Annotated in this window: 43 protein-coding genes, 1 tRNA gene and 4 pseudogenes (1 of these 48 running past the window's edge); 27 read left to right on the forward strand and 21 right to left on the reverse strand. The window is 60.3% G+C overall.

From position 1 onward, the window contains the following. From IVA95_RS13210 to IVA95_RS13240, 7 genes are all read left to right on the forward strand, one after another. Positions 1–120: the 3' end of an NUDIX hydrolase gene (locus tag IVA95_RS13210; RefSeq protein ID WP_247510874.1), read on the forward strand. The gene continues 597 nt to the left of window position 1, outside the view; the window shows 120 of its 717 coding nt (coding positions 598–717); the start codon falls outside the window, past its left edge; it ends in the stop codon at positions 118–120. 102 nt (positions 121–222) lie between these two features. Continuing rightward, the gene (locus IVA95_RS13215; RefSeq protein ID WP_247510875.1) at positions 223–1,533 is read left to right on the forward strand and encodes an ABC transporter substrate-binding protein; all 1,311 of its coding nucleotides are present in this window, start codon (positions 223–225) and stop codon (positions 1,531–1,533) included. 34 nt (positions 1,534–1,567) lie between these two features. Then, positions 1,568–2,335 (forward strand): ABC transporter ATP-binding protein, encoded by a 768-nt coding sequence (locus IVA95_RS13220; protein ID WP_247510876.1) that lies wholly within the window; start codon positions 1,568–1,570, stop codon positions 2,333–2,335. Positions 2,336–2,337: 2 nt separating this feature from the next. After that, positions 2,338–3,042 carry an ABC transporter ATP-binding protein gene (locus IVA95_RS13225; protein WP_247510877.1) on the forward strand — a complete coding sequence of 235 codons (705 nt, stop codon included), beginning with the start codon at positions 2,338–2,340 and terminating at the stop codon, positions 3,040–3,042. A 265-nt stretch (positions 3,043–3,307) separates the two neighbouring features. Beyond that, positions 3,308–4,189: a branched-chain amino acid ABC transporter permease gene (locus IVA95_RS13230; protein WP_247510878.1), complete on the forward strand. Its 882-nt coding sequence runs from the start codon at positions 3,308–3,310 to the stop codon at positions 4,187–4,189. Then, positions 4,186–5,166: a branched-chain amino acid ABC transporter permease gene (locus IVA95_RS13235; RefSeq protein WP_247510879.1), complete on the forward strand. Its 981-nt coding sequence runs from the start codon at positions 4,186–4,188 to the stop codon at positions 5,164–5,166. The genes IVA95_RS13230 and IVA95_RS13235 overlap by 4 nt, the downstream gene beginning before the upstream one ends. Then, positions 5,163–6,083, forward strand: coding sequence for a polyphosphate kinase 2 family protein (locus IVA95_RS13240; RefSeq protein WP_247510880.1), 921 nt, complete (start codon positions 5,163–5,165; stop codon positions 6,081–6,083). The genes IVA95_RS13235 and IVA95_RS13240 overlap by 4 nt, the downstream gene beginning before the upstream one ends. 456 nt (positions 6,084–6,539) lie before the next feature. On the opposite strand, the gene IVA95_RS13245 is transcribed toward IVA95_RS13240, so the two are convergent. Further along, entirely contained in the window at positions 6,540–6,965 is a 426-nt protein-coding gene (locus IVA95_RS13245; RefSeq protein WP_247510881.1) for a nuclear transport factor 2 family protein, read from the reverse strand. A gap of 134 nt (positions 6,966–7,099) precedes the next feature. Here IVA95_RS13245 and IVA95_RS13250 point away from each other — a divergent pair, with 134 nt between their 5' ends. From IVA95_RS13250 to IVA95_RS13305, 12 genes are all read left to right on the forward strand, one after another. Continuing rightward, the gene (locus IVA95_RS13250) at positions 7,100–7,672 is read left to right on the forward strand and encodes an Ada metal-binding domain-containing protein (RefSeq protein ID WP_247510882.1); all 573 of its coding nucleotides are present in this window, start codon (positions 7,100–7,102) and stop codon (positions 7,670–7,672) included. 749 nt (positions 7,673–8,421) lie between these two features. Then, entirely contained in the window at positions 8,422–9,981 is a 1,560-nt protein-coding gene (locus tag IVA95_RS13255) for a 2-isopropylmalate synthase (protein ID WP_247510883.1), read from the forward strand. A 159-nt stretch (positions 9,982–10,140) separates the two neighbouring features. Further along, entirely contained in the window at positions 10,141–13,485 is a 3,345-nt protein-coding gene (locus IVA95_RS13260; RefSeq protein ID WP_247510884.1) for an adenylate/guanylate cyclase domain-containing protein, read from the forward strand. Between the two features lie 395 nt (positions 13,486–13,880). Beyond that, a complete protein-coding gene (locus IVA95_RS13265) occupies positions 13,881–14,273 on the forward strand; it encodes a thioredoxin family protein (protein WP_247510885.1) in 393 nt (130 codons plus the stop codon). Between the two features lie 83 nt (positions 14,274–14,356). Continuing rightward, a complete protein-coding gene (locus tag IVA95_RS13270; RefSeq protein WP_247510886.1) occupies positions 14,357–15,079 on the forward strand; it encodes a cytochrome c biogenesis CcdA family protein in 723 nt (240 codons plus the stop codon). Positions 15,080–15,158: 79 nt separating this feature from the next. Continuing rightward, the gene (locus IVA95_RS13275; protein WP_247510887.1) at positions 15,159–15,305 is read left to right on the forward strand and encodes a hypothetical protein; all 147 of its coding nucleotides are present in this window, start codon (positions 15,159–15,161) and stop codon (positions 15,303–15,305) included. Between the two features lie 6 nt (positions 15,306–15,311). Then, positions 15,312–15,620: a DUF302 domain-containing protein gene (locus IVA95_RS13280; RefSeq protein WP_247510888.1), complete on the forward strand. Its 309-nt coding sequence runs from the start codon at positions 15,312–15,314 to the stop codon at positions 15,618–15,620. A gap of 1,068 nt (positions 15,621–16,688) precedes the next feature. After that, a complete protein-coding gene (locus IVA95_RS13285) occupies positions 16,689–17,690 on the forward strand; it encodes a TRAP transporter substrate-binding protein (protein WP_247510889.1) in 1,002 nt (333 codons plus the stop codon). A gap of 127 nt (positions 17,691–17,817) precedes the next feature. Continuing rightward, positions 17,818–18,393 (forward strand): TRAP transporter small permease, encoded by a 576-nt coding sequence (locus tag IVA95_RS13290; protein ID WP_247510890.1) that lies wholly within the window; start codon positions 17,818–17,820, stop codon positions 18,391–18,393. Next, a complete protein-coding gene (locus IVA95_RS13295; protein ID WP_247510891.1) occupies positions 18,390–19,715 on the forward strand; it encodes a TRAP transporter large permease subunit in 1,326 nt (441 codons plus the stop codon). Before IVA95_RS13290 ends, IVA95_RS13295 begins: the two co-directional genes overlap by 4 nt. A 130-nt stretch (positions 19,716–19,845) precedes the next feature. Further along, positions 19,846–20,418 (forward strand): Spy/CpxP family protein refolding chaperone, encoded by a 573-nt coding sequence (locus tag IVA95_RS13300; protein WP_247510892.1) that lies wholly within the window; start codon positions 19,846–19,848, stop codon positions 20,416–20,418. A 178-nt stretch (positions 20,419–20,596) separates the two neighbouring features. Then, positions 20,597–20,672, forward strand: a tRNA-Lys gene (locus IVA95_RS13305). Positions 20,673–20,922: 250 nt separating this feature from the next. On the opposite strand, the gene IVA95_RS13310 is transcribed toward IVA95_RS13305, so the two are convergent. Further along, positions 20,923–21,966 carry a tyrosine-type recombinase/integrase gene (locus tag IVA95_RS13310; protein ID WP_247510893.1) on the reverse strand — a complete coding sequence of 348 codons (1,044 nt, stop codon included), beginning with the start codon at positions 21,964–21,966 and terminating at the stop codon, positions 20,923–20,925. A gap of 536 nt (positions 21,967–22,502) precedes the next feature. Then, positions 22,503–22,964: pseudogene (locus IVA95_RS13315) on the reverse strand (transposase); the annotation flags it as partial. A 509-nt stretch (positions 22,965–23,473) separates the two neighbouring features. Here IVA95_RS13315 and IVA95_RS13320 point away from each other — a divergent pair. Both IVA95_RS13320 and IVA95_RS13325 read left to right on the forward strand, forming a co-directional pair. Further along, positions 23,474–23,695, forward strand: a complete 222-nt coding sequence (locus IVA95_RS13320; RefSeq protein WP_247510894.1) for a hypothetical protein — start codon at positions 23,474–23,476, stop codon at positions 23,693–23,695. 199 nt (positions 23,696–23,894) lie between these two features. Further along, positions 23,895–24,140 (forward strand): hypothetical protein, encoded by a 246-nt coding sequence (locus IVA95_RS13325; RefSeq protein WP_247510895.1) that lies wholly within the window; start codon positions 23,895–23,897, stop codon positions 24,138–24,140. Between the two features lie 618 nt (positions 24,141–24,758). Here the strand turns inward: IVA95_RS13325 and IVA95_RS13330 are convergent. The 5 genes and pseudogenes from IVA95_RS13330 to IVA95_RS13350 all read right to left on the reverse strand — a co-directional run. Then, on the reverse strand, positions 24,759–24,944 hold the full coding sequence (locus IVA95_RS13330) for a hypothetical protein (protein ID WP_247510896.1): 186 nt from the start codon (positions 24,942–24,944) through the stop codon (positions 24,759–24,761). Positions 24,945–25,433: 489 nt separating this feature from the next. Then, a complete protein-coding gene (locus tag IVA95_RS13335; protein ID WP_247510897.1) occupies positions 25,434–25,694 on the reverse strand; it encodes a hypothetical protein in 261 nt (86 codons plus the stop codon). A 1,300-nt stretch (positions 25,695–26,994) separates the two neighbouring features. Further along, positions 26,995–27,633 carry a phasin family protein gene (locus IVA95_RS13340; protein ID WP_247510898.1) on the reverse strand — a complete coding sequence of 213 codons (639 nt, stop codon included), beginning with the start codon at positions 27,631–27,633 and terminating at the stop codon, positions 26,995–26,997. Positions 27,634–28,713: 1,080 nt separating this feature from the next. Further along, positions 28,714–28,842, reverse strand: coding sequence for a hypothetical protein (locus IVA95_RS13345; protein ID WP_247510899.1), 129 nt, complete (start codon positions 28,840–28,842; stop codon positions 28,714–28,716). Positions 28,843–29,276: 434 nt separating this feature from the next. Next, positions 29,277–29,558 (reverse strand): annotated as a pseudogene (locus IVA95_RS13350) (TCP-1/cpn60 chaperonin family protein); the annotation flags it as partial. A gap of 234 nt (positions 29,559–29,792) precedes the next feature. On the opposite strand from IVA95_RS13350, the gene IVA95_RS13355 reads away from it, so the two are divergent. After that, positions 29,793–30,044 (forward strand): hypothetical protein, encoded by a 252-nt coding sequence (locus IVA95_RS13355; RefSeq protein ID WP_247510900.1) that lies wholly within the window; start codon positions 29,793–29,795, stop codon positions 30,042–30,044. Between the two features lie 396 nt (positions 30,045–30,440). Here the strand turns inward: IVA95_RS13355 and IVA95_RS13360 are convergent, their stop codons facing one another. The 5 genes from IVA95_RS13360 to IVA95_RS39010 all read right to left on the reverse strand — a co-directional run bounded on the left by IVA95_RS13360 (position 30,441) and on the right by IVA95_RS39010 (position 34,698). Then, positions 30,441–30,752, reverse strand: a complete 312-nt coding sequence (locus tag IVA95_RS13360; RefSeq protein ID WP_247510901.1) for a phasin family protein — start codon at positions 30,750–30,752, stop codon at positions 30,441–30,443. Positions 30,753–31,086: 334 nt separating this feature from the next. Then, positions 31,087–31,425, reverse strand: a complete 339-nt coding sequence (locus IVA95_RS13365; protein WP_346658000.1) for a hypothetical protein — start codon at positions 31,423–31,425, stop codon at positions 31,087–31,089. A gap of 1,902 nt (positions 31,426–33,327) precedes the next feature. Continuing rightward, positions 33,328–33,648, reverse strand: a complete 321-nt coding sequence (locus IVA95_RS39000) for a DUF2934 domain-containing protein (RefSeq protein WP_346658001.1) — start codon at positions 33,646–33,648, stop codon at positions 33,328–33,330. 178 nt (positions 33,649–33,826) lie between these two features. Beyond that, entirely contained in the window at positions 33,827–34,087 is a 261-nt protein-coding gene (locus IVA95_RS39005; RefSeq protein ID WP_346658002.1) for a hypothetical protein, read from the reverse strand. Between the two features lie 92 nt (positions 34,088–34,179). Further along, positions 34,180–34,698 (reverse strand): hypothetical protein, encoded by a 519-nt coding sequence (locus IVA95_RS39010; protein WP_346658003.1) that lies wholly within the window; start codon positions 34,696–34,698, stop codon positions 34,180–34,182. Positions 34,699–34,811: 113 nt separating this feature from the next. Between IVA95_RS39010 and IVA95_RS13385 the strand changes: the two are divergent. Further along, positions 34,812–34,975 (forward strand): annotated as a pseudogene (locus IVA95_RS13385) (DUF3606 domain-containing protein); the annotation flags it as partial. Between the two features lie 35 nt (positions 34,976–35,010). On the opposite strand, the gene IVA95_RS13390 reads toward IVA95_RS13385, so the two are convergent. Both IVA95_RS13390 and IVA95_RS13395 read right to left on the reverse strand, forming a co-directional pair. Continuing rightward, complete coding sequence (locus IVA95_RS13390; protein WP_247510903.1) at positions 35,011–35,268, reverse strand: hypothetical protein; 258 nt, start codon at positions 35,266–35,268, stop codon at positions 35,011–35,013. Between the two features lie 782 nt (positions 35,269–36,050). Next, positions 36,051–36,248, reverse strand: coding sequence for a hypothetical protein (locus IVA95_RS13395; RefSeq protein ID WP_247510904.1), 198 nt, complete (start codon positions 36,246–36,248; stop codon positions 36,051–36,053). Between the two features lie 330 nt (positions 36,249–36,578). Between IVA95_RS13395 and IVA95_RS13400 the strand changes: the two genes are divergently transcribed. Further along, positions 36,579–36,794: a hypothetical protein gene (locus IVA95_RS13400; protein ID WP_213257181.1), complete on the forward strand. Its 216-nt coding sequence runs from the start codon at positions 36,579–36,581 to the stop codon at positions 36,792–36,794. On the opposite strand, the gene IVA95_RS13405 is transcribed toward IVA95_RS13400, so the two are convergent. The 4 genes from IVA95_RS13405 to IVA95_RS13420 all read right to left on the reverse strand — a co-directional run bounded on the left by IVA95_RS13405 (position 36,771) and on the right by IVA95_RS13420 (position 38,573). Further along, positions 36,771–37,115: a response regulator gene (locus IVA95_RS13405; protein ID WP_213257188.1), complete on the reverse strand. Its 345-nt coding sequence runs from the start codon at positions 37,113–37,115 to the stop codon at positions 36,771–36,773. The genes IVA95_RS13400 and IVA95_RS13405 overlap by 24 nt on opposite strands. Before the next feature lie 103 nt (positions 37,116–37,218). After that, positions 37,219–37,479: a hypothetical protein gene (locus tag IVA95_RS13410; protein ID WP_247510905.1), complete on the reverse strand. Its 261-nt coding sequence runs from the start codon at positions 37,477–37,479 to the stop codon at positions 37,219–37,221. Then, complete coding sequence (locus IVA95_RS13415) at positions 37,476–38,138, reverse strand: SOS response-associated peptidase family protein (protein ID WP_247510906.1); 663 nt, start codon at positions 38,136–38,138, stop codon at positions 37,476–37,478. The genes IVA95_RS13410 and IVA95_RS13415 overlap by 4 nt, the downstream gene beginning before the upstream one ends. A 204-nt stretch (positions 38,139–38,342) precedes the next feature. Beyond that, the gene (locus IVA95_RS13420; protein ID WP_247510907.1) at positions 38,343–38,573 is read right to left on the reverse strand and encodes a hypothetical protein; all 231 of its coding nucleotides are present in this window, start codon (positions 38,571–38,573) and stop codon (positions 38,343–38,345) included. A 173-nt stretch (positions 38,574–38,746) separates the two neighbouring features. On the opposite strand from IVA95_RS13420, the gene IVA95_RS13425 reads away from it, so the two are divergent. Next, positions 38,747–38,959, forward strand: a complete 213-nt coding sequence (locus IVA95_RS13425; protein ID WP_247510908.1) for a hypothetical protein — start codon at positions 38,747–38,749, stop codon at positions 38,957–38,959. 609 nt (positions 38,960–39,568) lie between these two features. Here IVA95_RS13425 and IVA95_RS13430 read toward each other — a convergent pair. Then, on the reverse strand, positions 39,569–39,847 hold the full coding sequence (locus tag IVA95_RS13430) for a hypothetical protein (RefSeq protein ID WP_247510909.1): 279 nt from the start codon (positions 39,845–39,847) through the stop codon (positions 39,569–39,571). Further along, positions 39,844–40,085 (reverse strand): annotated as a pseudogene (locus IVA95_RS13435) (hypothetical protein). The gene IVA95_RS13430 and the pseudogene IVA95_RS13435 overlap by 4 nt, the downstream one beginning before the upstream one ends. 378 nt (positions 40,086–40,463) lie before the next feature. Between IVA95_RS13435 and IVA95_RS13440 the strand changes: the two are divergent. Both IVA95_RS13440 and IVA95_RS13445 read left to right on the forward strand, forming a co-directional pair. Then, the gene (locus IVA95_RS13440; RefSeq protein ID WP_247510910.1) at positions 40,464–40,889 is read left to right on the forward strand and encodes a tripartite tricarboxylate transporter substrate-binding protein; all 426 of its coding nucleotides are present in this window, start codon (positions 40,464–40,466) and stop codon (positions 40,887–40,889) included. Between the two features lie 131 nt (positions 40,890–41,020). Continuing rightward, positions 41,021–41,482 (forward strand): IS110 family transposase (locus IVA95_RS13445; protein WP_247510911.1); only part of this gene is annotated, 462 nt, incomplete at its 3' end.

Raw genomic sequence — 41,482 nt, forward strand, 5'->3', positions numbered from 1 at the left:
TCGCAAGATCAGCCGGAATTGTCGGCCATTCACCTCGTGCGCGGCACGCGCGATCTCAGTTCGGCAATGCCGCGTTTTGTCACGGCATTCATCGAGGCGCAGTTCGCTTCCCGGCCCTGACCAAGTAATGCGCTTGACATCTGGTCGCGCTACCAATGTGATAGGTGCCAACCAGAGCAAGAAAAAGACGCAGTGCACAAAAAATAATCCAGGGAGGATTCCATGCCGGGGCGCAAAGCTGCACGCCTTCTCGTCGGGCTGTCTGCCGCAATCGCGGTGCTGGGGATGGCGGTCGCCGCCGAGGCTCAGGAAAAGAAAATCAAGATCGGCGTGATCTACGATCTTACTGGTCCGCTCGCGGGCGGCGGCTCGGAGCTGCAATATATCGGCGCCAAGATCATGCTCGACCAGTACGCCAAGACCGGCGTCGAGGGTTACAAGGTCGAAGCCGTCTACGCCGACGCCCAGAGCAAGCCTGACGTGGCGATCAACGAGGCCGTCCGGCTGATCGAACAGGAAAAGGTCAACATGCTGCTCGGCTTCTTCTCGTCTGCGCAATGCGTGCCGGTGGCCGCGCGCGTCGAGCAGCTGAAGAATTTCATGTGGATCACGACCTGCATTTCCTCGGCTGTGCTGGCCGACAAGAACTTCAAATACGTATTCCGTCCGCAGGCCTCGGGCGACCAGTTCGGCATGATGACGATGGATTTCATCGCCCAGAACTCGAAAGCGAAGCTCGGTAAGGAGCCGAAGGATTTGCGGGTCGCCATCATCCACGAGGACGGCGCCTATGGCGTCGACGTGGCGAAGGGCAATGAGGCCGGTGCCAAGAAGGCCGGCTTTAACATCGTGCTGAAGGAAGGCTATGCCGCCACCGCGCCCGACCTTTCTTCTCTCGTCACCAAGCTGAAGCGCGCGCGGCCGGATGTCATCTTCCACACCGGCTATAATCCCGACATCACTTTGTTCGGGCGTCAGGCGCGCGAGCAGGGCCTGAAATTCCAGGCTCTGGTCGGTCACGGCGCGGGCTACGGCGTCTACGAAAAGCTGAAGGAAGGCTTGGGCGGCGACGTCAACTACGTCTTCAACACCGATCCGATCTCGATCTGGCTCGCCAACCAGAAATCGATGGATCCGAAACTGCCGCCGGTCATCAAGATGGTCGGCGAGGAGTTCGACAAGGCGAAACCCGGCGTTGCGATTCGCTCGGCCCATGCCGGCATGGCCGCGTCGAACACCTACGTGTTCCTGACCGAAGTGCTGCCGCGCGCCATCAAGAAATATGGCGGCGTCGATCCCGAGGCGCTGCGCAAGGCAGCTCTCGAAGTCGACATTCCCGAAGGCGGCACCATGCTCGGCTTCGGCGTCAAGTTCCACGGCGAGGGCTCTCAGATGGCCGGCCAGAACGAACGCTCGTTCCCCGTTGTCATCCAGTATGTTGACGATAAGTCGTATGTGGTGTGGCCAAAGAGCCAGGCGCAGCGCGAGGCCGTGCTGCCGCTGCCGAAGGGAACCACGTTCAGCAACCAGTAAGAGCCGGGCAAACGGCTAAGCGGAGGTTTCCGGCGTGCTGACGGTAGACGGATTGGTGAAACGCTTCGGCGGCTTCACCGCTGTTAACAACGTGTCGTTCCGGGTCGAGCAGGGCGAGATTCTCGGCCTGATCGGTCCGAACGGCTCCGGCAAGAGCACGATCTTCAATATGCTGTCGGGCACGCTGATCCCGACGGCAGGATCGATTGTGTTCAACGGAACGGAGATCGCCGGCAAGGCACCGCACCGCATCATCAACAGCGGCATCGGCCGCACCTTCCAGATCCCGCGGCCGTTTCACCGCCTCACGATATTCGAGAATGTGGCGCTCGCAGGCTATTACGGCCAGGGCAGCCACAGCCGCGCCCGCGCGGACGAGGCGGCTGAACGCGCGCTCGCCATGGTCGGCCTGCCGACGAACCGCCACGCCGGCGTCGATGGCTTAGGCGCCGCCGGCCTGAAAAAACTCGAACTCGCAAAAGCGCTCGCCACCGGGCCGAAGCTCCTGCTCGCCGACGAAAGCCTTGGCGGGCTCGACGAGCACGAGATGGACCAGGCCGCCGACATGCTGCGCAAGATCCGCGACGAGCTCGGCATCACCATCATCTGGGTCGAGCACATCATGGGCGTGTTGATGCGCGTGGTCGACCGCGTGATGGTGCTCGATCACGGCGAGAAGATTTCGGAAGGCCTGCCGAGCGCGGTGGCGAGCGATCCACGGGTGATCGAGGTCTATCTCGGCACGGACGCGGATTCGAGCCAGGCCGCGGCGGCGGAAGCGCGCCGGCGGGCAGGGGTGTAAGTATGCTCGAACTCAGATCGCTCGACGCGGGTTACGGCAGCTTCCAGGCATTATTCGGCACCAACCTCAACGTCAGAGCGGGCGAGGCCGTCGGCGTGATCGGCCCGAACGGCGCCGGCAAGACCACGCTGATGCGCGTGATCTCCGGCCTGATACGGCCCACCAAAGGTTCGATCACGATGGAAGGCCGCGACGTGCTGGCGACGCCGGCGCACCGCATCGTCGATCTCGGCATTGCGCATGTGCCGGAGAACCGCCGGCTGTTTCCGCGGCTCACCGTCGACGACAATCTGAAGATGGGCGCCTACATGCCGGGCGCGCGCGCCAAGTATGCCGAGCGGCTCGAATTCGTGTTCGACCTGTTCCCGCGGATGAAGGAACGGCGCAGCCAGATGGCCGGCACGCTGTCGGGCGGCGAGCAGCAGATGTGCGCGATCGGGCGCGCGCTGATGTCGGATCCGAAATTGCTCCTGCTCGACGAGCCCTCGGCGGGCCTTGCGCCGGTCGTGGTGCAGCAGGTGTTCGAGCTGGTGAAGCGAATTCGCTCTGGCGGGCTGACGGTTTTGATCGTCGAGCAGAACGTGCAGCAGGTGCTGAAGGTGGTCGACCGCGCGTATTTGCTGGAAGCCGGCACCATCCGCGCATCGGGTACGTCGGAGGAGATGATGAAGACCGACACCATCAAGCAGGCATATCTGGGAGTTTAGGGCAGGGCATGACGAGATTGAGCCGAGTGGCGACCGCGAAGGAACTGCGCTCCCTCTCCCGGTTGCGGGGGAGGCGTAGGCGGCCTCCGGCCGCCGTCCTTAACAAACACGCCGATGCGGAGCATCGGCTATGGGTGGGGGTGTTTCCGCGAGTCGCACCGCTCGTGTGGAGAGAGTTTCCCCCACCCGGATCGCATCTTCGATGCGATCCGACCTCCCCCGCAAGCGGGAGAGGTGAGGCGAAGCCGGGATAGGGCGACAAACAATGCAGGCATTCCTCGACACCTTCGATATCTTTCTGCTGGAAGCCATTGTCAACGGCATCCTGCTCGGCGGCGTGCTCGCGCTGCTCGCGCTCGGGCTCAACCTGATCTTCGGCGTCATCGACGTCACCTGGATCTGCTACGCCGAACTGGTCATGATCGGCATGTACGGCATGTACTACATGGTCCAGGTGTTCGGATTGCCGTACTGGGTTGCAGCGCCGATCGCGATTCTGCTGGTCGCAGCGCTCGGCGCGCTCCTGCACTATCTCGTCATCGCGCCGCTACTCACCGCGCCGCCGATCAACCAGTTGCTCGCCACCGGCGGCGTGCTGTTCATCCTGCAGAGCTTTGCCACCGTCGCCTTCGGCATCGACTTCCGCAACCTCGGCATCCGCCTGCCGGTGCTGGCGATCGGCGACATGCATTTCAGCTATTCGCGGCTGCTCGCCTTTGTCGCCGCCTTGGCCGGCATGCTGGCGATCTACTTCTTCATGAAACGAACTTATACGGGGACCGCGATCCGCGCCGTCGCGCAGGACCGACAGATCATGTCGCTGATGGGGGTCGACACCAAGCGCATCTATCTCATCACCTCGGCGCTGGGTGGCGCGCTCGCAGGCCTCGCCGCCTGTCTTCTGGTCCTGCAGTACGACGTGCACCCCTTCGTTGGCCTCTCGTTCGGGCCGATCACCTTCCTGATCTGCGTGCTCGGCGGGCTCGGCAACTTCGTCGGCGGCTTCATCGCGGCTTTCGTATTCGCTCAGATCATTTCGCTGGGCGGCCTGTACTCCGATCTCGAATGGGGCTACGTGCTGGCGTTCGCCTTCTTCATCGTCATGATGTTCATCCGGCCCGCGGGCCTTCTTGCGAGGCGCGCGTGAATTCCCGCTACATCGCCTGGGCCGTTGGATTGGCCGCGCTGATCGCGCTGCCCTTCGTCTATCGTGAGCCCTATCACCTGCACATCCTGGTGCTGATCCTGATCTGGTCGTTCGCCTATACCGCGTGGTCGATCATGGGCCGCTTCGGACTGGTGTCGCTCGGCCACGGCGGCTTCATGGGCGTGGGCGCTTACATCACTGCGCTGCTGTGGAACCATCTCGGCGTCTCGCCATGGATCGGCATCCCCATCAGCATGGTGGCGGCGGGCGTGCTGGCGCTGATCGTCGCCTATCCCTGTTTCCGCTTCCGCATCACCGGGCACTATTTTGTGCTGGTGACGCTGGCTTTATCAGGCATCGTGCTGCAGGTCATTACCGCGACCCGCGACTACACCGGCGGCTCGCTCGGCTACACGCCCGACCGCGCCCGCAGCGGCCAGGGGCTGCTGGCGTTGCAGTTCGACGAAAAAACGACGTGGTATCTGATCGCGCTGTTCGTGTGGGTGGTCGGATTGCTGATCTGGCGCTGGGTCGACCGCAGCATGAGCCGCTACGCCATGGAGGCGATCTCGGAAGACGAGGATGCCGCCGCCGCGGCCGGCGTCAACGTGACAGCCGAAAAGCTCAAGATCACGCTGATCTCGGCGCTGATGACGGCGCTCGCCGGTGCGCTCTACTGCCAGTACCAGATGTTCATCTCGCCCGATACCGTCAGCGGCATTGCGGTGTCGCTGCAGATGGTGTTTGCCGTTATCGTCGGCGGGCTCTATGTCTCGCTCGGGCCAACCATCGGCGCCATCATCACCATCATGCTTGCGGAAATCCTGCGCATCGGGTTCGGCACCAAGGCGGTGGGCTGGGACAATCTGGTCTATGGCCTCCTGCTCGTCATCTTCATCATATTCCTTCCCAAGGGCATTCTTGGTAGCGTCCTCGACCGACTGAAGACGCAACCCAAGCCCTCCGGGACGAAATGAACAAGAAATCCTCGCAGCCGTTTGCCGACGAACTGAAGCCCTATGTCGACCCGTTCCGTTTTGACGGAGCGGGCGAGTTTCACCTGAAGTCGCACAAGACGAACGAGAAGGGCGGCCTTGATAAGGACAAGGCGACCAAGATCATCGAGGCCAATCGCAAGCGGCTCAACGATTTCCAGGAAAAGCTCTACGCCCAGGACCGCTGGTCGATGCTGCTGATCTTTCAGGGCATGGACGCCGCCGGCAAGGATTCGGCCATCAAGAGCGTGTTCGAGGGCGTCAACCCGCAGGGCTGCGAGGTCACCTCGTTCAAGCAGCCTTCCTCAAAAGAACTCGACCACGATTTCCTGTGGCGCAGCATGATCGCGCTGCCGGAGCGCGGCCGGATCGGCATCTTCAACCGTTCCTACTACGAGGAATGCCTGGTGGTGCGGGTCCACCCCGAAATTCTCGCCAGGCAGAAGATACCGCCGCAACTCGTCACCAAGGACATCTGGCGCGACCGGTTCGAGGACATCTCGGCGATGGAGCGCTACCTCGCGCGCAACGGCACCGTGATCCTGAAATTCTTCCTCAACGTCTCCAAGGAGGAGCAGCGCCAGCGCTTTCTGGCGCGGCTGGAAGAGCCCGCCAAGAACTGGAAGTTCTCGCTTGCCGATATTGATGAACGCAAGCTGTGGGCGAAATACCAGGCCGCCTACCAGGACGTGATCCGCCACACCGCGACGGAGGCGGCACCATGGATCGTAGTCCCCGCCGACCACAAATGGTTTACCCGCGTCGTGATCGGCTCGACCATCGTCGCAGCTCTCGAGAAGCTCGATCTACATTTTCCAAAGGTCGATCAGGCCGACCGCAGCGAATTCGCCAAGGTGCGCGAAGCGCTGCTGGCGGAGGAGGAGGCGGACAAGAAGTAGGGTGGGCAGAGCGAAACAAAACCCATCGCTCTCCGCCACCGGGTGATGGATTTACTCCATCCCATTCCACGTGAGGTAAGCACACTGGTCAGGCTCCCTCCCCCTTGCGGGGGAGGGTTGGGGAGAGGGGTACGCCCCGGGCGAGGTGATCGATGTGCGCACCGGCTTCTCAATCTCGGATCGTTGAACTCACACTGAGAGAGCACGTGGTGTGGCACCCCTCTCCCTAACCCTCCCCCGCAAGTGGGAGGGAACCCTGCCTTCGGTGCGTCCCTCACAGCAGTCGATGCGACGGCTTCGCTGCGTTCCACCGGATTGTCATTCCCAGAAGTAGCGGCAAAGGCGCACTTGCCCACCATTGGTGTCGAGTGTCGGGACTGAACGGTGAGCACGCGGGGGCCTGTCATCGGGTGCGCATTCGCGTGACCCGGTGGCTTTACCGATTCCCGTTACGCGTCACTCCGCCGTTTCTCCGAAAATCATCTGCCAGCCCTTTCGCGTGTCCATATACTCGCGAACCTCTTTGATGCGGCCGCCTGCGACGACAAAGACGAAGCAGTAGTCGTTGTCATACGGCCGTCCTTCCGGAAGGGTCGCCCGCATCCGCTCCTCAATGATCACGGTATCGCCATCGGCATGGACGGCGCGGAACGAGATCTCGATTGCGGAGAACAGGCGGTGCATCTCGGAGGCGATGAACCGCGCGATCTGGTCGGGGCCGATCATGTGATCGGTATGCGCGAGCGCCACCGCCGTCGCGTTGCGGCGAGGGGCGATCCATTCGGCGTCCGGTGTGAACAGGGATGCGATCAGGCCCGCGTCTCGCGTTGCGAATGTTTTCCACGCGTTGAGGACGATGTCCTTGGCTGTCGGGTTATTCATTTTTTGTTTTGCCTTCCGGGAGAGTGAATCCGTTGCCGCCGATCTAAGACACACCGGCCCTGACCGCTGGCCGGAATCGGACCTCATCATCCGCGCCCACTTTCATCGGCCGCGCGGTGAGCTAGAATTCGAGAATGTTGAGTTTCGATATCTGCAATGCTGCGCGGCTGAGGCGCGACGCGCGCTATGATGGCCGTTTTTTCACGGCGGTTCGGACCACGCGGATCTATTGCCGCCCGGTCTGCCCGGTCAAGCACCCGTTGACGCGCAACGTCACCTATTACCCGACGGCAGCAGCGGCCGAAGCGGCGGGATACCGGCCGTGCCTGCGCTGCCGCCCGGAGACCGCGCCGTTCTGCCCGGCCTGGAACGGCACCCGCTCGACCGTTGCGCGGGCACTGAAGCTGATCGATGGCGGCGCGTTGGAGCACGGATCGGTCGCCGGACTAGCGGAGAAGCTTGGGATCACCTCGCGCCATCTCGCCCGCCTGTTCGAACGCCATGTCGGGGCAAGCCCGCAGCAGGTCGCGAACACCCGCCGCATCCAGCGCGCCAAACGGTTGCTCGACACCACCGACGACGCGATGACGGAAATCGCCTTCCGCGCCGGCTTCGGCAGCTTGCGCCGCTTCAACGCCGCGTTCTCCGAACTCTATGGCCGCTCACCATCGAGCTTGCGCGCGACGTCGCGTGGACAGAGGAGGTGAGGGAGCATTTCGCGCAAGCCATCCACACGTGAGGTAAGCACAGTGGTCAGGCTCCCTCCCCCTTGCCGGGGAGGGTTGGGGAGAGGGGTATGCCCCGGGCGAAACGATCGATGTGCGCACTGGCTTCTCAATCTCGGTCATTCATCGTGGCACTCACTCTGAGAGAGCACGTCGCGTGGCACCCCTCTCCCTGACCCTCCCCCGCAAGGGGGGAGGGAACCCTGCCGTCGGTTCGTCCCTCACAGCATTCGGCTTCGCTGCGTTCTACCGGATTGTCGTTCCCCGCGAAGGCGGGGAATTCCCGTACGCTGCGGCCTTTCGGCTCTCCGCGGCCGCTGGTAATACTGGGTCGTCCGGTCTAGCCGGACGACGACAAGCATGGTTAGGTCACGTTTCCTGACCCTCTTTTGGCATTGCGGCCGGCCGTAATTCTCGTCTAGAACAGCCCCGGAACGCTGTCGCGGCAACGAACCGTCAATGGTTTTAGCCGAGATTTGAGCGTCCAAAAGGGTCTGGCAATGCTGATTCGCAGCCAAATGTTGGGAGTTCGGGGTGGAGCGGCCAAGGCTGCCCCTGCACGTCCAGCTGCGTCCGCGCCCACCCTGCTTCTTGGCGGGCTTCTGCTTCTTATCGGCCCCTGAGGGCCGTCTGGGCGTTTGCGCCTGGGCACTCAGGGGTTTTGAGCGAGATCACCAGACCCTTCGGCGCCCATGAGAGAACGGCGCTACGACCCAAAAGGAATTCAGCATATGACTACAGCGAATAAGTCCGAGAAGGACCGCGTCATCATTTTCGACACCACTCTGCGTGACGGCGAGCAGTGCCCGGGCGCGACCATGACCTTCGAGGAAAAGCTCGAGGTCGCCGAAATGCTCGACGACATGGGTGTCGACGTCATCGAGGCCGGTTTCCCGATCACATCGGAAGGCGACTTCCAGGCGGTCAGCGAGATTGCCCGCCGCTCCAAGAACGCCGTGATCGCCGGCCTATCGCGCGCGCATCCCAAGGACATCGATCGCTGCGCCGAGGCGGTGAAGTTCGCAAAACGCGGCCGCGTCCACACCGTGATCGCGACCTCGCCGCTGCACATGCGCGTCAAGTTGAACATGACACCGGAGCAAGTGATCGAGCTCTCGATCGCCAACGTCACCCGCGCCCGCAATCAGATCGACGATGTCGAATGGTCGGCCGAGGATGGCACCCGCAGCGAGATGGATTATCTCTGCCGCATCGTCGAAGCCGTCATCAAGGCCGGCGCCACCACGGTGAACATTCCCGATACCGTCGGCTACACCGTGCCGGAGGAATACACCCACTTCATGCGCACGCTGATCGAGCGGGTGCCGAACTCGGACAAGGCGATCTTCTCCGTTCACTGCCATAACGACCTCGGCATGGCGGTGGCAAACTCGCTGGCCGGCATCGCCGGCGGCGCGCGCCAGGTTGAATGCACCGTCAACGGTATCGGCGAACGGGCGGGCAACGCCGCGCTCGAAGAGATCGTGATGGCGATCAACGTGCGCAACGACAAGTTTCCGTGGTGGAACAAGATCGACACCACGCAATTGACGCGCGCCTCGAAGCTGGTGTCGGCGGCGACCTCGTTCCCGGTGCAGTACAACAAGGCGATCGTCGGCCGTAACGCGTTCGCGCACGAAAGCGGCATCCACCAGGACGGCGTGCTGAAGGACGCGTCGACCTACGAGATCATGCGGCCCGAGATGGTTGGCCTGAAGCAGTCGTCGCTGGTGCTCGGCAAGCATTCCGGACGTCATGCCTTCGTGCACAAGCTGGAAGAGATGGGTTACAAGCTCGGCGCCAACCAACTCGAAGATGCCTTCAACCGCATGAAGGCGCTAGCCGACCGCAAGAAAGACATCTACGACGAGGACATCGAGGCGCTGGTCGATGAGGAAATGGCGGCCTCGCATGATCGGATCAAGCTGACCTCGCTGACGGTCATCGCCGGCACCCATGGCCCGCAGCGCGCCACCATGAAGCTCGACGTCGAAGGCCAGACCAGGATCGAGGAGGCCGAAGGCAACGGCCCGGTGGACGCCGTGTTCAACTGCATCAAGGCACTGGTGCCGCATGAAGCAAAGCTGGAGCTGTACCAGGTCCACGCCGTCACCGAAGGCACCGACGCGCAGGCCGAAGTCTCGGTGCGGCTCTCGCACGAGGGCCGTTCGATGACGGCACGCGCCGCCGATCCGGATACGCTGGTCGCTTCCGCAAAAGCCTATCTCGGCGCGCTCAACAAGATCGTCATGAAGCGCCAGCGCGACATGCCGGCCGCGGTGGCAGGCTGATCGCTTCACACCTCCGTCATTCCGGGACGGTCCAAAAGACCGCCCCGGAACTATAGGCCCGAAGCCGAGCCGGCGTCTTTCGGAGCCCCTGCAGCCGGCAAAGTTACTTTGGAGCACACGCTCGATCTGGTAGAGTCCACACCAGCCAGGAGAAAGGCCGTGGACGAGCTGGAGCGCTGGCTGGTGCCGCTTGGCCTGGTGCAACTCGCACCCGTGTTGCGGACGAACGATGTCGATCTCAAGATCCTGCCTGAGCTGAGTGAGGCGGACCTGGAGAAGCTCGGTCTCTCGCTTGGCCAGCGCAAGAAGCTATTGAAAGCGGCCGCTTGCCTGCCAAAGCCCTCAGCATCCGGAGACTCGAGCGCCGCGCCGGCACCAAGCTCGAGCGCCATCTCTTCGGCCGAACGGCGGCAGCTCACCGTGATGATCTGCGACCTCGTCGGCTCGACCGCACTATCGGCTGGTCTTGACCCCGAGGACCTGCGTGAGGTGATTGGCGCCTATCACCGCTGCGTCGCTGAGACGGTCGCCCGCTTCGACGGTTTCGTCGCGAAGTACATGGGCGACGGCGTACTGCTTTATTTCGGTTACCCGCAGGCGCATGAGGACGATGCCGAGCGAGCGGTGCGCGCCGGTTTGGCGCTCATCGACGCCGTCGACCAACTGCAAACATCCGAGCGTCTTCGGGTCCGCATCGGCATCGGGACGGGGCTGGTCGTGGTCGGCGATCTCATTGGCTCGGGCGAGGCACTGGAACGCGCCGTGGTGGGTGAGACGCCCAACCTCGCGGCGCGCCTGCAAGCACTTGGCGAGCCGAACACCATTGTGGTCGGTCCCATGACGCGCCATCTCCTGGGCGATCTTTTCGAGTACCGCGATCTCGGAACGGTCGCGATGAAGGGCTTTCCGCAACCCATCCAAGCCTATCAGGTGCTCCGATCGAGCGCCGTCGAGAGCCGGTTTGAAGCCTTCCATTCGGCCGGCCTGACCCCGCTGGTCGGCCGCGAGGAAGAGCTCGAACTGCTGCTGCGCCGGTGGCAGCGCGCGACCTCTGGGGAGGGGCAGGTGGTGCTGCTCTCAGCGGAGCCCGGGGTCGGGAAATCGCGACTGGTGGCGGCCCTCCAGGAGAAGCTCCAGGCCGAACCGTACTCGCGCCTGCGCTGCTTCTGCTCGCCGCACCACCAGGGCAGCGCGCTGTACCCCGTCATCAGGCAACTGGAGCGGGCGGCCGGGTTCACCAGGGACGACCCACCGGCGGTCAGGCTCGACAAAATCGAGGCGCTGTTAACGGCCTCAAGCACCGCTGCCGAATACATGCCGCTATTGGCCGAGCTGCTATCATTGCCCTCCGACCGCTATTGCCCGGTATCGCTCAGTCCGCCTGCGAAGAAGGAGCGCACGCTTCAGGCGCTGCTCCGGCAAGTGGAGGACCTGTCTCGGCGCAATCCCGTGCTGTGGGTCTTCGAAGATGTACACTGGATCGACCCGACCTCGCTCGAGCTCCTGCAAGTAGCGGTCGATCGCGTGCAGCAACTGCCGGTGTTGCTACTCCTCACCTTCCGACCGGAGTTCTCGCCACCGTGGATCGGCCAGCCGCACGTCACGATGCTGGCGCTCGGTCGCTTGAACCGGCGTGACACCGCAGCCCTCGTACAGCGGGTGGTTGGCGACAAGGTGCTGCCCAGCGCGGTTCTCCACGAGATCATCGACCGCACGGACGGCGTGCCGCTGTTCGTGGAGGAACTGACCAAGGCTGTGCTGGAAGCGGGAGCCGAAGGGGATGCCAAGGCCGTGCTTTCGCGAACCTCTCCGGGTGCACTCGCCGTCCCGGCTACCTTGCACGCCTCGCTCCTGGCCCGTCTCGACCGTCTCAGTCCGGAAGCCAAAGAAATCGCCCAGAGCGGCGCCGCCATTGGTAGGGAGTTCACCGACGATCTGATACGGACCGTGTCGCCGCTGTCGGAGGCGCCCTTGCAGTCGGCCCTTGAACAGCTCGCCGCATCACAACTGATTTTCCGTCGTGGCTCATCGGCTTACAGCTTCAAGCATGCCCTCGTTCAGGACACCGCCTATGGCACGTTGCTGCGCGGCAAGCGGCAAGCGCTGCACGCGCGCATCGCCCGGGCGCTCGAGGGGAACTTCCCGGACATTACGGCTACCCAGCCAGAGGTGCTGGCGCACCACTTCACCGAGGCTGACCTCACGGAAGACGCTGTTACCTACTGGCGCAAGGCTGGCCAGCGCGCGGCCGAGCGCTCGGCACACGCGGAGGCGATCGCCCATCTCCGCAGGGGGCTAATGGTCGCAGAGCGGGTCGCCGATCCGGCGACACGCGCCCGCCGCGAACTCGATCTGCAGCTCGTGCTTGCGCCGGTGCTGATCACCACCAAGAGCTGGTCGGCGCCGGAAGTCGAGCAGGCCTACCTGCGCGCCCGCGACCTTTGTCGGCAAGTCGGCGATGTGGCGCAGCTCTTTGCTGTGAGTTGGGGGTTGTGGCTCGTTTACCAACAGCGCTGCGAGTTCAAGACGGCGCGCGATCTGTTGGACGAACTGTTTGCACTTGCGCGGCGGAGCGCCGATCCGGCGCTTCTTCTGCAGGCGCATCATGCTGCATGGACAACCCTTCTCAATGTCCCGGAGCTTGCCGCGTGCCGTGCGCATCTAGATGCGGGATTGGCACTCTACCGGCCGGACGCGTACCGTGCCCATAAGTTCCTCTATGGCAGCCACGACGCAGCTGTCTGCAACCGATATACCGCGGCCGCGACGCTGTGGCCGCTTGGCTTCCCCGAGCAGGCGCTTGCCGCTGCGCGCGAAGCGGTGAGCATGGCGCGAGAGCTGTCGCATCCTTTTAGCCTTGTTCTCGCTCTGGTGTTCGCGGCGATGATCTACCAGCATCGGCGGGAAGCTGAGCCGGCCCGGGAGCAAGCGGAGGCCGCAATCGCGGTCTGCGCCGAGCATGGCATCGCACCGCACCTGGCGGCGGCGGGAAACATCTTGCGGGGCTGGGCGATCGCGGTACGCGGACAGGGAGTAGAAGGGATCGCTGAGGTTCGCGACGGTCTCGCGGCCGTCCAGCCGACCGGCGTGCGCATCCGTCGACCCTATTATCTCGCGCTGCTGGCTGAAGCTTCGGCGTGGGCCGGAGAATTCGAGCAAGGATTGACCGCGCTGGCCGAAGCTGCGGCCGCTGTCGAGGAGACAGGCGAGCGGCGATGGGAGGCGGAAATCTATCGCTTGATTGGGGAGCTGACGGTGGCGAGGCGAGGCGGCGACGGGACCGAAGCAGAAGCGTGCTTTCGGCATGCGCTTGAGGTGGCGAGGCACCAGAGCGCCAAGTCCTTGGAGCTGCGCGCTACCGCCAGCCTGGCCCGGCTATGGCGTGATCAGGGCAAGCCGCAGCAGTCCCATGATCTCCTCGCGCCGGTCTATGGCTGGTTCACGGAAGGTTTCCACACTGCCGATCTGCGGGAGGCCAGGGCGCTGCTTGATGCGCTCCGGTGACGCTCCTGTGGCGTCCATCCATCAGGGCCGTTCGATGACCGCACGCGCCGACCCGGATACGCTGGTCGCCTCGGCAGAGGCCTATCGGCGCGCTCAACAAAATCGTCATGAAGCGCCAGCGCGACGTGTCGGCCGCGGTGGCGGACTGACCTCATCCACATGCTGAAGGCTTGTTCTCCTGACCCGATGCCCGGTCTGGATACACCCGCCCATCCGGCGACGACAGATAAGAATTTTCTGCCAGGCCGGTAACCTTTGCCGCGGTTGCTTCGAACCTCCAGTCGTGAACCCTGCGAAGCCCAGGCCGCTGCAGTGCACACGTAACATATGCGGCCTCCGAAACGAAACTTATCCAGATCAATAAGAAACTCATCCAGATCAACAAGGAGAATACCATGCTGACCCGCCGATTCATTCTTGGAGCCGTGCTTGCTGCCGGAACGCTCGCTGCTTCGCCGGCGTTCGCAGGTGGCGCGCATGCGTTCGATGCCAAGGCCTTCGCCGCGGCCCAGAAAGCCGGCAAGCCAATTCTGATTGCGGTCTATGCCCCCTGGTGTCCGACCTGCAAGGCACAGGCGCCGATCCTGAGCGATCTAAGGGCTGATCCAAAGTTCAAGGATCTCGTCTATTTCGTCATCGATTTCGACAGCCAGAAAGACCTGCTCAATCGGTTTGGCGTCCGTGCGCAATCGACGCTGATTGCCTTCAAGGGCGACAAGGAAGCGGCCCGCTCGGTAGGCGATACCAAGCGGGATTCGATCTTCGCCATGGTCGGAAAAGCCGTCTGACTTCGTCGTCGAGCGTGCCGGCAAAGGTGACTTGGAGCAAAGGTGACTTGGAGCAAAGGTGACTTGGAGATGGGGAAGCGTCGATGACGATCGGCAGTGCGGTTGTGGCGTTCCTCGCGGGAATCCTTTTGATCCTTTCACCTTGCGTGCTCCCGATACTTCCAATCGTGCTCGCTACCGCGGCATCGAGCCATCGTCTGGGACCGTTGGCGCTTGCTGCCGGGTTGTGCCTCTCGTTTGTCGGCATCGGATTATTTCTGGCGACGGCCGGTCACTCGATCGGATTGGATGCCGACCGGCTGCGCTACGTGGCGGCGACGCTGATCATGCTTGTGGGCATCGTGCTCGTCGCTCCGCGGCTACAGGCGCAGATCGCGGTTGCAGCGGGCCCGATCGGAAATTGGGCCGACAGCAGGCTGGCAATGAGCCGCGCAAGCGGTGTTGCCGGGCAGTTTTGGATCGGGGTCCTTTTGGGTGCCGTATGGAGCCCTTGCGTAGGGCCGACGCTTGGCGCAGCGTCGTTACTGGCCGCCCAAGGCAAGGATCTTGGTCAGGTAGCGCTGACGATGCTCGCGTTCGGGATCGGCGCGGCACTGCCATTACTTGGGTTGGGATGGCTTTCCCGGGAAACGATGGCGCGCTGGCGTGGCCGATTGTTAGCCGCGGGCAGCGGAATGAAGATTGTGCTCGGCCTTTTGCTTCTCGTCGTCGGCATGCTCGTCATTTCGGGGGCGGACAAGGCGCTCGAAGCCTTCCTGGTCGAAATTTCTCCGGAATGGCTGACCAATTTGACCACGCGGTTCTAGAAGTTGTGTCGGCAGGTTGAACTCGAAGGATTGTGGCGGCTACCTGAAAGTTGGAAATCCGGTTAGGAGGAGAAGTCCGATGAAACTCATTGTCGCTTTCTTGGTGCTCCTGTTTGTGACGCCGGCGTTCGCGAGCGACGGTATCATTACGAAGTCGAGCAACTACTCGGTGAACGATACGATTTCCCGCTTTGCGGCGGCGGTCAAATCAAGGGAGGGCGCATGATTCATTGTGTTCACCGAAATCGACCACGCCGCTGCGGGAAAGAAGTTCGGCATCGATATGCGCCCGCGCACGGTGCTCATCTTCGGGAACCCCAAGCTCGGCACCCCGGTAATGGCAAAGACGCCATTGCTGGCGATCGACAATCCTCCGAAGGCTCTTGTTTGGGAGGATGACCAGGGCAAGGTATGGCTGTCCTATAATTCAGCCGACTATCTGTATAAAACAATCTACCCGCGGCATGGACTGGAGACTCCACCCAACTACGCGGCGTTTGCGAAGGTCTTGAGCGACATAACCGACGAGGCGACGAAATAGAGGGCGGCTCCGACGACCTCCAAGGCTCACTTCCGCCACGTCGCAGGGATTAGCGGAGTGCAATCTTCGCCAGGGCATGGTTGTGGCGGCACGGCGGGAATCACGCCCGCGGCTAATTCTATGATCTGCAAAGTGCTTCGCGTCGTACGCACGCGAACTTTCAACGCATGACTGCGACAAATCAATCCGAGGCAAATCACTTCTGATTTTCAGAAATCGTGTCAAGTCCCGGAAATGAAGAGAATCAAAAATATTTCGCTTAACGCGAGAGGCAAATCAGCCGCATAACTCTGCCCGTCTCACCCGATCGAGGGGCGGCTCGCGATCGTCACGAACGTGCGGTGGGATGCGATGGACGCGAGAGGTGCGCTAGACGTGTGCGCCCGACGCGTACGGCGAAGTCGTGTGGTTCTGGCGCCGCGGTGCTGGCGTTAAGTCCTTTGGAAGCGAAGCTTCTCAGGGGCGACGGTGGCAAGAAAGCCGTTCACCGGGAAGAGCACGAAGTAAGCCGTAAAGCCATTGCGCAGGGAAGGCCGGGATGCTCCCGCTGTACCTGTATGCTCGTGTGCGCGTTCTTAGTGCGCAAAATGCACACGAGACCGCGGGTGCAGCAAGCACCCGGTCTTCCCTGCGCCCTCTGAACAAGAGGGCGGGAAAATTGATAGCAAAACCTCGGACGCGATTGCGTCGCGAGATCGCGAACCCACATTCACCTGTCGTCGTCCGCGAAGGTGGACGATCCAGTATTCCAGAGACGCCAGTGATTAAACCGAGAAGCGCGGCGTACTGGATCCCCGCCTTCGCGGGGATGACAGTGGTGGGTGGCGCTGTCTCCGCCCGTCATTGCGAGCCAACGGCTCGCGCGAATGCGCACCCATAACAGGCTACGCGAAGCAATCCATCGCCTTCGCGGGATATGACGGCCGCCTTTTTGCATTGCAGCAAATCCCGGCAAGCGAGGTCCCTGCTAACGGGCAATGGCAATTGGGCCAGCTTGTCTGTATTGGTGCAATGGCATGCAAGCTTCGGTACCGCGCTGGCGTGCGCCGAAGAATAACGGGAGGATACATGCGCAAACTGATTTTGGCTGCGGCATCGATCGCGGCATTGACACTGATCGGACCGGCCGCGGCGCAGTCGCCGATCGTGATCAAGTTCAGCCACGTGGTGGCGACCAACACGCCGAAGGGGCTGGCGGCGGAGAAGTTCAAGGAGCTGGCCGAGAAATACACCAACGGCAAGGTCAAGGTCGAAGTCTATCCGAACTCGCAGCTCTACAAGGACAAGGAAGAGCTGGAGGCGCTGCAGCTCGGCGCGGTGCAGATGCTGGCGCCTTCGAACGCCAAGTTTGGCCCGATCGGGGTTAAGGAATTCGAGGTGTTCGATCTGCCCTACATTCTCCCCGACCTCGCCACGGTTCGTAAGGTCACCGACGGACCGCTGGGTACCAGGCTGCTCAAGCTGCTCGAGCCGAAGGGCATGACCGGTCTCGCCTACTGGGACAACGGCTTCAAGCAGATGAGCGCCAATAAGAAGCTCATTTCGCCGGCCGACTATCGCGGCCTGAAATTCCGCATCCAGTCCTCGAAGGTTCTGGAAGCCCAGTTCCGTAACCTGGGCGTGGTCCCGCAGGTGATGGCGTTCTCGGAAGTCTACCAGGCGCTGCAGACGGGCGTCGTCGATGGGCAGGAGAACACCTGGTCGAACATCTATACCCAGAAGATGCACGAGGTGCAGAAGTACATCACCAACACCAATCACGGCTATATCGGCTACATCGTGGTTGTGAACAAGAAGTTCTGGGATGGCCTGCCGGCTGACATCCGCGCCCAGTGCGAGAAGGCGATGAAGGAAGCCACCGCCTACGGCAACGGTCAGTCGCAGAAGGAAAACGACGACGCGCTCGCCGAGATCGTCAAGACCGGCAAGAGCGAGATCATAAAGCTGACGCCGGAGCAGGACTCGGCCATGCGCAAGGCGATGGAGCCGGTCTACAAAGACGTCGCCGGCCGTGTCGGCCAGGGGCTGATCGACGAGTTCATGAAGGAAGCCAAGGGCGCGACCAACTGAGACGACGTTATCGGGCTTTCGTGCCAAGGCACGGAAGCCCTTATATATCGGGGGCTCGGCAACACACGGCCGTGAAGGAATGTGAAAGGTGAGGCGTCGTAAACGCCTGACCTGAGGGGGGACATTGATGCTGCTTCGCATCCTCGACCGGCTTGAGGAGATATTGATCGCGACGCTGATGGCGCTCGCGACCGTCATCATCTTCGTCGCCGTCTGCCACCGCTATCTGCTCGGCGTTCCCTTCCTCTTTCCGATCCTGTTCCCGATCCACCTGTCCTGGGCGCAGGAACTCTGCATCTACATGTTCGTGTGGGTCGCCAAGTTCGGCGCCGCCTATGGCGTTCGCACCGGCATCCATGTCGGCGTCGACGTCGTGGTCAACCAGATCAGGTCGCCCTGGAAGAACGCGATCGTGCTGTTCGGACTGCTTTGCGGGGCCTTCTTCACCGCCGTCATCGGCACCATGGGCGCGCATTTCGTCTACGGGCTGTACCACACCGACCAGGTGTCGCCGGACCTCGAGATCCCGAGCTGGTTTGTCTATCTCTGCATTCCGCTCGGCTCCTACCTGATGTGCTTCCGCTTCCTGCAGGTCGCGTATCGCTACTTCTTCACGGGCGAACTACCGCACCATGACCACGCCCATGTCGAGGGTGTCGATGTCGATGCGCCCGGTGCCGGCGTCGCGGAGGTGACGCGATGACCTCCTTCATCATCTTTGGACTGCTGATCCTGCTGATGCTGACCGGCATGCCGATCTCGATCGCGCTCGGTCTCACAGTGCTTACGGTCATTTATGCGATGACGAACGTGCCGACCGAGTCGGTGGCGCTAAAACTGTTCACCGGCATCGACAATTTCGAGATCATGGCGATCCCGTTCTTCATTCTCGCCGGCAATTTCCTGACCCATGGCGGCGTCGCCAGACGCATGATCAATTTCGCGACTACCATGGTCGGGCACTGGTATGGCGGCCTGGGCCTTGCCGGCGTCATGGCCTGCGCGCTGTTCGCCGCCGTGTCCGGATCCTCGCCCGCGACGGTGATCGCGATCGGCGCGATCATGATGCCGGCGATGGTCAAGCAGGGTTTTCCAAAACGCTTTGGTGCCGGCGTCATCACGACATCAGGCGCGCTCGGTATCTTGATCCCGCCGTCGATCGTGATGGTGATCTATTGCGTGGCGACCGGCGGCAGCATCGCGCTCGATCCCGCCGGCCAGCGGGTGTCGTCGGCGTCCGTGGGCCAGATGTTCATGGCCGGCGTCATCCCCGGCCTGATGATGGCGACGCTGCTTGGATTGACCACCTTCTACCGCGCCTGGAGGAATGATTATCCGAGATTGCCGCGCGCGAGCTGGGGCGAGCGCTTCACGGCGTTCCGCGAATGCATGTGGGGCTTGCTGCTGATCGTGATCGTGCTCGGCGGCATCTATGCCGGCATTTTCACGCCGACGGAGGCGGCGGCGATCAGCGCGGTCTATGCCTTCGTGATTGCAGTGTTCGTCTATCGCGACATGTCGCTCAGGGACGTGCCAAAGGTGCTGCTCGGCTCGGCCAATATGAGCGCGATGATTCTCTACATCATCACCAATGCGGTGCTGTTCTCGTTCCTGATGGCGAACGAAAACATTCCGCAGCACATTGCAAACTGGATCACCTCGGTCGGCGTCGACTGGATCATCTTCCTGCTTATCGTCAACGTGCTGCTGCTGCTCGCCGGCAACTTCATGGAGCCGTCATCGATCGTGCTGATCATGGCGCCGATCCTGTTTCCGGTGGCAGTCAAGCTCGGCATCCATCCGGTGCATTTGGGTATCCTGATGGTGGTCAACATGGAAGTCGGCATGTGCCATCCGCCGGTCGGGCTCAACCTCTATGTCGCCTCGGGCATCGCCAAGATGGGCATCACCGAACTGACGATCGCGGTATGGCCATGGCTTTTGACCATGCTGATCTTCCTCGGCATCGTCACCTACGTGCCGGAGCTCTCGTTGTGGCTGCCGCGTGCGTTGGGGATGCTGTAGCTGTGCCGCATCGCGCTGGACCAAGCGGGGTCACATTACATCTTGGTAAGGGCAGCCTCCCTTGCCAATCCTTAAGTTGAACGCCGCCTGACGCAGGCTCATCTTCATGCAACTTTTCAAGGAGGTTCGCATGAGGAAATTCACCATCGCAGCCGTCGCGGTCCTTGCCATCGCCGGCTCGACCGCCGTCTATGCCCAGCACCGCCATTGGAGCCATGGCCATATGCGGATGAGCCCGGAGGACAGGGCGGCCTATACCGACGCACGGATCGCGGCCGTCCATGCCGGTCTTAAATTGACGGCCGAGCAGGAAAAGCTGTGGCCGCCGGTCGAGGCCGCGGTCCGGGAGTTCGCCAAGCTCAGGATCGATCGCGCCAATGCGCGGATGAACGCGCAAAGGGACGATTCCAGCCAGAAGCCGGACGATCCGGTGACACGGTTGCGCGACCGGGCCGAGACCATGGCGGCCTCGGCAGCCGCAATGAAGAAGATCGCCGACGCGGCCGACCCGCTCTACAAGACGCTGGATGACAGCCAGAAGCGCCGGCTCGCCGTCCTGACCCGCATGGACCGGTTCGGGGGCAGGGAAGGCTGGCGGCACCGCGAGCACCGGGGCATGGACCGCGACTTCGATCGCCATCGCGACTATGACCGGAACAGGTATGACCGGGACGGCGACCGGGGCCGCCCCGAGCGCCTCTGACGCGCCCCTGATTGGCGCCCAGTCCGAACATGGGCGGAAGCCGCTGAAATCCAGCGGCTTTTCGCCGTTCCGGCGCTCAGCCAAAGCCCGGGAAAACTCTGCCCAGCTTGCTGGACATCCCGGGATCGCTTTGCTAAACGACGCCCTCTCGCGAAGGTTTGCCGGACTTAAAGCGTCCGGGCGCATAGCTCAGTTGGTAGAGCAGCTGACTCTTAATCAGCGGGTCCCAGGTTCGAGCCCTGGTGCGCCCACCAAGCCTCGCAAGGACTTACCACGATTTCGTATCAGAACGGACCTTTCAGTTGGGAGGTCAGTTGGGAGTTTTTGTTCGGTTTCCGTGCTCGTCGACGTGCCGTCTGCTCAGAAGCGGGCGGGGATGGCTGCGCGTTACCGCAGCGGCTATCTCCTTCCCGGCGGCGTGGAGCATTCTCTCACGCAGACGCCTTGGCGACCGGTGAACGCCTTCACCTGGAACCATCCACATCCCAATTCTGGTTTCTGCGCCTATGCATAGACCGCGCTCAGCTTCTTAATCGCTGCCTCTGCAAGTTCGACCCGACCCCCAAGGTAGTGTGCGTCGAGTATCTGCTGCACTGTTGCCATGGAGTGTCCGGTGATCGCGGCGATCTCGGGCACTGAGCAATTCGACAGCGCAAGCCGGGTGACGGCCGTTCCGCGTAAATCATGGAAGTGCAGGTCTTTCAGCGACGTCCTTTTGAATGCCTTGTCCCAGCTCGTCCGGAAACCGTCCTCCGTCCAGGGTCGGCCGAACGAATTGACCAAAATGGTGACGGCCGAGCGCTTCTCCTTGAGCGCAGCATCAAGGACCGCCTTCAGCGGTGGCCCGACCGGTATCGTTACACGCTGCCGGCCTTTGCTGCCGCGCCCTTTCGACTGACGCATCCGGATGTACGTGCCATCGTAGTGGCTCCAGGTCAGCCGTAGCAGATCTCCCTGGCGCTGGCCTGTCCAGAGCGCGAGCAGGAGAGCAGCCTGCAGCTCGATGGACGCGACACCGCAAAAGATACGGATATCCTCGGCGGTCCAGACTATCTCCGACCGATCGGATTCATAAAGGCGACCGCCGCGTTCGCAGACGTTCACAGCGATCTTGCCATGATCCTTTGCGACTGAGAGCACGCGCGCAATCGTCGTCCAAACGTAATCTGCTTTGCGCGGGGTGGAAGCGAACGTGTTGCGGAAGGCCTTGAAATCCCCTCGCGCACGTCTGTCTTCGATAGCGCCGACCGGCATAGTGCCGAATTTAGCTTCGATCAGCGCGAGGTACTGATCGTACGCGCGCTTGCTCTTATCACCAAGGCCCGTGTACTCGCTCTGATCCTTGAAGTAGTCGATGAGCGAGCTAAACGTTTCTGTGCTCTTCTTCGGCTTGGACGCGATTGCCTCACTGTACAACCGTATAAAGTCCGGCGTATCAGGTTCTGCATCGATACGTGGACCACCCTTCCAAGCGTACCAATACGTCTTGACTGTCCCATCAGCGAGTCTTTTGGTTAAGCTGTTGATGCCTCTGAGCCGCGTCCGCATTTTGCGAAGCCTTCCATTCGTCGTAGGGTGACAGTTGCGGTCGAATTTTAGAGTCGAGACCAGACATCCGGTCAAGGGCTGCATCGATAGCTTTTCTATCCCATTTGCGTGTTCCAGGAATCGGTCTCGGCATGATTCCGCGTCGAACCCAGTCGTTGAACGCTGACAGCGACTCGCAACCTGCGTAAGCCGCAGCTTGTTCTTTCGACATGCCACGTGGCTCGGTCACTCGGCGCTCCACTGCCGCCACTTTTGAATGGTGCTGAATTTCGGCAGCACTGTTCTTGATGAAGGCCGAAGCGGCTGCCGACAAAAGGGTAGGGAGCTGGCAGTCGCATATTCGGTTAGCGTGGAGTGGAAATAGGATAGGTCTATGTGCGCGAACTGGAATTGCTTAGGGGATTTACGTGATCGAGTTGTATCTGGTGCGGTTATCCCAACTCGCGTTCGATGAGACCACGGATTTCACTAGCCGGCCACCGGGCTCGAACCTGCAACCTGACCGTTATGAGCGGCGGTGAGCGACAATTTTGAGAGGCGGTGGTCCAGTAGCGCCGCAGCATCTTGCCGTCTTCCTCGCTCGTAAAGCGATATGGCAGCCGCTCCCCGGCTGGACAGCGATAGGCGTCCTCCTCTGGCAAATAGGCAAAGTCCTGTTTACCGAAGCGCCCATCCGATTTGGCACCCGACGTCTGTGGCTTGGGCAGAGTTACGGTGATGCCGGCCTCGTGGCATGCGAGGATCTCCGGGCTGCGGAAGTAGCCGCGATCGGCCACGGCCTCGAGTGTCTCGGTCTTTAGAACAGCCTTCGCCTGCGTAGCCATATTGGCAAGTTGTGCCCGATCTGAGCCGCTGTTCGTCACCTCGTGCGCCACAATCAGATGATGCTCGGTGTCCACGGCGACCTGCACGTTGTAGCCGACAACACCGGAGCCCCGGCCGCTCGTTGCCATCGATCGGCTGTCGGGATCGGTCAGGGAGATTTGCTGGTCGGGCGAAGTAAGCATCTGCTTCTCGTAGACATCAAGCTTGCCCATCTCCTGTCTGCTTGTCAGAGTAGACCGGAAGTCACTGGCCCATCCCTGTTCGGTGCGTGCGAGGACCGAGACGATGGTGGATTGCGGGAAGTAGGCGAATTGGATCTCCGATGAGGAGCCATGAAGCATCTCACCATGCTCGACGGTGATTGTCGTCATGTGAGGTTTCAGTTCGGATCGGGTTGCAGAGTCGAGCAAAGTCAAAAGGTGATTTTCAGCGGCCATATTAGCTCCAGCACAAAACCAGGCGGGAGCTTCAACCCTCTCTGTCACCAATACCTGAGGGCCGAATTCGGTGATAGATCACGGTGGGCGCAAAGAGAGGCAATAGCCAGTTAATTGTGCGCTGATAGTCGGGTATCCGACAGTCTGGCGGACCTATTTGCCCTCTTGAAGAAGTGCGGGACAGATATCCGCCAATTGAGGCGCCCTTAACGCTCTGGTTCAAAACGTTCTATGAAGCGGTCGGCTTGCCAAAGCTCAACGGCGTGGCCATCAACGGCGATTTTTGCGAGCCTCCTCGCCTCTTTCTCATCAAAGCAGCGGAGATCAACCCGGTTGATAATGTGGCCGTCGGGCCCGATCACATAGCGCGGTATTCTTCCATCGCTCTAAAGCTGCCCCCTGAAAACCTAGCTAAGCCTACAACGGGTACCGACGGGGCTGCTATTTTAAGAATGGTGACGGCTTGACGAGTCTTCATGTTGTGTCAGGCGCCCGACATTTCAGCCGGCCCGACTTACGTATGGCTTCCGGGTCACGATGTCGCATCCGCGTTGTCACGTCGTCCCGGTGCGATGATTTGCATGGCTCTTTCTGACGACGGTCGGAACCGGACAGACAAAACGGGCGTTTAAGCGAATATTTGGGGGACCGAGGAAGGGAAGATCAATGATCACTGATACCTTCGATCGCCTAACTATAGCTAAAATGGAAGTCGCTCTTGAGCGTGCGTGCTTAGTTCTTCCAACTGGCAGCGATAAACACAATGCCCGTCGAATCATTGCCAGCAAAATAATTGAATGTGCCAATCGTGGCGACGCCACCCTGAGCAGGCTTACTGAGGTCGGATACGCCGCTGCGGTTCAACTGAACTGCTTCGGTCAATCCGTCAGGAAGAAAGAGGCCGCCAACTAGGAGTTCTTACTTCCGGTTGACGCGCTGCCACGCCGTGACGGGAGGTATTGCAGGATGGCGTTCCTAACATCAGAGCCGACGCTCTACCGGCTTGCGGCTGCTGCCGCGATTGAGGGAAGTGGGTTGAGGCGCTGTCGCACCTCGCCCCGGTGCGACGCCTCGGCTCCTGAAGGGATTCAGGGCCAATGCTGGGGCCCTTCGCGCCTTTAAGATGTTGCCGGATTGCACCGGTGCCATTGAAGAAGCTTACCCTTCAGTCTTCTGTTCAATATTGGACAGACGTTGCCAATTTTTCCCGCTTCTATCGGGCGGCCAGATAGGTACCCACTACTCTGTTTGGCTGTTTGCAAAGTGAATACTTTGATGGCCTCGGTGCACGGCTCGCGTCGGGGCCATTTTTATGGCCCCAACGACTTATAAGAGGAATTTGACTCCAATCATCTTTCCCATTCGCCAAATAGCTATGCACCTGATGCGGTCAGAGGCGACCACCAATGTAAATTGTGCCGGAAGCTCGATCGCGCTGGCTACCTCCAACGCCGCTCCAGTCTCGGACTGGTTACGAACGAGACACGCCGTCGCGTGCCCGCTAAACTCAATGCTCGCCACCTTCATACCTCACGCTGACCACTTGTCTTCTTCGCGCCTGTCTTCGTCTTCGTTCAGGCGCTCTGCGATTTCGGCAGCGACGGCGGGAGTCTCCGCATCTGCGATGGGAGTACCGTCCTGCTTCTTTATCTTCTGACCTTCGACATCCACGGGAAAATCTTCGGGCCTTAGTGGCGTCTTTGAATTCGGCGTCATGTCCTTCCTCCCTCCGTTGCGCCGGGCGATTGCTGCTCTGGCTTAAGCTCCGCGCGAGGAATGGTTCCTAAAGCTGATAGGCCGTCGACGCATTTGGTCGCAGCAAATGAACGAAAGCGGCGCCTGGGAGATTGCCGATGCTTCCAGAGGTCTTAGGAGAATGACCATGAAAGTATCAGCGATCGCGTTAGCATTGTTCTTTGCGCTCGGCTCAACATTGGCTGTCGCCCAAGGTGGTGGTGCCGGAGGAGCTGGCGGAGCTGGGGCGGGCGGCGCAGGCGCCGCAGGAGCCGCCGGTGACGGCGGTGCAGGCGCTTCCGGCGGAGGGGGCCCCCCGGGAACAGCTGGCACAAGGGCTAGCGGCAGTCCTGCCGACGTAAGGACGCCAGACGATGAAATGAAAAGGCCGAAGAAGTAAATCGGCCGGCTTTGCCGACCAAAAACATCTGACCGTTGAAAGGCGGCATGGTGGCACCCCGGACTAGTGCGTCAGGCGAACAGCTCGGCGCCGGCGGGCGTGAAGGTGACGAAAATCCCTGACTCATGCAGCGTGAGCCAGCCGCGGTCGATCGCGAGCTTGAGGCCAGCGCCGTACTCGGCCGGGCTGCCGCCATCTCGAAAAAGAAACGGCTCGTTGATTTTCTCGATGTGGATGCGCCCTTGAACCGGCTCGACCGCGTTCGCGATCTCGAGGATCCGGCGCGCGGCTTTTTTCCGGGTCGGCGTAGGGCGGGTGGTGGCATATTTCATGCGGCGACCTTGTGTTCCTTGTCTACACCGCGCGCGACGATCCTGGTCGCTTCGTTGGGCAATGGCCTCTGTAGAGCCTTGGCTTCATCCCACGGAGCTCTGTGAGCCGTCCCGGCAGCGCATGTAGCGTTTTCATGGACCGGTATCGTCTTGGGTCGGCGTACGATGTTCAACGGTACGGTCTGGTGAGTGTTGTAGCCCAGGCACTTCACTTCGAGGTAGAGGTAGCCGGCGTTGAGCGCGTCTTGAGTGCACGGGTTAACAATGGCTTCTTTGAAACCCGTTCCTTTGCTCTGCTCGGATCCAGGCTGCCGCCGGTTCACGCTGGCGGGCCTGCAACCAAATCGCCCCTTGTGTTCACTTCTGGACAGACGTTGCCATTTTTTCCTGGTTTAATGGCTGCTTTCCTGCCTACAAAAGTATACTAGCGTAATCGCCCGGCGGTCGAAATGACCGCCGGGCTTTTAGCGTTCGTGGCCTGCATGGTCGATTAGCGACTCCGTCTATTCCACAAGGCGTAGCGTCCGGCGCCGCTTCATTCGATCAATAGCGTGGACAACCTCATCTCTATCGAGAACGGCTATCAGCCGGTGCACCGTTCCCGTGGCGTCTCGCGGGCCGGGTGCAATGTATTCCCCAAGGATGCGCCTGGCATCCTCGATAGCCCGCAATACGGTGTCTTGATCCAGCTATTTCGCTTTCCGTAACGTTACGGTGTGGATACTCGCGAAGGAGGTTGTACGAGGTGTTCGGGTGGTCCACGCCCGTCGTTGCAGCGCACTCTGAAGCTTTTGGTAGCAAACGGGTAGCCTTCAGTCATACCAGCTGCGCCGTTAGTTGTGTTCCGCGGTCACCTTCCGTTCTTGGCCGTTACAAGTCGAACGATGTCGGCATTCGACGATAGAGCTGACACAGGATCGGGCTGGGGGAGGTGCGGTAGCTCTCGCGCTTAAATGCCAGCACGTCCCCGCTTTAGACCTGTGCTAAACTTACGACTCCAATCAATTCGCGATCGCAACCTTTTCTTCCTTGGCACTTTCACCGTCGTCAAAGGTTTTCAAGAGAAACCGCTCGTCTCCCTCTTCAACCACCTCGATCTGCACCGGCTTCTTCGCCAACTGCGGAGGTTCGGTGCGGCGAGCGACTAGTTAAGCGTCTCTTCCACCGGTGAAGACGGGCCAAGCCCTGGTCGTTGCGCTCCACCTCCGCCTGAACGATGTCCGCTCCGATAGAAATATCACCGCTCGGGAAAGAGCGGTTGCCAGCAGCCGCTCTTTTCAGTTGACCTGTAAACTCGGGTTTAGGCGACGCGCCGGATCTCTTCCATAGTTTGTTTGATCTGCTTTCCGGTTTCATCGGCCATTTTGAGCGACATGTCGGCTATCCGACGGCTGCTTTCCAAAGCGGTTTCCACGGTCTCCCGCACCATGTCACTTTGTACGGCTGCAAAGTCCTGTGGAGTTCGGCACGTCCACAACTCGTTCATGTGGTCCATGTTCTTCTCGACCTGGTGCCGGACCATCTGGAAGTACTCTTGAGACATTCCACCCATCATTCTCGCGGCAGCGGTGCTGCTGTAAAGCAGCGTTTGCGCGTTGCGGGCCGACCGTTCCGTTGCCTCCATAGCCTGTTGCACCCCTTCTCCTGACACGCCGAGCGTGCGACCAAGTTGCTCGGTAGTCCGTCCCATGGCCGAGGTCGCGGTTTCCAGGCCGAAACGCCATGCGTTCTGTAACGTCTCGACGTTTTGCTTGAGCATATCCGCACTTGCTCGAGCCACTTGCTCACCGGCTTCGGCGGCAGCTTGCCCGACACGCGACGTCTGATCGGCCGCAGCTTGTCCGATACGCGTGGTCTGCTCAGCAGCCCTGTCGCTGGCGCGGCGGGCTGCGTCTTCCATGCCTTGCGTAGATTTGTCCTCCTGGCGTGGATTTGCCATCTTCGTTCTCCGCTGATTTGCAGTTTGATGACTTGCCCCGGCTCCTTGGGAAGAACCAGATCTGGGTGAGACCGTTCCTAAGCCCTCCGGTCTTTTCATTGCGCTTGGCAATCGGCAATTATTGCCGCGTACCTATTTCTCTCACTTTGAGCGCGTTCATTGTTGCTCGGCTCGGACGGGTGGCTTTGGCCTGATGTGCATCCATTACGATCAACCGGAGGGCGCCCCGCCTCCGCTTGGACGACACCGCGGGCCGGCGTCGGGCGGCGGATCGTGACAAAGCGCATAAGCCATGCGGCGAAACAGCCCGCGGGTACTGGCCTGTTTCCGAACTCAGTGGCCTGGTTTGATTTTGGGGTGGCAAATTCGCCGGGGCGATCGTTATCTTTGAACTCACCCGCATCAGCGCGGCAGACTAGGGGGTGTTGCGCCCTAGCCATCGAGACCGAGAAACCCAAAGATCGCGAGCGTGAGGCCGCCTCAGTTGGCGGCCTTTTTCATTTCCGGTGGCTGCTAATCGTCCGGGAACGGGAGCATATAGTTGCTGCCTTACTGGGGGGACTCCTTGACTAGCCGTTCCATGAATACCTGTCAGGCGAGTACTTCATAAGCATTAGAACGGCCGCCAAATGCTCGCGAAGGTTAGGATGCCCGACGTCCTCAGTTAGTCTTTGAAACAATTTATTCTTGTAGTCTCCGCCGGGAGGGCGCGGCGTCAAACGCTTCAATTCCTCTCCTACCCCCGGCGCAAGTCGCTTGTAGACGATATTGTTCCTCCAGTGCCCGATGACCCTGGGCCTTCCATCATTCTGGTATAGGGCCAATAAACCATTCCGGTGGGTGACCCGAGTGGTAAGGCCCGGCGCGTGTTGTCCGGAATCGTCGTGCGCAGGTGCCGCTATTTAAGGAACGATGTTGGCTTGCGAGAGTCGACTCGCTGGCTTCCGGTTTGCGTCGCCAAACAGGCTCCCGCCGGAAGTGGACGGCTCTGGCGCATCTCGCTAGGGCCGTCTTGTTCACCCTGGCGGGCGCTTCCAGCTCCTCTTCAGTTTCGCCCGCTTCCTATAATTGTCCATCGCGTTAGTCTGCAACTTGCAGCACATGGGAGTAGGCCAGGGTAATGGCGGTGCTGCTATGACCCACACGCTCGCTGGCGATCTTCGGATGAACGGCGGCAGCCAGCATCGCGGTGGCGCGAGTACGTCTCAAGTCATGCCTCGACATCAACGACAACGCCGAACTTCACGTCGATGAGGTAAACAAAGAATGCTGGCCCCTTGTGAGCGCCGGTCCACTGGGCCGCGGGACCGGAATTTCGTGGAGCTTGCCCGGATTGCTGCTGCTAGGCAGAAATAAGCTCAAATAGGCCCGTGATGGATTGGACCGGGACATCTCAAAAAGCAAAGCGCAAGCAGCACTTAAGCCTTGAGCCCATCGGCCGTGTCGTACCGAATGAAGTACGCACCGTTGATGAGCGTTCTTTAGCCGACGAAGTTCGGCTTCCTGTTGCGTTCGGCGACCGTGGCGGATCGCAGCGTACTGGGCCAAGCCGCTTAGTTGCCCTCTTCGAGAGCCGATCGAACAAACAAGCGTGCGTTCGCAGAATGTAGCGATCGGAACACAGGGAAGTGGCGAAGGGGCGTCACGCCGGTCTTCTGGTCGTCGTTGGCGGTCTTGATGCGCTTGAGCTGCTCGGAGGCGCGGAGCAGGGCGACGCCGCCGCCCGGCACGATGCCTTCCTCGACCGCGGCGCGGGTCGCATGCATCGCGTCATCCACGCGATCCTTGCGCTCCTTCACCTCGGCCTCGGTCGCGCCGCCGACGCGGATCACTGCGACGCCCGTCCGCGAGCTTGGCCAGACGCTCTGCGCAACGTGGGCCTCGATGTCGGCCTTCTTGCCGGCGCCATTGACGATGGTTGTGTTCGCAACGACTTACTGCAGCTTGCCATGCGGCCTCCCTGGCTACCCTTAATGGTATGGAGAATCGTATGGAGGCCTTAATGAAACAGCGCCTCGACAGCGCCGTTGAAGCCGCTGCAAGCGTCGCAGCATATGGTCGAGAAAGGCTCCTGGCGGCAGAACGGCCCCGTGAGCGGTTATTATAATTTCACAAAGTAGTCGTCAGATGATCCTGACCGCCGCGGCCGGATATACGCTGTGGCAGCCGCTCAAAATCCTCGCGTGGTGCTGGCCGATGGCCTATTCGAGCGCATCCTCGGACGACATCGAAGCGAGCGCGCCCTGCATGTCACTCCGAAGGACCTGGACCATGCCGAGGCGGCCTTACTGTTTTTCGAGTTCTCGGATTTGCTGGCGGAATTCTTCTTCCATATCGCGGATCATCTGCGCCGTGGAGCCGTGTGGGAACTCTTTCGCCAGCTCGCGGCATCTGGCGAGTTTGGCTTCTAGCGTCTGCTTTTCCCGAATCCGATCCATAACTGTAGACGGCAGGACAGGGCGAAAGTTCAAATCAGGCCACTGTTAATTTCAAACTAGGCGAATTGCGTCCATGAAAAAGGCCGCCAACTGGCGAGCCCTGCCTCGCAACTGCGGACTTCTCAGGAGCGAAGGGACAAAACGAGGCGGCGAACAGTTCGGCGGGTGAACTTCTCAAAGTGATGACCGACGAGAAGGTGAAGCGAGGACTGCACAAAGCTTTGGTTCTCAGCAATTCGCGACGATCACCGCCCCCGTCATGCCAAGGCAAATCCGCGGCCCGGCCGGCAGCGATGTGTATCCGTTAGCGCGAAAAAATAAGATGATTGGGTTGGCTGATCTTAAAAGCGCGAACGGAACGGATATTCCTCATAGGGCTGTTCGCCAACTGATACTTAATTCAGCGATCTCTTTCGAATGCTTCAGGAACATGGCGCTCCGCTTGCTTGTGAATTCTGCAGTGACACTGAGAAATTCGACGGGCGACCTCATCGTCGCGAGCCTCTCAGCGAACTCAAAGGCAAATTGCATATCGGCTTGTGCCACTTCCAGCAACTTTGCTTGAATTGCTCGCACGTTTGCCGCGGCTGAAGAAAAATCAGATCCTTTCGTTGGGTCGTAATTGGGCTCATCTTGTAAGGCTGTTGCAGGCTCAAGGCGAGTTTCGTGAAAAGCTGTCATCGGATCACCCCCGAGAGCCTCTTCTTCGCTATGTCGCTCTGGGTGTGATTCAGTCGAGGCTGTCCCAGCTGAGGGCAGACGGCTTCCTTTGGGACTTCTAACAACAGTCTGAGCGACCCGCTGGGCCTTAGCGGCTATTTTCGGGCCGAGGCTGTGCTTTGACTTCGCTGCCGGTCTACGTTTACTCATTTGACACTCCGAGGATTGATTGGGTCGACCACGACGGTCATTCGTAGGTCAGTACCCTGTACGTTCCAGACCCAGGATTATGAACTCCACATCCCTAAGATTAGGGCCAGCGGCGGATGACTGTCAGCGGTCTTAGCTGAGGCCGTTATTTTCGTCGGCGCCTTGTTCGCTTGAACGCACGATTTCGGCTTCGGCCCGAATTAAGCTTGCTCAGCCGCTTCGCATTTACCGCTACATGCCGCCGATATTGATGGACTATTTCATCACCCGAAGCACCAGCCATTAGACTGGCGGTAGCTTCGAAAGCAGCACGTATTTTTTCGCTGACCATCAGTTCAGCTTCGCGACGAGCTCTTCTGCCGCCGCGCATCAGTTTCATCATCCGCAGCGCAACTACGCCATTTGCGTCGACTGCCAACATCATCAACGAAGTGAACATCCGCCGATTGGCTTGATGTGGTTTGAAAAGCGCAGCTCTGTACATCTGACTAGTTCGGTCACCAACTTTCGAATTCATTCAATAAGCGAAGTAGGGCACTGGTGACGCGCAACTTGAGTGCGGATCGTCGGTTTAATAGGCGCCTTGAATATCTCGCGGCCGCTCTCATCTCGGACTGAGATATAGTTCCCTGGCTTTGCGAAAGTCGGCCGCTCGGTGCCCATGCGATGAGCGATGAACTGAGCGTGGTCCTTCGCTTCCTCGCCGGACTTGCATTGGCGTCCCAGGACGTCGTGGGCCGGAAGCTCTCCGGCTAGGTCAAAGAAAAACGTCTTCATAGGCGCATAACCCAGCACTGCGCCGACTGTTCCTAATCGCTACCACAGAGTGGGATTTGCTATGGGGCCTGTAGCCATAAGGCAGGAGCACAACATGGTACGTTACCGAGAGACTGCGCAGATTATGCAGTGATGATCGTCAACCGCGCAGGCTTGTCGACAAATCATCAATCGGAAGATGATCGAGCCCTCGCTTCGGCTTCTCGGGCTAGCCGCTCTGCCTTCAGACGCTCGCGGTTTTCGTGGAAAGAGTTCTGCGCCTTTTCGTAATCAGTCACGTCATTTCTGACCTCTCTGAACGCCTTGTGGGCCTGCCGCTCGGCCGGCGTCGTCTCCCGGCGCATAAAGGCGTGGTCTCTAATCATTTTCACCTCGACGAGTTAGCTTACCCAACGCGGCGCGCTGATGTTTGATCCAAAAGCTGGCGAAATCAGAGGGGCAGCCGACTTAAGCCCCCTTCGCGGCATATGAGCGGGAGTCATCTAGCTCTCGACTCCAGACGTCCACGCGAGCCCCGGCGATTCCTGCGGCTTTCTTAAGGAGGTCGCTTACGACTGGCCTGATCGCCGAGGTTTGCTGGGGTGTGGTGAGTGCCTTCCCGCAGTTAACAGCTCGAAAGGGCGACGAACCGTCCGAGATAAGGGGCTGACTCGATCCAATGTTGCGGGCAGCAAGCCAAGGAAGCTGTAGTGGAGATACCAAGAGATTGTTGCGCAGGGACCGCGACGTCCGGTTCGGGCCGGACCACGGCGGCTTCCGGTCTATGCCGGCGACGGACATTCTCAGGGTGGGCGGGCATGTCTCAAAGGTGCCAAATTCAGACGTTCGCTCCCTTTGAAGCGCCGGGTAAAAGGCGGCATTGCGCCACGTGCTGCTTCACGTTGATTGCAGCTGGCTCACTTCGCGATGCGGTCTTTGCCGACGGCTTCACGGCGCATCTGGGAGCCCGGCGTCAGCAGTGGTGCCGCCAGAAGGGGAGCGAAGTTCATCGCTTCATCCTTTTCTCTGCGGTTGCAACTTCACACTACCACCTCAAGATCGCGCGCGAAAACGCACGCAATCGGAATTGGAAGCTGGAAGGCTATTTACTGCACTCGCGGCGGCTACAAGAGCCCGACGGTCGGCTTGAGGAGTCGACAGAGGAGTCTACCGTCGGGCCTTACCACGCTGGATGCCGGACCAACGCGGCTTATTCCAACCTCGCAATGCCCGAAAAGTGCCTAGATCGGAGGTGAAGCCGGCCGGCATTGCGGGGACGTCGTCGGGATCGGCCGGATTGGTTTTGTTGCAGACGGGGCATGGTGCGCCGGCGCCGCCGCAGCCGCAGGCCCTGCCACCCAAGAACGGCCGGTCGAGATGAAACCACCGCGTATTGTCGCACCGGGGGCAGTACCGCATCGACGAGCGTCCTCCAGCAAAGGAAAATCAATGTCGGTGCAGGCAGTGGGTTCTAAGGGCTTAGAGTGCGACTAACTTATGTTGTAGAGGCGACGGCTGGCCAATGCTGCGATACCGGCGCATCCTTGGGTGACGGCTGCTTTCAGCTCTGACGTCCCCGGAGCTCGGGCTTTGGCTTAGGCAAAAAGATCGGCGCCGCTGTGCGTTGAATTCAAGAACCTTCCGCTCTCGTGCCGGGCGTGGGGGACGATTTATCCTGGTTTCGCAGTTCTTGCTCCGCTTGCTGCCAAAACTCGTCTTCCTTGCCTTTTGGCCTGCCATGGCGCTCCCAGATCTCATAAGCGCGCTTCTTGATTTCTTCTTCGGCGTTACCCGATGCGCCGTCATCCCTGTTCGGGGATCGCGCCAGTTCCGTCCAAACCTCAGCGAGCCGAAGCCACGCCGCTCTATCGGCGTCGTCAGTTACCGTCCTCGCGTTAGCGCGGCACTCCTCAGCCTTTCGGCGATACCGTTCTGCATCTGCAGGTGTCATGCCCTATCATGCGCGGCGGGCCGATCCGTTCCTGGCGATGAGCGCGACGCTCATGACATTGCCTCCATGACCCGTTCCATCGCGGGATGCTGGCGGTTCTTGACCTTCACCCAATCGGGCGAGCGTCCGCTACGATAGCGGCTACCAGCGCGCTTCGACACAAGCCCCTCGAGCCCCATCAGGCAGCATGCCTGAATAAGTCGGGGCCGATCTCTCCCTGTTCAAAATCACTCAGGAAGATGCCGTCCACCCGCCGCGCAAGGAGTCTGGCCAAGCTCGACTTTCGCATCGTGAGCGGCAGGTTACGGATATCGTCGCCGTCGCTCGCCAACATGTCGAAGGCATAGAACTGGACCTCCTCGTCGTGCTGGCGCGAGTGCAAGCCGTTGAAGTCAGATCTACCATCGACGCCGAGCAGCACGGCTTCACCGTCGATCACAACGAGGTCTGACGGTTTCGTAAAGCGCCCTGGACGATCAGCGGGAAACGGTGGCTCCAGTCGTACCCGTTGCGGGTGAACAGCCGAACGCGCTATGCCTTCCACGTTGAACAATTAGCCGATAACCGTCGTGCTTGATCTCGTGGAGCCATTCCGGCCGACCAGGGACCTTGACCCCGCGCGTCGGAATGCAGGGGTCGAACGCAGGCTTCGGCATGCGGGATAAATAGGCAACCGCAGATGAAATGCGAGTCGGATTCAGACCAGCTGAGGGTCAACTGACGCCGATCTTGGTCCTCGTGCCGTTCGACAAAATCAGAAATCGCAGCGGGCAGTTCGCGCATCTGCAGATCGCAGCGACGGCGTAGCTCGCGGGCGACGTCTTCGGAAATGTCTTCCGACCAGCGCTCGGCGGTATTGAAGGCGACGACACGGATAGGGTTGCTATATTGGCCGGTCAGCAGACCCTGAATGACCGTCTCAAGATCGGTCGCCTCGTAATCGGCTTCGCGCCAGGCGCGGCCCAATCGACCGAAATCATCTGCCACCAAGTAAACCGCCTCATCATTGCCGCTCGGGACGATCGACGGCGTCCAACTGAACCTGCGCATGATGAACTCCACGCAATGCGGATTCAAATTGACCTGAGCTGAATCGTTCCGTTGGGAAGAACTGGAGCGGGCGCCATTATGACGCGTTGCCGTGTAACAGGAGGTGTCGCGGGATGGCAAAGAAGCAATCGAGCCGCGGGCGTAACCAGGACCGGGCGCGGGTCGGCGGAGGACAGGACCACGAAGTGCGTTTATGAGGCCAAGAAGGTTATCGGCGGCTGCCGTGAAGAAGGCGGTCAAGAGAATCGGCAGCAGCCGCAAGCGGGTCGAGCGCCGCCGGCCGATGACGATCGTCACTATGCATGTGGCCGCCTACTGCGACGGCTCTAGTTTCTGTGCCGACTGATTGAAGGTGAACTTGACTTGTAATACCGGTCCATCGTCATCCCGCACGTCGATTGCCATGTCGTGTCCCGCGCCGCGTGGATGTCTTCGGACCGTGTCCCTGGCCATGTCGGCAAGCGCACGAGGCGCTTCCTCCTGCACCGCTTCAATGGTTAGTTCCATGCCCTCCTCATCTGGAGCAATATCGTCACCCTCTCGCAAGTCGAAATAATTGCGCTTCTTCATACGCCCTAGATTCAGCCCGACTGGATCGTTCCGGCCGAAGCGCCGGCTCGAACGTTAGGAACCGCCCGCGGAGGGGCGGATTAAAATGATAGTCGCACTTTCCCGATGCGACACTTAAGCCGCAAGGAAGGGCCCCAGCGTCGCGCTGGGCCCTTTCCACTAAAAACGAAACCGCCACCGAGCCGAATAATGCTCAGTGGCGGTGCGCTGGAACTGGAAATCGCATCCTCCAGTAAGCTTATGTCGGCGCAAAGTGCGGCTAGGTTCATTCGCGTTACTCTGTGCTGGCGATCCAAGCCTGCTCTCCGCATGAGCACTGATACGTACGGACCGTTTGATCCTTCCGAGGATCATGAACCTTGTGAACGAGCTTAGGTTCAAGGCCGCATCGGCACCTGACCGGCTCTTTGCCTGAGATGACCTTTGGAATTGATGGTGGAGGCATTGTCGCTCTCCGACGAGGCGGGAGCGCAGTAGCGTCTCTCTGTCACCGATAGCTTACCGATTTGATCGCGCGGTGATTGATCGACCTTAAAGGAAACGTCGAGTTCGAGATATAGGAATCATTTTTGGCTGTGTCGGATGGCTGAACCGTGATCGATCGGTCGTCTTCAATGGCGCCCGTTCCGATCAGCCATTCTCGCTCCTTTGCGAGCAGACGATAGCAAGCCGCGATGTTGTCATATCACTTTCTCAATACATCAACGGTAGCTGACGCAGCCAGTGCTTCGAATTCCGCCGCTCTCTCCAAATATTTCCTGACGCTACGCACCTTGCCCTCGTCATTCCGGGGGTCGCAAACCGGGCGACTTCAGCCACTCGTCGATATGGGCGCCGGTCTCGGCCTGACGGGCCTTATGTTCGAGGTCATGCCGCTCCGTTCCGGGCGGTAGTTTCTCGGCTTCCGCGCGTAAGCGTTCGGCCTCTCGGGTAAGGTCATCGGGAAAGGACACCACATGTTTGAAACGGCGTCGCTGCATGGCGCTGCTCCACGCGAGGTTGGCGGGAGCGCGACCGGCGTTCTCATCACCGATAACTGCCGTCGGACCGTGCGGTGACGGGAACATTTTGCGCCCAGCTAGGAGCGGCTGGCCGCAGGATTATTTCGTTCCCTCCAAGGAACTTTTCGGAGTTTGGCTCAGGTACGTCACTGGAGTAGGGGTCATCAGTGCGCCTCCAAGTTTTGCGGAGGTGAATTAACGCGCTCAAGGCCAGGTCGGCTTTAGGCGAAGGTGGACTTGTGGCGGCGTTATCACCGGAACTCCTTGCTCCTTCGGGAGTTCCTTTGCTGGGAACTGGGAGGACCTCAAATGCAAGCGGCCATTGATCGTGTAATGCAAACCTACGGCATGATGGTCAATCTCACACCGACACAAGAGGCCGAAGTCCGGGAGGAGGTCTCCCGCTTCTTGAAAGAAAAAGACGGCGATGAGCACGGATTAGCGGTCGAGGGCCTCAAGCATTTACTTGGCCACACTACAAAGCGCCGGCGTCGCGCTCACTCACTTCAGGACTGCGTCAAGTAGCTGCTGGGGCTCATAGGGCTTCATAAGAAAGTGGGTGTCGTGCGGCACGTAGGGCGGGCCATGTCCAGAAACCAACACGACATTCAGGCCCGGGAACCGACGCTTTGCATACTGCGCAAGTTCTACCCCGGACATCTCACCACCAAGCTCTACATCGGTCACGAGAGCCCGCAGTTCAGGGCCGGTTGAAGCAAGCACCAGTTCCGCGACCTCTCCATTGGCACACTCCACCACCTCGAGACCTTCGCTTTTCAGGAGATCGGCGAGGCACTCGCGCTGGAACGCATCATCCTCCACAACAAGGGCTATGAAATTGGACATCATTGCCTCCGGTCAATGACAAATCCCGGAATTCGCAATCGTTCAATCGCGGTCCGCGGCCGGCATAATCTTCGAATGGATCGGTTGTGCTGGGCTGACGCAGCTAAGCGAACAACTCCGCGCCGGCGGGGGTGAAAGTGACGAAAGTCCCTGACTCATGCAGCGTGAACCAGCCGCGGTCGATCGCGAGCTTGAGGCCAGCGCCGTACTCGGCCGGGCTGCCGCCATCTCGAAAAAGAAACGGCTCATTGAGTTTCTCGATGTGGATACGCCCTTGAACCGGCTCGACCGCGTTTTCGATCTCGAGGATCTTGCGCGCAGCTTTTTCCAGGTCGGCATAGGGGCGGGCATCGGCGTATTTCATGCGGCGGCCTTGTCTTCCTTGTCAGCGCCTCGAGCGACGATCCTGATGGCGTCGTCGGGCAACGGCCGCTGCAGCGCCTTGGCCTCATCCCACGGCGCGCGCATCCAGACGTCGCGTTCTTCGTCCGTCATCAGGATGACCGGCATGGCTTTCGCATGGATCGGCTCGACGACGGCATTCGGCGAGGTCGTCAGAAAGCCGTAGACCTGGTGCGGGCCCGGAATCGGTTTCGATTTCGTTCCGCGGTCACCCTTGAACTCGGTCCAGATGCCGCCAAAGCAGGTCAGCGGCCGATCATCGTTAATCGCGAACCAGACGACGTCCTTTTTCTTGGTGTCCGGGTTCGGCTCCGGCGCATATTCCGCAAAGCTGTTGAACGGCACCAGGCAGCGGTTTTCCGGCTTCAGCCAGCCGCGCCAGTGCGGCGAGGAGGTGTTGCGGATATTGGTTACCGGCGGTCCGCCCGTCCGCGGCGGTGGTGGCATGCCCCAGCGCATCAGGACGAGCTCACGTTCGGCGCCGGTGTTACGCACGACTGGCGCGGGATAATCTGGAAACACGCCCGGCATCGGCGGCAGGTTGCCGACATAGCTGTTCATGACGCGAAAGAGGGCAGCGATCGCGCTTTGATTGGTGGTGATTGAATAGAGATTACACATCGGCAGTTTCGGTCATGTGGGCTGCCGTGACGTGCCTATCCATACTCGCGATGTCAATCTCTGCACCGCAGAAGCACCGTGCGCGGCCTTCTTGGGTTTGGTCGGAAGCTTGCAGCCCGTCGCCCACATTGCCTGCTTCCATGCAGTCCAGGCACGCGCATAGCGGTACGCTGCAAAGTCGTCGTCCGTAAAGGCGGTCCGCAATTATCGCCACGCAGCTTCGAACTTTTGTCGCGCGTCGTGTAAATCGATAGCAGTGCCCGCAGCGTCGACACCGCGATGCGCCGGCGGACCGAAACCGCAGTACCACTCCAATTGGTCTACGGTGGTGGGAACACCGGCGCGTGGGCCGATATCGCCGATACATACATCGCCGAGATAGATCTTCCAGCGGTCGGGACGATGAGGATCACGGCGGCGGATCAGTTCGATCATCGTGTCCAGCTCAGCCAGTAACGATCCATTAACCCCTAGGGCAGTTAGCCGTCACGAAGATCGTCATAGCGACGGCTTTTTGCCACCCACCCGCCACCAGCTTGCCTGACGAATCAGGCGTGTCTGGAATCTCAACTCTTTTCACTGGCTGGAGTACTGAAGTGCGGAGAGAGATGACGAAGGCCTACGAAGTCGAATGCGTCGCGTTTACGCGAGACATCCGGGCGCTCTTGGCTAAAAGACAGATTTCGCCGCCGATGGCCCAAGTCGTCTTGATCAACACGCTAGTCGCGATGATTAAGCATTTGAGAAAAAAAGACACGATGGAAGAGGCTGCGGAGGATTTGGTTCGCACGCTGCAACGGGCGATCTCGAAATCTCACTAAGCCTCAACCGCTGGCTCGCCGGCTTCTGAATGGAAACGGCCCCAGCCAGACGGAAAGAAGCTGGGGCCGCCTTCTTCCGGGGTGGGGCTTGGGGGCAAGTCCCCCGGAAGCTATGAAATGACTCCCCCAGCAGGCGCATGTTCCTCAGGTCTTGCTTCTTTCCCGATCAGTCTCAGCTAAAGACGCGGAAATAAGAAACGGCCCCAACTTGCGCTGGAAACCTAGCTGGGGCCGCCACTTTCTCCCGGTTTGACTCCACAATCCCCCGGGAGCGACGGAATCGATTCTCGGCAAGGCTGCAGGTTCCTAAGGAAAGGACCCGCAGGGGCTGGCGGGCTCAACGATCTTCCGCGTTCTGTTCACTATGGGGCAGACGTTGCCACCGTTTGCCGCTTCGATCGGTAAGCCAGATGGGTACCCACTACCCTGTCTGGCTGTTCAGAAGGTAATACTTTGGAGGCCTCAGCGCACCGCCGCGCGCTGGGGCCATTTTTATTCTGCGCCAATCACCTCGTACTCAAAGGCCACGCCTTCGAGATCGTTTTCCTCAAACCATTCTCCGCGGCGTCCTCGCTGGCGAAGACCTTGATGTGCCAGGGGTCGCCCGCGTCACGAAATGCTCGAACACTTGACGAAGGCCGCGCATATCGAACCACTGCCCGCAGCCGAGCATTTCCTGTGATGATCAACTTCGGTCTTGGCGATGCCGTCAGCGGCCTTACTCAGTTTCGTCATCACGGCGCCTATGACCTCGTATTCAAACACGGCGCCTTCAGGATCGTTCACCAGAAACCACTCATCGGCAAGGTCCGAGTTTGCAAACACCTTGAGATGGTCACGGTCGCCGACCTGCTTGCTGGTATCTACGTAAATCCAGACCGTTTTCATTGGTCTCTCTTCAGCTTCCGGCGCCCCCAATGATGCTTTTTCCCTGGCTGGTAAACTCACGGACATGGCCGCGGTTCAACGCCCGCATGGCGCCGATCCTGGCCAGCATCGTGGGGCCGTCGTTCTCTGCAACGAGGATTAGCGCCTCCATTGCAGCCTGCCATTCGGGCGCGGAGTGAACAAGAGCAGCGGAATTCTTGCTTAGGCGATCCAAGTGCGATCTCCGCACTGCAGGCATTCAAACATTTGAATCACAATTCCGCTTTCAGATTCCACGATCGTCCGGACGAGAGTGAGCTTTCCTCCGCAGAAACGGCAGTCATAGTTTGATTGGTAGTGAACAGTGGCAATCTTCTCAGCTCGAAACAGCTCCATGACGGGCGCCACGCTCGAGGTAGGATACGGAGCATCGGTTTCGGAAGCTTACGGCGCCGTTGTCTTACGGGAGGGCGGCTCCGGCTCGGAGGTTCGGAATGCGCGTTCCGGAGCCGTCCTCTTGCGCGCCTGTCCGAGCGCAGAATCTACACTATCGGCGAAAATAAGAGCCGGGCCGGCTACTTTGTCACGTCCGCAACTCTGGCGGGGTAATCCCTTGGACACGTAAGCTGAGTGGAACTTGACACCGATCAAGTGTTCCGTTCGCCATATCACCGTGCACCCGCACCTCAAGCGATCGGCGAAGCGATTTCGGCCCGCTACTTTCATCGATCGAATATGTCAGGGCCGGCAGTTTCCGCGCCCTGGCGGTAACGCCAGTGGCGCGCTCGGCAATATTGCTGGACGTTCCGGCTCTGGGCGAAACCTTGCCAGGTTACGAGGCAAGCGATTCGGCCTCGGCGGTCCAAAACGCACGCCGGAGGTAGTCATTGAAAAGCTGAACAAGGAAGTCAACGTCAGCATCGCCGATCCGAAATTCCGGGCCCGGCTTGCCAATCTGGGCGGCACGACTGTTGGCGGGCGACCCGCTGACTTTGCCAAACTGATCTCTGACGAGGTCAAGAAATGGAGCAGCGTGGTTTTGGCAGCCAATATGGAACGGTGATGAGCAGCAGGGGGAACTGCCGAACTAAGGGATTTCGGCCGGTCTATGTCCGCTAATGGGATGGTCCGGCCGTGCTCCGGCCCTGCCAGCACGAGAAGCTGGCAAGGGGCGCTCAAGACAAGGAGCACGCCATGTCTCAGAAACTCAACGCGGCGATCGCCGTGATCGGCATCGATATCGGCAAGAACTCGCTCCACATCGTGGGTCATGATCACCGCGGTGCCATCGTGCTGCGGCAGAAGTGGTCACGCGGCCAGGTGGAAACGCGGCTCGCCAACGTGCCGCCGTGCTTGATCGGTATGGAGGCCTGCGTCGGCGTCCATCATCTCAGCCGCAAGCTCCAGATGCTTGGCCACGACGCCCGCCTGATGCCGGCGAAGTACGTGCGCCCGTATTCGAAGGGACAGAAGAATGACTTCCGAGATGCGGAAGCCATCGCCGAGGCTGTCCAACGCCCGACGATGAAGTTCGTCGCGACCAAGACCGCCGAACAGCTCGACCTTCAGGCACTGCACCGCGTCCGCTATCGATTGGTCGGTCAGCGTACCGGCGTCATCAATCAGATCCGTGCGTTCCTGCTGGAGCGGGGCATC

Source organism: Bradyrhizobium sp. 157, assembly GCF_023073815.1.
Lineage (GTDB): Bacteria > Pseudomonadota > Alphaproteobacteria > Rhizobiales > Xanthobacteraceae > Bradyrhizobium.

Excerpts from the sequence above, each read along its gene's own strand:
- IVA95_RS13395 (WP_247510904.1), bottom strand. The coding sequence starts at position 36,248 with ATGCAGCGACGCCGTTTCAAACATGTGGTGTCCTTTCCCGATGACCTT.
- IVA95_RS13360 (WP_247510901.1), bottom strand. The coding sequence starts at position 30,752 with ATGACAGCTTTTCACGAAACTCGCCTTGAGCCTGCAACAGCCTTACAA.
- IVA95_RS13295 (WP_247510891.1), top strand. The coding sequence starts at position 18,390 with ATGACCTCCTTCATCATCTTTGGACTGCTGATCCTGCTGATGCTGACC.
- IVA95_RS13255 (WP_247510883.1), top strand. The coding sequence starts at position 8,422 with ATGACTACAGCGAATAAGTCCGAGAAGGACCGCGTCATCATTTTCGAC.
- IVA95_RS13325 (WP_247510895.1), top strand. The coding sequence starts at position 23,895 with ATGATCACTGATACCTTCGATCGCCTAACTATAGCTAAAATGGAAGTC.
- IVA95_RS13390 (WP_247510903.1), bottom strand. The coding sequence starts at position 35,268 with ATGAAGAAGCGCAATTATTTCGACTTGCGAGAGGGTGACGATATTGCT.
- IVA95_RS13300 (WP_247510892.1), top strand. The coding sequence starts at position 19,846 with ATGAGGAAATTCACCATCGCAGCCGTCGCGGTCCTTGCCATCGCCGGC.
- IVA95_RS13290 (WP_247510890.1), top strand. The coding sequence starts at position 17,818 with ATGCTGCTTCGCATCCTCGACCGGCTTGAGGAGATATTGATCGCGACG.
- IVA95_RS13240 (WP_247510880.1), top strand. The coding sequence starts at position 5,163 with ATGAACAAGAAATCCTCGCAGCCGTTTGCCGACGAACTGAAGCCCTAT.
- IVA95_RS13230 (WP_247510878.1), top strand. The coding sequence starts at position 3,308 with ATGCAGGCATTCCTCGACACCTTCGATATCTTTCTGCTGGAAGCCATT.
- IVA95_RS39010 (WP_346658003.1), bottom strand. The coding sequence starts at position 34,698 with ATGCGCAGGTTCAGTTGGACGCCGTCGATCGTCCCGAGCGGCAATGAT.
- IVA95_RS13425 (WP_247510908.1), top strand. The coding sequence starts at position 38,747 with ATGACGAAGGCCTACGAAGTCGAATGCGTCGCGTTTACGCGAGACATC.
- IVA95_RS13410 (WP_247510905.1), bottom strand. The coding sequence starts at position 37,479 with ATGAAATACGCCGATGCCCGCCCCTATGCCGACCTGGAAAAAGCTGCG.
- IVA95_RS13335 (WP_247510897.1), bottom strand. The coding sequence starts at position 25,694 with ATGAAATATGCCACCACCCGCCCTACGCCGACCCGGAAAAAAGCCGCG.
- IVA95_RS13250 (WP_247510882.1), top strand. The coding sequence starts at position 7,100 with ATGTTGAGTTTCGATATCTGCAATGCTGCGCGGCTGAGGCGCGACGCG.
- IVA95_RS13285 (WP_247510889.1), top strand. The coding sequence starts at position 16,689 with ATGCGCAAACTGATTTTGGCTGCGGCATCGATCGCGGCATTGACACTG.
- IVA95_RS13310 (WP_247510893.1), bottom strand. The coding sequence starts at position 21,966 with ATGCGGACGCGGCTCAGAGGCATCAACAGCTTAACCAAAAGACTCGCT.
- IVA95_RS13340 (WP_247510898.1), bottom strand. The coding sequence starts at position 27,633 with ATGGCAAATCCACGCCAGGAGGACAAATCTACGCAAGGCATGGAAGAC.
- IVA95_RS13275 (WP_247510887.1), top strand. The coding sequence starts at position 15,159 with ATGAAACTCATTGTCGCTTTCTTGGTGCTCCTGTTTGTGACGCCGGCG.
- IVA95_RS13270 (WP_247510886.1), top strand. The coding sequence starts at position 14,357 with ATGACGATCGGCAGTGCGGTTGTGGCGTTCCTCGCGGGAATCCTTTTG.
- IVA95_RS13245 (WP_247510881.1), bottom strand. The coding sequence starts at position 6,965 with ATGAATAACCCGACAGCCAAGGACATCGTCCTCAACGCGTGGAAAACA.
- IVA95_RS13365 (WP_346658000.1), bottom strand. The coding sequence starts at position 31,425 with ATGTACAGAGCTGCGCTTTTCAAACCACATCAAGCCAATCGGCGGATG.
- IVA95_RS13400 (WP_213257181.1), top strand. The coding sequence starts at position 36,579 with ATGCAAGCGGCCATTGATCGTGTAATGCAAACCTACGGCATGATGGTC.
- IVA95_RS13405 (WP_213257188.1), bottom strand. The coding sequence starts at position 37,115 with ATGTCCAATTTCATAGCCCTTGTTGTGGAGGATGATGCGTTCCAGCGC.
- IVA95_RS13415 (WP_247510906.1), bottom strand. The coding sequence starts at position 38,138 with ATGTGTAATCTCTATTCAATCACCACCAATCAAAGCGCGATCGCTGCC.
- IVA95_RS13215 (WP_247510875.1), top strand. The coding sequence starts at position 223 with ATGCCGGGGCGCAAAGCTGCACGCCTTCTCGTCGGGCTGTCTGCCGCA.
- IVA95_RS13420 (WP_247510907.1), bottom strand. The coding sequence starts at position 38,573 with ATGATCGAACTGATCCGCCGCCGTGATCCTCATCGTCCCGACCGCTGG.
- IVA95_RS13225 (WP_247510877.1), top strand. The coding sequence starts at position 2,338 with ATGCTCGAACTCAGATCGCTCGACGCGGGTTACGGCAGCTTCCAGGCA.
- IVA95_RS39000 (WP_346658001.1), bottom strand. The coding sequence starts at position 33,648 with ATGACACCTGCAGATGCAGAACGGTATCGCCGAAAGGCTGAGGAGTGC.
- IVA95_RS13330 (WP_247510896.1), bottom strand. The coding sequence starts at position 24,944 with ATGACGCCGAATTCAAAGACGCCACTAAGGCCCGAAGATTTTCCCGTG.
- IVA95_RS13430 (WP_247510909.1), bottom strand. The coding sequence starts at position 39,847 with ATGAAAACGGTCTGGATTTACGTAGATACCAGCAAGCAGGTCGGCGAC.
- IVA95_RS13265 (WP_247510885.1), top strand. The coding sequence starts at position 13,881 with ATGCTGACCCGCCGATTCATTCTTGGAGCCGTGCTTGCTGCCGGAACG.